Genomic DNA, 49,457 nt, shown 5'->3' on the forward strand with positions numbered 1-49,457 from the left:
GTGGGCCCGCCCCCGCCAGCCGCCCAGGTGCGAGCGGCCCACCTCGAGTGTCCCGCCGCAGGCCGCCGCGCGCTCGCGCATGCCGATCAGCCCGTACCCGCTGCCGGTGCTCTCACCGTCACCGGCCGGGCCGCTGTCGTGGACCTCCACCAGCAGGCCGTCACCGGCGTCCCGCAGCACGACCATCGCCCGTCCCGCCCGGGCGTGCACCAGGGCGTTCGTCAGCGATTCCTGCACGATCCGGACCGCCGCCAGTTCCACCGCCGGCTCCAGCACCAGCGGCGCGGCGGGGAGGCGCAGTTCCACCGGCATCCCCAGAGCCCGCATCCGGGCCGCGGTCTCCGGGATCTGGGCCAGGGTCGCCGCCGCCGGGGCGTCGGCCGAGCGCAGCACCTTCACCGTCTCCCGCATGGCCGTCAGGGTGCGCTGCCCGTCCAGGCCGATCTCCCGCAACGTCTCCCGCAACTGGTCGGGACGCGCGTCCACCATTCGATCCGCCGCCTGCGCCCGCATCACCACCGCGCCGATATGGTGGGACACCACATCGTGCAGCTCCCGCGCGATCCGCCGGCGTTCGGCCGCGACCGCCAGCTGGGCCTGCGCGATGTCCCGCTGCCGCCAGCGCATCTCCCGGCGGCGGGAAACCAGCGCACCCAACCCGACCAGCGCTGCGACCGCCCATCCGAGCACCGAGAGCACCACGCCGGTCAGGATTTTCCGTCGGTGAGGTCGGCCACCGTCACCCGGGAGACCCGGTAGGTGCTGTGCGAGGAGTCAGCGCCCTTCTCCAGGCTCTGGCTGGACGAGGTGATCGGCGTGCCGGTCTGCGCGTCGATCGTCAGTACCTCGCTGGCGCCACCGCTGAACAGGTCCGGCCCGGCGCTCAGGGTCAGCGTGGGCACCCCGTGCGTCGTGCTCTCCTCGACGCTCACGCCGGGAACCGACGACAGCAGGCGCAGCACCCCGGCCCGGACCTGCGGTTCCCCGGCACCGGCGGACAGGGCGTCCATCCCGTTGATCCACAGCCGGTTGCCGACCAGGTTCTCCAGTTCCTTGCCGGTGGGCGGGTGCTCGGGCACCTCGTAACCCTTGAACCGGTACATCTCGGCGTCGGCCTTCATCTGCCGGTCCCAGATCTTCTGCCGCTCGGCCTCACTCAGGCCCAGGCCGAAGGCATTGGGCGCGGCGTTGACCATTTTCGTGCGGGCGGTGTCCAGGTCACCGTCGGCCGCGTAGAGGGCGGCCTCGACCTCCCGGGCGTAGATCCCGTCCGAGTACTCCTCACCCGCCGAAATGGCCTGCGCCAGCGATGTCTCGTCACCCCCGGCGTAGTAGTCGCCGTCGTCGGTGTAGAGGTTGTAGCTGACCTCGGCGGCGCCGTCACCGATCTTCTGCGAGCGGATCACGAGGGACGCGTCTCCCGACGCGGGTGCGGTGGCGGCGGTGATCCGGGAGGCCAGGGCGACCAGCTCGGACTCGATCACGGGGGACACGGGCGCGCCGGTCGCCGGGTCGCCCGGGGTGGCGGGCGACGAGGTGGAGACGACCGCGAACACCACGGCCACCGAGGCCGCGAGCGCGCCCAGACCGGTGACGACGAACTGCCGGGCGCGCTGAGTGCGCTGGGTGCGCCGTGGGCCCCGCAGTCGCCCGACGGTTCCGGCTTCTGGGACCGACCGGGCCATCTCGTCCCGTAATTTCGCGCGGGCCTGCTCGTAGGCCTGCGGCCGCAGGGGCTCGACCTCCAGCGCGCGGCTCACCAGATCCATCTCGTCCACGATCACTCGCCGTCCTTCACGTTCACGCTGTTGAGTTCAGCCAGGAGCGCCGCGACCGGCGGAGAGCGGCGCAGGGTGGCCCGGGCCTGGTGCAGCAGGCGGCGGGCCGTACCGGCCGGGATCCCGAGCACCCGGGCCGCGTCGGCCGCGGTCAGGTCCTCCCCCGCGACCAGGGTGAGCACCTCCCGTTCGTCGGGTCTCAGCCCGGCCAGGGCCTCGCGCAGGGCGGCCCGGGTGTCGACACGGGTCTCCACCGCCGGCCAGGGGTCCCAGTACCCCGACGGCCCGGGCAGATCGGTCAGGTCCGGCACCAGATCCTCGGGCGGCAGGGACCGCCAGTGCTTGCGCACCCGGTTCAGCGCCACCGTGTAGAGCCAGGGCCGCGCGTCGGCGTAGGCCGGGTCGTAGGTGCGGCGGGAGGCGAAGGCCGCCACCCAGACATCGCCCAGCAGGTCCTCGGCCGCCGCGACCCCGACCCGGCGCGACAGGTACCGCCCGATCGCGACCTCGTGCCGGGCGACCAGGTCGACGAAGGCCTCGTCGTCACCGTTCAGGGACCGGGCGATCAGCTCAGCGTCCGACGCCACGGATCTCCTGCTCGCGGTCATGGTCTTCACATAGTGCAATAGCCGGGGCCGGGTCGAAGCGTTCAGCCAAGTCCCTGTGAGCCGGGCCACACCCGAATGGGTTACCGGCACAAATGCGGTGATCCCGTGGTGCACGATCCGTCGTGCGGACCGGGACCGGCCCACGCCCGGCATGCTGCAGTGGGTCCACCGCCCGGGCAGCCCGGTGGCCGCTCGCGACGCCGATGCGGTGTCCGGGCTCGTGCAGGTCGGGCTCTACTCCGGGGACCTGGTGATCCTGCGGGCGAGCGACGGTGACGTCGTGCTGCGTTGGAGGGCCGGTGGGTTCCCGGTGGTTCCGCGCTCTCCGTGACGCACCGGGGGCCCGGCCGTCTCGCCGTCGGTTCGCCGGACGGCCGTATTCTCCTGATCCCGGCGCCGTAGAAGGAGCACGCAATGACGCGCACGTCCGCAGGTAGGGGCCGCACGCTGGGCAGTGTCCTGGCCGCCGCCACGGCTCTGGTCGGCTGCACCGCCGGCCCGACCCAGGCCGCCACCCCACCCGCGACCACCCCGGTCACCGACGCAACCACCGCGTCCACCGAGGCGTCCACCACTTCGTCCGGTAAGGCTTTCCGGGCACTGGAGAAGGCGTTCGACGCCGACCTCGGGGTCTACGCCCTCGACACCGGCACCGGCCGCTCCGTGGCCTTCCGGGCCGACCGGCGTTTCGCTTATGCCTCCACCTTCAAGGCCCTCCAGGCCGGTGTCCTGCTGCGGCAGCGCACCGACGCGCAACTGGAGAAGGTCGTCCGTTATCAGGAGTCCGACCTGCTGGACTACGCGCCGATCACCCGCGAGCACCTCGAAACCGGCATGACTCTGCGGGAACTGGCCGACGCGTCGGTGCGGTACAGCGACAACACCGCGGCCAACCTGCTCTTCGAGGAACTGGGTGGGCCGGCGAAGGTGGACAAGGCCCTGGAGCGGATCGGTGACCGCACCACCCACGTGGACCGGATCGAGCCGGACCTGAACGAGGCCACCCCCGGCGACATCCGCGACACCAGCACGCCCCGGGCGCTGGCCAACGATCTGCAGAAGTTCGTCCTGGGCGATGCTCTGGACGAAGGCGACCAGGCCGCCCTGACCGATCTACTACGGCGGAACACCACCGGCGACAAGCTGATTCGCGCCGGTGTCCCGCAGGGCTGGAGGGTCGGCGACAAGACCGGGGCGGGCCGTTACGGCACCCGCAACGACATCGCCGTGGCGTGGCCCACCGACGGCGACCCGATCGTCCTCGCTGTGCTGTCCACCCGCGACGATCAGGACGCCACCTATGACGACGCCCTGATCGCCCGGGCCACCGAGGTCGTGATCGAGCAGCTCGGGTGAGGGCTCGTCACGGCTTCAGAATGCCCGCGATCACGCTCTCCAGATCGGTGCTCAGCGAGGCTGATCCGATGCGGTTCAGGTGGCTGTAGTCGTAGTACGCCAGCCGGCCGTCCACGAGCGGGCTGCACATGGTGCCGTCGCAGAAACGGCTCCACGGGTCGTACACCGCCACCCCCGGCATCCGGCTGACCGTCGCGAACTCCGCGTCCCGGGCCGCTCCCTGGTAGGAGAGCACCCCGCTCTCGCTGCGTCCGCAGATCCAGTTCGCCAGACCACCCCGGCACACACCCTGTTCGTGCATGGCCTCGGTGGCGAAGCTCGGCACATCCATCACGTAGAGCACCGGAATACCTTCCTGCGTGAGCTCTTCCAGGGCCGGCCGCAGCGGCTCCGGCCAGGTCTGATCGTTCCGGTACCGGTGCAGCGCCCAGGAGGAGACCACCACCAGCGACGGCGGGTCGTCACCGGACACCGCCCGGTCGAGCTGGTCGGAGGCCAGGGCGGCACAGTCGAACTCGTGGTTCGCGGCCGCCGTGCGGCTGAACACACAGCTCGCGCCGGTGGCGTACTGGGTGCTGAGACCCAGCCGGCGGTCGGCCCCGATCAGGCCGGTGGACAGGGCGTCGGCGTGGGAGTCACCGGCGAGCATCACCCATCCCTTCGCCGAGGGGACGACGTCGGTGCACCGGGTCAGTTCGGAGGCGTCGTAGGCGCGATCGTGGATCAGGCAGTTCTTCTCGCGTCCATAGGTCGGCAGGTCACGCTGCTGGGCGTAGCCCGCGGCGTCGGGGATGCCCTGGGCGCCCGCGGCCGGGGCGGTGACGGCGATCAGCACCACGACCGCCGCCGAGACCGCACCACCCAGGTACACCCGGGGCAGGGCGATGCGGCCGTGCCGCAGTGGCTGCTCGACGTAGCGGTAGCTCAGCACCGCCAGGAGCAACGAGACCAGTACCGCGGCCAGGGTCACGGCCGGCGGCGGGTCGGGCCACAGCACCGCGGCGAACACGATCATCGGCCAGTGCCAGAGATAGATGCTGTAGGAGAGGTCGCCGGTCACGCGCAGCAGCGTCGAGGCCAGCAGCCGGGTGACCGGGTTCGGCCCGACCGTGCCGGCCAGGATCAGCAGGACGGTCGCCAGCACCGGGAGCAGGGCCGCCGGGCCCGGCCAGGGAGTGGCCCGGTCGACGGTGAGATTGAGGACGAGGAGGGTCACCAGCCCGGCTGCGCCCAGTGCGGTGGGTGCCCACCGGGGTGAGCGTGCTGAGGCTGTTCGCCAGGAGGTGACCCAGACCGCGAGCACCGCCCCGGCACCGAACTCCCAGACCCGGGTCGGCGCGGTGTAGAAGGCGAGGTCGGCCGCCGGATGGCCCCCGATGCGCCCGTCCGCGAACGACCACCACACCGACAGCGCGAAACTCGCGGCACTGATCAGGGTCAGGGCCAGGATCCGCCGTTGGGGCCCGGCCAGCTTCCACACGACCACCAGCAGGAGCGGGAAGACCAGGTAGAACTGCTCCTCCACGCTCAGCGACCAGACGTGCAGCAGCGGGTTGGTCTCGGCCGCGGCGGCGAAGTAGCCGCCGCTGGTGCCGAGGATCTGCAGGTTCCCGACCAGCAGAACGGCGGCCAGAGCAGTGGACGCGGTGGCCGGCTGGGCGTCCAGCGGCGACTGGAACAACAACGACAGCAGGACGACGACCAGCAGCATCACGACCATCGCGGGCAGCAGCCGGCGCACGCGCCGGGCGTAGAACACGGGGAAGGAGAACCGGCCGCCGTCTCTCAGTCTCTGGATCTGGCCGGTGATGACGAATCCGGAGATCACGAAGAACACGTCGACGCCGGCGAACCCGGCGGGCAGGGGCAGGCCGGCGTGATAGAGCACCACGAAGATCACGGCGACTGCCCGTAACCCCTGGATATCGCTTCTTCTGGCGCCGGTCCCGGTGAACGCCCGGGCGTCTGGCCGGTTCTGGTGCTCGATCGTGGTCATCCGGCTGGAACTCACGTCTGGCGTCGCTCGCCTTCCTCCGGTACGGCCCCTTTTCTGAAGATCATCACCGAATGCCCAGGACTCGCCAGCGCAGGTGCCACCCGGCGCCGGTGAGGCGGTGGACAGGTGGCGGGTGCCGACCGGCGTCGTCCCTCGGCCATCATGGTGTGGGTGAGCGCACCCGAGCCGACGCTGAGCAGGCACACTTCCGTGACCGGAACGGCCGTGAGCCGGTGGGTCGCCGGATGGGTCGTGCTGACCGGGCTGACGCTGCTGGTCACCGCGGGGGCGACCAAGGGGCTGGACCGGTCCACGCTGGGCTGGTTCACCGTGCTGGACCGGCCCGGGACCGTGCACCTGGCCTGGCGCACCTTCGTGATGGGCGGTCAGTTCTGGCTGGTGGGTACCGCCGTGGTCGTGGTGGCGGCGGCGCGCTCCTGGCAGTGGCGCTCGTGGCGGCCGTTCCTGGTCGGCACGGTGGCCGTCGTCTGCCTCGACGTGCTGCTCCTGACCTCCAAACCGCTCATCGGGCGCACGTCCCCGCACAGCGGCCTGAACGAGGTGCTGGCCGGGGGCAGTTCCTACCCCTCCGGGCACACTGCGAACGCCACCCTGTGCCTGGCGCTGCTGGCGGTCCTGCTCACCAGCACGTACCGGCTCCGGGCCCTCGTGGTCGCCGCCCTGATGGCAGCCGGCGTCGGCATCTGCAATCTCGTGCTCGGCTACCACTGGCTCAGCGAGGTGGTGGCCGGCTGGATGCTGGGCGCGCTCGTCGTCACCGCGGCGGCCTCCCAGCTTCAGCGACCACCGGTCAGCGGCTCCCGCAGCGCCCGGGCGTAACGCCGGCGATAGACCCGCTGGGCCACCAGGACGACCGGGAACAGCAGGCGCCACCGGCCCCGGGGCGCCCGGGTGTGCAACCAGGAGCCACTGCCTTGCGAAAGCCATTCGTGGGCTCGCACCTGAGCCGACTCCGGGCCCGAGTTCGGCCTGCGGTGCGGGGAAGTCGTTCCGAGCCACGTTCGGCGGCTACTTCGCCCCCTGAAAGGTCACAAATCAGGCACCGTTCAACGTTGGGGCGCTTCGTGACGCATACTTAGATGTGAATCTTCGCCCTCCGCCTGCACGACGCGTCCTCCCCGGCAGCCCTTTCGCACGGCCTGCCCGGGTGCCGACCGCCTCCGAACACCTGGAGGACGGCGATCGCATCACCCACGACCGCTACGGTCTCGGGACGGTGGTGCGGATTCTCGACGACTACGAGGTAATCGTCGACTTCAAGCACGATCCGGACGGCACCACCCGGACCGTCTCCCATGTGAAACTCACCAAGCTGTAGCTTCCGCGGTGTGGGCGAGTCGCGATCGGCGACGCGCCCACACCGGAAGACTTCCGCCGGTGGGTCCGGTCAGTCCGGACCGGCGTCGTCCGCCTCCAGGGTCAGGCTCGCGGCCCGCTCGGCCGGTTCCAGTTCCTCCACCGTCACGTCGTCGACGAACCCGTCGGCCCAGACGTTCACGCTGCACACGGCGGACTCGTCGGCCTCGGGCAGGAGGAACGGCGCCATGAGCTGCGGGGCCGTGGGCCCCGCCGACCCGCGGTGATCAGGTTCTCCCGGCGAATGCGCCAGTTGTCCGAGAGCTCTCCGAGTGCCGAGGCCAGATCGACGTGGGCCAAGACCCGGCCGTCCTGGTCGGCCGCCGGCCGGGAGTTCTTCAGGTCGCCCGCCACCTGGCCCCGTCGCGTGGCCGTCATCTGCGGGACGTCGAGCTCGATCTTCACGTGGTCCGCCACCGCCACCCCAGCCACTGTCCACCGCTCCCCCGGCCCTGATCACTCGGAGCCGCCGGGCGCCACCTACAGATCGGCCCGGGGCTCGGGGCACCGCACCAGAGATGATGCACAGCAGGTGATTGCGGCAATACGTTCGGTATTCTTCCGGCGGGGGCCCGGACCAGGACGTGGCACCTGGCCCGGGATCCGAGGACGAGCCGAAAGGTCTTGCGGGAAAAGATGTCAGCTGCGCCGGGCAGCCTTCTTCCGCAGACCGCCGATCACCTCGCCGGTGCGCTGCTGCTCGCCCTGCTGGGCCCCGAGCACCACGATGATGGCGGTCAGCACCGGGGTGACCCACTGCAGTCCGCGCAGGCGCCGCTGGGCGGCGGCCGCCTCGTCCGGTGTTCCGGCTGCGGGTGTGGTGGCACCTTCGGCGTCCACCTTCCCGGCGGAGGCGAGCCGGGCGCCCAGATAACCGCTGTAGGCGGTCGTGGCCACGGCCGCGACCGTGATCAGCGACTTCACCGCGGTGTTGGACGTCACACCGCTCTGGTGGCGCACCCGGTCCCGGTTGGCCAGCACGAGAGCCGCCCCACCGATCAGGTGCGCACCGATGGCGGCGGCGTTGACCGGGCTCCAGCGGGCCCATCCGTCCGCCGCGATCTCGGCGCGCTCACGGGGATTCACGATGTCGGACGCGGCCCCGTTGAGAGCCACGGCACCCATCAGCGATCCTCCCAGCCAGGTGGCCGCACCGACATCGTGCAGGGACCTGATCAAGGTGTTGCGTGCACTCACGTCTGACTCCTGGGGTCGGGCCGGGTGGTGCGGGGGGTGACCGTCGGCCCGGTCGGTGGACCGGACGACGCGGCGGTGCTACTTGAAGACGTCTTTGACCTTTTCCCCGGCCTGCTTGAGATCGGCCTTGCCCTGCTCGGCCTTGCCCTCGTCCTTCAGGTCCTGGTCGCCGGTGACGTCACCGGTCTTCTCCTTGGCCTTGCCGGCCAGCTCGTCGGTCTTGTTCTCGAACTTGTCGTCGGTGCCCATGGGGTCTCCCTCGTCGGTGGGGTGATCGTCGGGCCGTGAGCCGCCACGTGTTGCTGTCAGCCCAAAACCTCGATCTGACAAGCGTTCCTGACCTGTCGTGACGACGTTCGCACGGATCGTGGCAACGCGCACACCGATCACGACCAGCCCGGCCCGAAACAAAGATTTGAGCTTCGGATTTCAGTGCCATAACCGTCGGGGTTTGACACGCAAATTCGGCGACTTTAATCTCGGCGACGACCCCGGAGCACCGGACGGATCACCCTGGTATTCACAGGAAATCCATACCGAAAACTGGCGTCAAGCAAGCATTATCCCGAACCTAAATACTTCGCTGAAATCGTGAACCGGGCCGACCTTCGGTTTTCCTGACTTCTGCGTCTGGTCAGCAGGAAGGCCCGCCACACCCATGAAGCTCTCCCGCAAACCCGGCAGCCGGCGCAAGCTGCGCCTCGTCCCGGTCGTCACGGTCACCGCCGCGCTTCTGGCCGGTGGCGCCACGGCCTACGCCGTGAACCCGTCGACGAAGTCCACCGTGACCGCGGCGGCGACCGGCACCACGTACTACGTGGCCCCGGGCGGCAGCGACAGTGCCGCCGGTACCGCCGCGGCCCCGTTCAAGACGATCGCCAAGGCCCAGTCGGTGCTCACGGCCGGCGACACCGCCTACTTCCGGGCAGGCACCTACAAGTACACCGCGGCGACCAAGGCCTGCTCCAGTCAGACCGCCCTGGTGGACGGGATCACGCTGAGCAAGAGCGGCAGCTCGGGCAAGACCATCAACTACCTGGCCTACCCGGGCGAGACGCCGGTCTTCAGCTTCTCCGGGATGAAGGACGACTGCCGGATCAAGGGCTTCAACGTCACCGGCAGCTACATCCACCTCAAGGGCCTGGAGATCTCGGGCGTCCCGCAGAACAACAACCTGAACCACGAGTCGTGGGGCGTCTACATCACCGGTAGCAACAACACGTTCGAGCAGCTGAACCTGCACAACCACATGGGCCCCGGGCTGTTCATCAAGGACGGCAGCTCGAACCTGGTGCTCAACAGCGACTCCCACGACAACTACGACCTGCACACCTCGAACGGGGCCGGCGAGAGCGCCGACGGCTTCGGCGCCCACGTGCCCGCGGGCAAGACGGGCAACGTCTTCCGCGGCGACCGGGCCTGGTCCAACTCGGACGACGGCTTCGACCTGATCAACGCCTTCTCCCCGGTCGTCATCGAGAACTCCTGGGCCTGGAGCAACGGCTTCATCCCGGGCACCACGACGGCTGCGGGCAACGGCAGCGGCATCAAGGCCGGCGGTTACGGCGGCGTCTACTCGGCGAGCGCCGCGAAGCACGTCGTGCGGTACTCGGTGGCCTTCAACAACCGCTCGGCCGGCTTCTACGCCAACCACCACCCGATCGCGCTCGACTTCTACCACAACACCAGTTTCTCCAATCACCCCGACTACAACATGCTCGGCATCACCTCCTCCGGTGCTGCGGTGGGCCTGGGCAACCTCCACGACAACATCGCCTACGGCGGCACCCTGCTGAGCAACACCACCGGCACCACGCAGAAGAACAACTCCTGGAACCTCTCGACCTCCCTGGCCGGCAAAGACTTCCAGAGCCTCGCCACCACCGGCTGGGCCACGGCGCGGCAGTCCGACGGCAGCCTGCCGGTGCTGGCCAGCCTGCACCTCGCCACCACCAGCCCGCTGTACGGTGCAGCCAGCGACGCGAGCACGGCCAGCACCAAGAACATCGGGGCCTTCTGATCCCGAGGTAGATCCGACGCAGCAGACTCTCTCCGCGCTCCCGCACCAGTAGCACGCCGGCTGGTGCGGGAGCGCGGCGTTCGGTCGCAGATGTGATATCCAAGCCCGTGGTGTGGAGGAGCCCGCACCCGTCCGGAACCGCAGCGACATCTGAGGGGCCATCACCGTTGTACGAGCTTCTTTACATCAGCCAGGCCGTGGTCGACCTGACCGAGACCGAGATGGAAGCCTTCCTGGGCCGCAGCCGGGAGAGGAACGCGCAGGCCGACATCACCGGGATCCTCCTGCACATCCACGACGGGCCCGTCGGTGACGAACCGTTCCGGGCCGCATTCTTCGTGCAGTCGCTGGAGGGACCGCAGGAGGCCGTGGAGCAGACCTACGAACGGATCCGGGCCGACATGCTGCACACCGATCTGACGGTCGTGCACCGCGGTCAGCGAGAGAGCCGGTCGTTCGCGGGCTGGCGCATGCACCTGACCCGGATGACCTCGGAGGCGGCGCTCGCCCTGATTGCCCGCGAATCCCAGCCGGACTCCGGGCCGCCGCTGCGCAGCGACAACCCGGCCGACACCTTCGCCCTGCTCCGGGACCCCCTCATCGCGCGGGCCCTGCTGGTGGTCGTCGCCGACCAGTCACGCTGAGCTGGTTCTGAACCGGCTCAGCCCATCCGCTCGACCCCGAACGCCAGCACGAAGCCGACGGTGGCGATCAGGCCGGTGTAGAGGTGAGTGCGCTCGAACGCCTCGGGGATCATGGTGTCGGCCACCATCGCCAGGATGGCACCGGCCGCCACGGCAGTGATGGTCGCGATCAGCACCGGTGAAGCACCTTGCAGCAGAAGGACTCCCAGCAGGCCGGCGAGCCCGCTGAGAACGGCGATACCGATCCAGACACCGAACACGTACCGGGCGCCGCGACCGTTCTGCTTCATCCCGGCCGCGCTGGACAGGCCCTCGGGCAAGTTCGAGATGAAGATCGCGAACAGCACCGCCACCCCGACCCCGTCACCGCTCAGCAGCGACAGCCCGAGCACCACGGACTCGGGAATGCCGTCCAGCAGCGCCCCGATGGCGATGGCCGCACCACTGCCGCCCTGCTCGTGCTCGGAGGGCTGCTGATCGCCGGACCGTTTGCGGTGCCGGGCGCCCCGCCGCGCCAGCGCGACGTTCGCCGCGACGTAGACGACAGCACCCCCGAGGAACCCCAGGACGGTGGCGGTCAGGCCGCCGGTGGCCTCGGCCTCGTCGACCAGGTCGAACGCCAGCGCCGAGATGAGAACCCCCGCACCGAAAGCCATCACGCTCGCGACCACCGGCTGCGGCACCCGCAGGAACCACGCCACCGCCGCCCCGAGCACGAGCGCTCCCCCGGCGAACAGCCCCCAGAACCCGGCCTGCAACCAGATCGGCACGATCACGCCCTTTCCCGAGCACCACCGCCGGCATCTGCGCAGCGGAGCCCCACTGTCGCCGAGCCCCGACCGTCGCGCTACCCGGAACGCCACCGCGACCCGGACCGCACCCGCTACCGCCTTCGAGGCAGTGCTGGACCGGGGACGCCTTCAGCCGCCTCCGGTGCGAGCGCGGTTGTTCGCGACGGCGCAGGGGCTGTACGAGCACGCGGGTTTCACCGAGTCGACCTGACCTGGCGTCATCCTTGTTCGTGATCGGGCAAAGTGTCCCCGGAGTTCTAGATCTGTCCCTTCAAGAGTTCTAGAACGCTGGGGAGACTTTGCATGATCACGAATGGATTATTGGTACCTCGCCCCCCGTACTCTCCCGGGCGATCACCGTGTGGGAGGCGGTGATCTGGAGTGCCGGCTGGCCGGGTTCGTCGATCCGGTCGGCCACCCGCTTCACCGCCTCTCGCGCGATATGGGGGGTGTCGAGGGAGACCGTGCTCAGGGTCGGGCGGGAGTAGCGGCCCTCGTCGATGTCGTCGATCCCGATCACCGCCACGTCGTCGGGAACGCTCAGCCCGGCGTCGAAAACCGCTCGTACCGCGCCCATCGCCAGCAGGTCGGCGTAGCAGAAGATGGCGTCGGGCGGCTGGGGCAGGGCCAGCAGGTCACGGGCCGCCGCGTAGCCGGCTGCCCGCCGGTAGTGCGCCGCCGCCCGCAGGTACGGCTCCCGGACGGCCAGGCCCGCCTCGGTCATGGCCCGGCGGAAACCGGCCGTGCGCTGCTGCGGGGTGGTGTACGTCTCCTGCGGCTGCACGCCGATCGCCGCGATCCGCTCCCGCCCCAGGCCGATCAGATGCTGCACCGCGTCGTAGGCCGCGCGCTCGTTGTCGATGGCCACGTGGTCATAGCGGCCGTCGAAGTCGTGCTCGCCGAGCAGCACCAGCGGCACGGCCGGCCCGTCCTGCATCGCGCGCAGTTCCGAGGGCGTGACCAGGGGGCTGAACAGCAGGCCGTCGAAGAGCAGGCTCCGGTCGGCGCCGGTGAGCAACTGGCGCTCGCGGTCGTGGTCGTGCCCGGTCTGGTCGACGATCACCCGGTAGCCCACCTCGTCGGCGGCGTTGATCACCTCGCGCGCCAGCTCGGCGAAGTAGGGCACGTCGATCTCGGGCACGACGAGTGCGAGCACGCCGCTGCGGCCGGTGCGCAGGGTGCGGGCGACCGGGTTGGGCCGGTAGTCGAGCTCTTCCATCGCGGCCTGCACCTTGCGGCGCATCTGCTCGCTGACGTGCTGGTATCCGCTGACGACATTGTTCACCGTACGCAGCGACACCTGGGCGTGCCGGGCCACGTCGCGCAACGTCGCCGCCACGGGTGTCCTCCTTGACTCGTCGGATGGTCCTGTCAGTTTAGGGCTTGCCTACGTGCGCAAAAACGTTCTAGTTTGCACACGTAGGCAAAGCGATGTGGACCGCCGCATCAGCTCGTGCACAAGGGAGTGCCCCCATGACGGGAATGTCAGCAGTACCAGCACGTCCGGACTCCTCCGCGACGGGCCGCCTCTCCCGCCGCCAGATGAACGGCCTGCTCGTGGCCGCCCTGGCCGGCGCCCTGGCCGCCTGCGGTCCCAGCATCAACGGTGACTCCGGCAGCGGCGGGGCGGCGAAGACCGACCTGCTCAAGGCCCCCACCGGCGATCCCTCCGGCGAGATCGTCATCTGGGACCGCTCGGGCGACCTGTTCAAGGTCTTCAAGGCCGCGATCCCCGCCTTCAACCAGAAGTACCCGAACATCAAGGTCCGGCACGAGGCCGTCGACATCGACGCGAAGCTCCAGAACACGCTGATCACCGGCACCGACGTGCCGGACGGGGTGTTCCTCGACGACGCCAAGGTGGGCGGGTTCTCCGAGTACCTGTGGGACCTCAAGGACGTGCTGAAGCCCTACCTCCCGGACATCGCCCCGCAAAAGGTGGCCGTCAGCTCACTGGGCGGCGGGATCTACGGCGTGCCCTACGATCTCGACCCGGGTCTGCTGTTCTACAACGAGAAGGCCCTGAAGGCAGCCGGTGTCGACGTCGAGGCGATCGAGACCTACGACGACCTGCTCGCGGCCGCCCGGAAGTACCAGGAGTACCGGCCGGGGTCCGGCCCTATCCACCTGGAGCAGAGCGCCTTCCTCGGCCAGCTCCAGCTCGAGATGTTCGCCGGCCAGCTGGGCACCGCCCTGGCCGGTGGCGACGGCCAGCTCCAGCTCGACTCCCCCGCCTACACGAAGATCCTGACCTGGCTCGACACCGTCAGCAAGGAGAAGCTGGGCACCCGCGCCGAGTACCTCACCCCCGGCGACGTGGGCGCCCTGGAGTCCGGCGACCAGGTCTTCTACCCGTGGGCCATCTGGTTCTCCTACGCCCCGCAGCAGCAGCTGCCCAAGACCTCCGGCGACTGGCGGGCCATGCCCCTGCCCGCCTGGGAGCCCGGCGGCGCCCGCAGCGGTGCGATGGGCGGCTCCTCGTTCGTGCTGCCCAAGGCCGGCGCCAACTCGGGCCTGGCCTGGCTGTTCTACGAGTTCCTGATGTTCGACGAGGCCGGGTACGAGGCGGTGTGGGGTCCCAACGACGTGTACCCGCAGGGCCTGAACACCTCCATCCCCAGCTACCGGCCGGCCGCGAACCCGGACAAGCCGCTGTTCAAGCCGCTGGAGGCCCTCGGCGGCCAGGACCTGTGGGCCACCGCGACCGCGGCCGGGCTCCAGATCCCCGCCGGCGCCGCCATTCCCGCCTGGTGGTCGGGCGCCGTCGACTACCTGGGCAACGACCTGCAGCGGATGCTCGACGGCGACCTCACCCCGGCCCAGGTCATCGACCAGGCGGGCCCGGACATCCAGAAGAACCTCATCGACCGTAGCTGAAGGACCTCGCCATGACCCTCGCCCCGGCGACCCGGGCCGCACCGGCCCCGGCACCTCCACCGCCGAAGGCCCGGCGCGCGGCCCACCTGCGCCGCCGGCTGGCCCCCTATGTGTTCGTCGCGCCGTTCATCGCGCTGTTCGCGGCGTTCAGCATCTACCCGATGCTCTTCACCCTCCGGCTGAGCTTCACCGACTGGCGCGGCTCCGGCACCGCGCAGTGGGTCGGCTGGGGCAACTACACGTACCTTCTGGGCAGCGAGGCGTTCTGGTCCTCGCTGGGCAACTCGGCGATGCTGTGGCTGCTCGTCGTGCCGGTCCAGATGGTGCTGGCCCTGCTGATCGCCGTCTGCCTGAACAACGCCAAACTGCGCCTGCGGGGCGTGTACCGGGTCTCGTACCTGGTCCCGTTCGTCACCCCGCTGGTGGCCGTCGCGCAGATCTGGGTGGTGCTGTTCGACCAGGACTACGGCGCCGTCAACCAGATCCTCTCCGTCGTCGGCCTGCCCGACGTCGGCTGGCTGACCACCACGACCTGGGCCAAGCCCACGCTCGCACTGCTGTTCATCTGGAAGACCACGGGTTTCATCGTCGTCATCCTGCTGTCCGGCCTGCAGAGCCTGGACGAGACGCTCTACGAGGCCGCGGAGATCGACGGCGCCGGCACCCTGCGCAAGCTCTGGTCGCTGACCGTCCCGCTGATCCGCCGCACCCTGGCCTTCGCCGGGGTGATGCAGACCCTGGCGGTGTTCCAGATGTTCGCCGAGCCGTTCGTGGTCACCCAGGGCGGGCCCTACAACTCGACCACCACCGCCGGTTTCCTGCTGTACAAGCACATCAACCAGGCCGATCTGGGCACCGGTGCAGCCAACTCCTTCCTGCTCGTCGTGGTCGTGATGCTGCTGTCGCTGCTGTTCGTGCGCCTGTTGCGGTCGGAGGACTGACATGAACCCATCCCGGCGCACTGTCGCCTCGATCGGGGCCCACACCTTTCTCGGGGCCGTGCTCGTGCTGTCGCTGGCCCCGGTGGTGTGGGCCGTGGTCTCGGCGTTCCGCCCGCCCACCGAGATCGTCTCCCACCCCCTGGGCCTCAACCTCTCCACCCTGACCCTGGAGAACTTCCGGCGGGTGCTCGACGACGTGCCCCTGGTGCAGGGATTCGTCAACACCGCGATCGTGCTGGTCAGCAAGGGCACCCTGACCCTGCTGCTGGCGCCCCTGGCCGCTTTCGCCTTCGCCAAGTACCGTTTCGCGGGCCGCGGCGTGCTCTTCGGGGCGGTGCTGGTGACCCTTATGCTGCCCACCATCGTGCTGATCATCCCGCTGCTGCTGCAGATGAAGGAGCTCGGCTGGGTCAACACCTACCAGGCGCTGATCCTGCCCGGGGCCGTCGACGCCTTCGCGATCTTCTGGATGCGCCAGGTGATCGCCGAGATCCCCGACGAACTGCTCGACGCCGCCCGTATCGACGGCTGCGGCGAGTTCGGGATCTTCGCCCGGGTGGTGATGCCGCTGATCCGGCCCGCCCTGGCCGGTCTCGGGGTGCTGACCGTCATGAACATCTACAACGACTTCGTCTGGCCGGTGGTCGTGGCCAACAGCGAACGCATGGCCACGCTCCAGGTCGTGCTCTCCACCCTCGCCCAGAACATCACCGGCAACCGGATCGGCGCCGACTACGCCACCGTCACCGGCGAACTGCTGGCCGCCGCCTCCCTCGCCATGCTCCCCCTGGTCATCATCTTCATTGCGCTACAACGATATTTCGTCAACGGCATCCTCGCCGGCAGCGTCAAGGGCTGACCTTCCCCACCACTCCTGAGAGGCTTGCCATGACCTCCCCGCCCGAGCTTCTCACCGACGCTCCCGCCACCATCGACGAAACCGCTGCCGACACCGTCGGTGAGGTACCTCGTCCTCAATTCCCCCGGCCCGACCGTGACCGCTCGCACCGCTGGCTGTCGCTCAACGGCCTCTGGGATCTTGAAATTGAGGACGACGTGGTCACCGTGACGGTCCCGTTCGCCTGGGAGACCAGCGCCTCGGGAGTCGCCCGCACGTGGCTGGAGCGGGCCACCTACCGCCGAACCGTGACAGCACCGGCCCGGTGGTCGGGCCACCGGGTGGTGCTGTGCTTCGGCGCGGTGCACCACGAGGCCCGGGTCCTGCTGGAGGGCCAGCAAGTGGCCCACCACGTCGGGGGTTACACGCCCTTCGAGATCGACGTCACCGATCTGCTGCCGCCCGGCGCCACGGCCCGGCTCGAGGTGCAGGTGCACGCCCCCGCCGACAAGCGCCAGATTGCCCACGGCAAGCAGCGTTCCGTCCCCCGCACCGACTACGACGGGGTCTGTTTCACTCCCTCCTCCGGCATCTGGCAGAGCGTCTGGCTGGAGGGGCGCGGCCGCACGTACGTCGAGCACGCCGGGCTGAACGGCGACCTGCTCAACGGTTTCGAGGTGACCGGGCGGCTGGGCGGTGACACCCCGGCCGGCACCCGCGTCACCGCCCGCATCGTCGAGGGATCGGCGGCCCACGAGAGCATCGAGCTGACGGCGGACGCGGACGGCCACTTCAGCGGCTGGCTCCCGGTCGGGCGGCCCCGGCCCTGGTCGCCCGACGACCCGCACCTGTACCGGATCGAGCTGGCCACCGCCGACGAGGTTCCCGACGTCGTCACCCTGACCGGCGGCCTGCGCCGGATCGAGGTGATCGGGGAACAGCTGTGGCTCAACGACTCCCGGCTGTACCTGCGCGGAATCCTTGACCAGGGCTACTGGCCCGGCACCGGGATGACCGCCCCCGACGACGAGGCCCTGCTCCACGATCTGCGGATCGCGCGTGACCACGGCTACAACCTCGTCCGCAAGCACATCAAGCTCGAGGACCCGCGCTGGCTGCACCACGCCGACACCGTCGGCATGCTGGTGTGGGCCGAGCCACCGGCGCCCAGCCGTTTCGGTGCGGACGGGGTACGCGCCTTCGAGGAGCAGCTGCCGGCCATGGTCGAGCGGGACGGCAACCACCCCAGCATCGTGGTGTGGGGCCTCTACAACGAGGAATGGGGCCTGGACTGGGACATCCCGGGCAGCCCGGAGCGTGCGAAGGCGGCCCGCGCCGCCTACGAGAAGCTCCGGTCGCTGGACGAGTCCCGGCCGATCGTGGAGAACTCCGGCTGGTCGCACGTGCTCACCGACCTGGTCGACTGGCACTACTACGACGAGGATCCCGGCTCCTGGGCCCGCAACCTCGCCGACCTGGCGGCCGGGCACCGCGAGGACTTCCCGGTGCGGCTGGGCGCCGACTTCGTGGTGGACAAATCGTTGTACGCCAACGACTCTCACCCCCGCACCGGACTGCCCCTGCTGAACAGCGAGTACGGTGCCGGGTTCACCAGCCTGGAACGGGCCTGGCACCTGCGCTGGCAGACCCAGGAGCTGCGCCGCCACGACCGCTTCGCCGGCTACGTGTACACCGAGCTCACCGACATCGAGCACGAGATGGCCGGGCTGCTCGACTACGACCGCCGCGCCAAAGACCTGGGCGGCCTGAACCCCCGCGACGTCAACGCCGACACGGTGCTGGTCGTCGACCTGGTCCCGGCCGCGGCCGGGGCCGACATCCCCGTCCCCACCGAAGAGCTCACCCTCGGTGTGCATGTCTCGCACCACGGACCGACTCCGCTGACCGGTCGCATCAGGGCCGGCTGGGCCCCGGCCGGCCACCCCGCGAACCGGCCCCTACCAGCCGCGTCCGCCGGGAGCGGCAGTCTCACCGCGCTTCCCTTCACCCTCACCGACACGGTCACCGTCCGCGTCCCTGCTTCCGGCCCCGCCCGGCTGTGGCTGTGGCTGGTGGACGACGAGAACCACATCCGTGCGCGCACATTCGTCGACGCGGCCCCGGTGGAGGAACCGAACCGGCGCGGGGCCCGCCCCTAAAACCCATCCTGCACCACCCAGTCCACGGAAGGACGAAACGATGCGCAACCAAGGACGATTGCGTCACCGCTACCGGTCACTCGCCATGCTGGCCCTGCTCCTGCTCGTAGCCGCTGTCACCGGGCCGGTCACGGCCGGCCCGGCGGCGGCCGCGAGCCCGGGGCAGGTGCTGTACTCCCCTGATCTGGGCGCGTTCCCGAACGGCACGGCCGGGTACCCGCGGGCCATCCGCCTGGACCACGACAACTCCAGCAACCAGACGATGCTGGCCACCTTCGCCAAGGGTGGCCACAACGCGCCGGGCACCCTGCCGATCTACCGGAGCACGAACGGTGGGGACAGCTGGAGCCAGATCTCCACGGTCAGCTCCAACACCGCGGGCTGGGACATCGAGGCGCCCACCCTGTTCGAGGTGCCCCGCACCATCAGCGGCCTGAATGCCGGTGACATTCTGGCCGCCGGAACCGCCTGGCCCGTGGGCGACTACACACAGCAGAGGGTCGAGGTGTTCCGCAGCACCAACGGCGGGGCGAGCTGGTCGTACCTGTCCAACTGCACCTCGACCACCGGGCAGCCCAACACCTGGGGCCACGGGATCTGGGAGCCCGCGTTCCTGGTCGCCGACAACAACAGCCTGGCCTGCTTCATCTCCGACGAGCGGCCGGCCAACACGGCCACGAACAACCAGATCATCGGGCACTACACCTCCACCAACGGCGGGGTCAGCTGGAACTCCACGCTGACCGCGGACGTCAGCTTCCCGGCGGACAACCTGGCCCGCCCCGGCATGCAGACGTTCGCCGAGCTCCCCAACGGCGATTTCATCATGTCGTACGAGATGTGCCGCGACGCCACGAACGCCGACCACGCCTGCGAGGTCTACGTGAAGACCAGCGCGGACGGCCTGAACTGGGGTGCCGCGGGCAGCGCGGGAACATTGGTGCAGACCGCGGACAGCCGCCAGCTCCTGCACACCCCGTACATCTCGTGGACGCCTGGTGGCGGGACCAACGGGACGCTGCTGCTGTCGGGCCAGCGGGTGGTGGCCGGACCGACCGGCAACAAGAGCGTGCTGGCCGAGTCCGGCACCGTGCTGTTCGTGAACCGGAACCTGGGGGCCGGGGCCTGGACCGAGGCGGCCACCCCGGTCACTGTGAACCCGACCGGGGGCTACGCCACCGGCGTCCCCTCGTGTCCCGGGTACTCCACTCCCGCGCTGCCGCGCGAGGACGGCTCCTCGTACGTCTACTTCGCGGCCACCTGGCGCGGCCAGAACAACCAGTGCGACGTGCGTTTCGCCACCGGCCGGATTCCGGGACCGACCGGGACGATCACGGGGGCCGGCGGTAAGTGCCTCGACGTGGACACCAACACCGCCGACAACGGACGCGCGGCCCAGCTGTACACCTGCGGGGTCGCCACCGGGCAGCGCTGGTCGATCGAGAGTGACGGCACAATCCGCGCGTTCGGCAAGTGCCTGGACGTCGACGCCCAGGGAACCGCCAACTTCACCAGGGTCCAGATCTGGGAGTGCAACGGCTCCGGCGCCCAGCAGTGGCAGAAGTCCACCGCGAACGCCCTGCGCAACCCTCAGTCCGGGCGCTGCCTCGACGTTCCCCGGGGCAACACCGCCGACGGCACGAAGCTGCAGATCTACGACTGCAACGGCCTGGCCCCGCAGGCCTGGACCACCCCCTGATCCTCAGCGGGACAAGGCCCTCCGGTGGACGCTGACCGCGTCTGCCGGAGGGCCGCCGATCGGGTGCGGGTGCACCAGACGAATGTCAGCACCGCCGCCACGGTGAAACCGGCCATCACCACGGCCATCGGGACCGCGCTGTACGATCCCCCGATCCCGACCAGCGGGGCGGCCAGCCCTCCGACGAGGAACTGGGCGCAGCCGAGCAGGGCCGCGGCCGCACCGGCGTTCGCACCGTGGTGCTCCAGGGCCAGCGCCGGGGCGTTGGGCAGGACCAGTCCCACCCCCGCCACCATCAGGAACAGGGCGACGATGGTCGGCCCCACCCCGGCTCCCGCGAGCGCGACCCCGAGCGTCAGAGCCGAACCGGTGAACGAGAGGACGACGCCCGCCCCCAGCAGGGTGTGGGCACCGAGTCGTCCCACCAGAGCCCCGCCGATCTGGGCCGCGGCCATGATCCCGGCGCCGTTGACGGCGAACACCACGCTGTACTGCTGCACCGACAGGCCGTGCATCTGTTGCAGCACGAAGGGCGAGCCGGCGATGTAGGCGAACATCGCCGCGAAGACCAGCGCGTTCGTCAGCGTGTACCCGATCAGGACGGGGTCTTTCAGCAGGCGGCGGTACACCGTCGCGATTTCGCGCGCCCCGGCGCGGCTGCGCCGGGCCGCCGGGTGACTCTCCGGCAGGCGCAGCGCGCCGGCCAGCCCCAGGGCGCTGAGACCGCCGAGCCCGACGAAGATCTCGCGCCAGCCGGACACCTCGAGGACTAGGCCACCGGCCAGCGGGGCGAGCACCGGGGCCAGCCCGGTGACCGACAGCATCAGCGAGAAGTAGGCCGCGGCCTGGCTTCCGCTGTACCGGTCGCGGACGTAGGCGTAGGCGATGACGACCGCGAAGGCACCGCCGATTCCCTGGACGGCCCGCAGCCCGACCAGCAGGGCGACCGTGGGGGCGGCCGCGCACAGCAGCCCGGCCAGGGTGTAGAGCGCGAGCCCGAACAGCAGCGGCCCGCGCCGGCCCCGGGCGTCGCTCAGCGGACCGGCCAGCAACTGGCCGGCGGCCAGCCCGACCAGGCAGGCGGTGACGGTCAGCTGGACGGCGGATGCCGACGCCCCCAGATCACCGGCCAGGTCGGGCAGTCCGGGTACGTAGACGTCGGTGGACAGCGGCCCGAGGGCGACGCAGGCGGCCAGGACCACCAGGACGAGCGCCCGTTGCCGGGTTCCTGGGTGGGCGTCACTCACGAGGCTGTCCCGTCGAGCAGCTCGGCCAGTGCGGTGGGACCGCGACCGGTCAGATCGGCGACCACCGGGGTAACCGTCGACAGGTATCCCCCGCGGGTGGCCGCGCCGAACGTGGCCAGCAGGTGCGCGACCGGCTCGGGCAGGCCGGCCTCGCGCAGGGCGGCGGTGTAGGCGTCGTCGTCCAGGTGCACCACCTCCACCTCCCGGCCGCTGCGCCGGGTCGCGAGGGCGGCCAGGTCGTCGGCCGTGAGGGCCTGCGGCCCGGTCACGTCGTAGGCCCGGTTCTCGTGCCCGCCCTGCGCCAGGACCGCGCCGGCGCCGGCCGCGCAGTCCTCGCGGGACACGTAGGCCGCCGCGCCCGCCCCGCCGTTGGTCACCAGGTGCCCGGTGGCGGCGGCCTGGGCGATCGAGCCGGCCTGCAGGTGGGCGTACAGGTTGTTGCGCAGGAACGTCCAGGTCATCGGGCTGTCGCGCAGGGCCTGTTCGGTGTCGGCGTGGTCGGGCACCACCAAGGCCGGGTTGCCCGGGACCGGTTCGGGCACCGAGGTGTAGACGACGTGCCCGACCCCCTGGGCGGCCGCGGCGGTGATGGCTGCCCGGTGCTGTGCCACCCGGTCGCCGATCGTGTCGATTGAGATCAGCAGCAGGCGCTCGACGCCCCGGAAGGCCGCGTCGAGTGAGGCCGGGTCGTTGAAGTCGGCGTGGCGGACGTCGGCGCCCCGGTCGGCCAGATCGCTCAGGGCGCCGGGCCGGCGGGTGGTCAGGACGACCTGGCCCGGGTCGGTGTGGTGGAGGAGGTACTCGGCGGCGGCCCGCCCGAAGGCGCCGGAGGCACCGGAGATCGCGAGGCTCATGACATCCAATCTGTAATCATCATGATTGCAGTTAACCGTAGTCGTGATGATTACGGAATGGCAAGATGGGACCATGGCCCGATCCACCAACACCCAGTTCGCCGTCGCGGTCCACGTGCTGACCTACCTGGCCGGGCGGACCGACGGCATGCCCGTCAGCTCCGCGGAGCTCTCCGGGTCCACCCGGGTCAACGCCGTCCACGTCCGGCGCGTCATGGGGCCGCTGCGCGAGGCCGGGTACGTGCGTTCACAACCGGGCGCGAGCGGTGGCTGGGAGCTCGTGGCGGCACCGGAATCCATTCCTCTGAGTCGTGTCTGGACCCTTCTTCAGGGCGACGACCCGGTCCTGGGCCTGCACGCCCCCGACCCCACGTGTGACGTGGGACGGGGCGTGCAGAAAACCCTCGCCCAGCTCGACCACGGCGTGGCCGACGCCCTGGCCTCCCACCTGAGCCGGTTCACGATCGCCGACGTACTGGCCGGGGACGTGGGCTAGCCGACGATCCCCTGACGGGCGTTGTAGACCAGTGGGTCGCCCGATCCGTACTTGCTGAAGGTCCGGATCGCCCCGTCCCGCAGCACATCTGACTCAACCGTGATACCTCGCGCGGCGAACTGCTCGCGCCAGTCGTCGCGCACCGGGCCCTCGTCGAACCCGGTGAGCTGCTCGCACTCGGGGCCCTCGCCGGCGATCACCAGATGCCCGGCCCCGGACCACAGCGTGGCCCCCAGGCACATCGTGCAGGGCCGCCAGTTGACCACCAGCTCGGTGGCGGGGCGACCGGCCGCGCCCAGGTCCCAGGTCCCCACGACCTGCTGGGCCAGGCTCAGGGCGACCACCTCGGCGTGCACCGAGGACAGCCCGGTGGCCAGGACGACGTTGACGCCCACCGCCAGCACCCGGCCGGTGTCCCGTTCGGCGACCAGCGCCGCGAACGGGCCGCCGTTTCCCTCCCGGTGATTACGGTCGGCCAGCCGGTGCACCAGCGCCATCCGCTCCTGCGACGTGGGCAGTTGTTCTGGCACATCGTGTATTTCAACCGGAACCCAGCTCGGTAAGCTCACCGAGAACGACGTGGCCAGATCCGTGATCTCCATCCGCCCACCCTCTCAGAGGTGAGCGAGCACCCACTCCAGCGACTGGTCGAGCACATCTTCCCAGCCCGGCTCGCCCGCGGTGAAGTGGGAACGGCCGGGGAACTCGCGGTACTCCACCGTGCCGGTGCGGTAGCGGCGGTGGGTCTCCCGCACCACCGACGAGGGGACGATGCGGTCGGCCCCTCCGGCGACCAGCAGCAGGGGCGCCCGGTCGGGTTTGCGGAAGTCGACACGGGTGGACGCGTGCGGGGTGACGTTGGCGAGCGCGGCCTGGAACACCGGCAGGCCCGGGGCCGGGACGTGGAAGGTCTCCCAGGCCTTCAGCGAGTTCTGCTCGCTGAGGGCCCCGGCGAAGCCGAAGTGGAACTGCGCGGGCGTGAGCGCTACCCCGCGGGAGCGGTTGAGCGGGTTGCGCAGGACCGGCAGGGCCGCGCGCACCTGGTTCAGCGGGATGCCGTAGACGCCCCGGGGCTGACCGGGGTGAATGGCGACGCCGGCTGCGCCGAGACCACGATCGAGCATCTGCTGGGTGAGTAGCCCGCCGAGGGAGTGCCCCATGAGAATCGGGGGCCGGTCGAGGGCCTCGATGAACCGGGCGTGGTGATCGGCGATCTCGGCGATGCCCAGGCCCGCGACCAGTGAGGGGTCGGCCCGCAGTTCGTCGATCGAGCGGTCCATCCGGGGCCAGGACGGGGTCAGCACGCGATAACCCCGCCCCTCGAGCCGGGTCACCCAGTCGCGCCAGCTCAGCGGGGTCATCCAGAGTCCGTGCAAGAGGACGACGGTGTCGGGTCCGGTCATGGTGCACTCCGGTCACTAAGGAGAAGGATTATTCTTTCTCGCAACTTAGGACAGCCGGCAGCTCACGTCAATAAGGGAGAAGGAGCGTTCTGTATGCTCGCGGAATGAGTGTGCCCCCGGCTGTCTCCGTCCCCCGCCCGTCGGAGCCACGTGACCGGCTGCTGGCCACCGCCTCACGGTTGTTCTACGCCGAGGGCATCCGGTCGATCGGCGTGGACCGGCTGTTCGCCGAGGCCTCGGTGACCCGGGCCACCTTCTACCGGCACTATCCCGGCAAACAGGACCTGGTGGTCGCCTACATCACGACCCGCGACGAGCAGTACCGGAGCCTGTTCGCCCAGGCCGCCGGCCAGATCACCGATCCGGCCCGGCTGCTGCACACGCTGGTGGTGGCCATCTCGGAAACGGTGTGCGGGGACGACTTCCACGGGTGCCCGTTCATCAATGCCGCAGCCGAGTTCCCCGACCCGGAAAGCCCCGTCCACCAAGCGGTCCAGGCCCACCGGGCCTGGTTCCACGCGACCCTCCTGGACCTGCTGACCGCCGCGGGCCACCCCGACCCCGGCCGCGCCGCGCGCACCTTCGTGATGCTGCGCGACGGGGCCATGGTGGGTGGGCGTCTGGACGATCAGCAAGACGTGATCGCGTCACTCACCGGCGCGGTGGACCAGTTGCTGGCGGCCGTGGGTCACTGACGGCCCAGGATCCGGCGGGCGGTCCCGGCGAACAGGGCCGTCTTCTTCGCGGCGGACAGCTCGTCCCGGTCGAGCCGGTAGTGCAGGCCCTCGGCGCAGGAATGCCGTCCGGGGCAGGGCGGCACCGGGCCGAGGCCGGGCAGGCGGCCGGCCACGCGGAGATGGTCGGTACCCCATAGGCACCGGTCGGCGCCGAATGCCTCCAGCACCCGCTCCAGGTGCGGCCAGAGGCCCGGGTAGTGGTCCGGACAACGTGAAAGCGTGCGGATGCCGGAGACTTTGACCGAGACGTTGGCAAGCACCAGCAGGTCGCCCGGCATCCAGGATCAAGAGTTCCGACGCAATTCGATACGACGACGCGGGCAGCCCTGGCCCACTAGGTGAACGGCTCCCTCTCCGCCTTTGAAGAAGGCTTCTGAACAGCCAAGTCGGTCCAGTCCTCGACCGTCAGCCGGGTGGCCCGGCCCATTCCGGACCAGGCCACCCGCCCAACTGCCTCTCTCAGCGGCCGCCAGGATCGGCGTCCCTCATGTCAGCTCTTGTTCTCGCCGTAGTAAGCCGCGCGCATCAGCTGCTGCATGTCCTCCAGCATCGGCATGCGGGGGTTGGCGGGTGCGCACTGGTCCTCGTAGGCGTTGAGGGCCTGCTGGGGCAGGGAGGCCAGGAACGCCTGCTCGTCGATGCCGATTTCGGCGAACGAGGACTCGATGCCGACTGTGGTGCGCAGCTGCTCGACCGCGGCGGCCAGCACCTCCACGGCCTCTTCCGGCGTGGACGCGCTCAGACCCAGCATGCGGGCGATGTCGGCGAACCGCTCCGGGGCCCGGTAGCTCTCGTACTTCGGCCAGCCCGACAGCTTCGTCGGGGCCGAGCCGTTGTACCGGATCACGTGCGGCAGCAGCACCGCGTTGGTGCGGCCGTGCGCGACGTGGAACGTGGCGCCGAGCGTGTGAGACATGGCGTGCACGATGCCGAGGAACGCACTGCCGAAGGCCATTCCGGCGATGGTCGCGGCGTTGTGCATGCGCTCGCGGGCCTCGCCCTCGCCGTTCAGCACGGACTGCTCGAGGTTCTCGAAGATCAGCCGGATCGCGTGCAGGGCCAGACCGTCGGTGAAGTCGTTGGCGTACACCGACACGTAAGCCTCGATGGCGTGCGTGAGGGCGTCGAAACCACTGTCGGCGGCGATCTTGCGCGGCATGCTCGCGGTCAGGGCCGGGTCGACGATCGCGACGGTCGGGGTGAGGGCGTAGTCGGCGAGCGGGTACTTCTTGCCGGTGCGCTGGTCGGTGATGACCGCGAACGGGGTCACCTCCGCACCGGTGCCCGAGGTGGTGGGAACGCAGACCAGTTGGGCCTTCTCACCGAGGGCGGGGAAGGCGAAGGCCCGCTTGCGGATGTCGAAGAACTTCTCCCGCATGTCGTCGAAGTCGACCTCGGGGTGTTCGTAGCGCAGCCACATCACCTTGGCCGCGTCCATCGCCGACCCGCCGCCGAGCGCGATGATCGTGTCCGGCCGGAAGGAGCGCATCAGTTCCGCGCCGCGGTCGACGGTCGCCATCTGCGGTTCCGGTTCCACGTCGTCGATGATCTGCAGCACGACGCGGTTGGGGCGCTGCTGAAGCACCCGGTCGATGCGCTCGACGAAGCCCAGGCGGGTCATGGTGGGGTCGGTGACGATCGTGACGCGGTGCACGTCGGGCATGTCGGAGAGGTAGCGGATGGCGTGCGGCTCGAAGTAGATCTTCGAGGGCACCTTGAACCACTGCATGTTGTTGGTGCGCCTTCCGATCCGCTTGATGTTGATCAGGTTGACGGCGGAGACGTTGTTCGACACCGAGTTGTGCCCGTAGCTGCCGCAGCCGAGGGTGAGCGAGGGGACGAAGGAGTTGTACATGTCGCCGATGCCGCCCTGCGAGGACGGCGAGTTCCAGATCAGCCGCACGGCCTTGACCCGCTTGCCGAACTCGACGACCAGGTCCTCGTCACTGGTGTGGATCACGGCGCTGTGGCCGAGGCCGTGGAACTCCACCATCTGGGTGGATGCCTGTAGTCCTTCCTCGCGGGAGCCGACCCGGAGCACGGCCAGTACCGGGCACAGCTTCTCCCGGGTCAGGGGCTCGTTCGGGCCCACCTCGCCGACCTCGGCGAGGATGATCGAGGTGTCGGCCGGCACCGTGAACCCGGCCTGCTCGGCGATCCAGACCGGCGGCTTGCCCACCACGTCGGGGTTGAGTTTTGCTCCGCTGCAAGACTTTCCGTAGGCGGTCGCGCCGAAGATGAACTTCTCCAGCTTGCGCTTCTCGTCTTTGGTCGCCCGGTAGGCATGCAGGGTGCCGAACTCGGCCAGGGCAGCGTCGTAGATCTCCTCGTCGAGGATGACGGCCTGCTCGGAGGCGCAGATCATGCCGTTGTCGAACGACTTGGACAGCACGATGTCGTTGACGGCCCGCTTCAGCTTGGCGCTCTTCTCGATCCAGGCCGGCACGTTGCCCGCGCCGACACCGAGCGCCGGCTTGCCCGCCGAGTAGGCCGCCCGGACCATGGCGTTGCCGCCGGTCGCGAGGATCGTGGAGATGCCCGGGTGATGCATGAGAGCGGTGGTCGCCTCGACGGAGGGCCGGTCGATCCACTGGATGCAGTGTTCGGGTGCGCCGGCCGCGACCGCGGCGTCACGCACGATGCGGGCCGCCTCGACGCTGCACCGCTGGGCCGAGGGGTGGAACGCGAACACGATCGGGTTGCGGGTCTTCAGCGCCAGCAGGGCCTTGAAGATCGCCGTCGACGTCGGGTTGGTGACCGGCGTGATCCCGGCGATCACCCCCACCGGGTCGGCGATCTCGGTGATGCCGGTGATCTCGTCCTCGCTGATCACTCCGACGGTGCGCAGTTTCGCCATGCTGTGCGTGACGTGCTCGCAGGCGAAGATGTTCTTGACGGCCTTGTCCTCGAAGACCCCCCGCCCGGTCTCCCCCACCGCGAGCTGGGCCAGGGCGGCGTGCCGGTCCAGCGCCGCGACGGACGCCTTCTTGACGATGTGGTCGATGGTCTCCTGATCGAAGGAACCATACTCGTCAAGGGCTTTCAGCCCGGCCTCGACCAGGGTGTCAACCATGAACGATACGTCGTGCTGGTTCTCGGTCGGGACTGCGGCAGACAGCTGCTCCGCGGTCATTGTTCACCTCAGATGATGTTGTGACTCGCCGTCGGTTGGTACCCGACCAGCTTGTCGCCGAGGCGCCCCGGCCACAGGAGTCCGTGGTCCCGACCCGGCCGACGCAGGTCCCGTCACTGTGACGAGATCTGGCGCGGACCGGCCCGGGACACCCGGTTGAACAACATCTGTCGTTTAATGCTTCACGGGACCGGCTCGTCCTTCACCTGGCAGGAGAGCTTTCCCATATCCCCCTCGTCCGGCAGGAAAGGGTTGACCGAGGCGTACCGATCGGCCGGGATCTCGTCGAAGTTGTTGGTGAAGTCGGTTTTCCATTGTCCGGTCAGATACTCGCGCAGCGCGTCGTTGACTGCCCGGCAGTCGTCCTGATGACCACCGAGGATGCCGATGCCGTAGTACTGGGTCTGCCCGTACCGTCCGGGCAGCTTCACCTGGAACTCTTCCGGCAGCTCGCCCAGGTAGCCGTACAGCACGATCTCGTCGTCGAAGACGGCGTCGACCGTTCCCTCTTTCAGCAACGCGATGCAATCACTCAGGATCGTCTGGCGGGACCTCACCCGTGGATCGGTCCCGTCCAGGGCCCAGGCGGCCGTGGCCTGGTCGGCGGTGCTGCCGTCGATCACGCACACCGGCCGGCCGCCGATCTGGTCGCCGCCGAACTTCTCCCCGGGTCGCACCAGGAAGGCCTGATCGGTCTTGAGATAGGGTCCGGCGAAGTCGATACCGCGCTCGTTGCGGGCCTTCGTGATCGAGTAGGCGGCGACAACAAGGGCCACGTCACGGTCCAGGAGTTCCTGGTCGCGCTGCCCGACGTTGTTGATGATGAACGGGACGGCCTTCTGGTCCTGGCCCAGGTGACCCACCACCCCGTGGGCCAGGTCGACGTCGAAGCCCCGCGGATCACTCTTGTGGTCGGAGAAGCTGAGCCCCGGACTGTCGGTCACCAGTCCGACGTCGACCCTCTCAGCATGGATCGATTTCTGTCCGTCCGGCTCCCGCTGGCAGGCCGTGACGGCCATCCCGCACAGTCCCAGCGCCGCCAGCAGCGCCGGCAGCCGCCTTCTCATCGTGTTCATCGCTTCAGCTCCGCCTTCTCCGTGGTGACATTCACGGCACAGTTCTGGTCGCCGTTCTCGTTCCGGACCACCACCGCGAATTCCAGTGCCCTGCCCGAGGCCCCGGTGGGAAAGGTGAACTCGAAGTTCGAGTCCTCGTTCTGCCGGCCCCGCTCGGGATCGTCCGGGTCGGTCGTCTCCAGGTAGGTGAACGGTTCGCAGAACCCGGCGTCCGGATTCTGGCTCTTCACCGCGAAGGCGATCTTCAGGTCGCGGCCGTCGCCCGGCAGATCGTCCACCCGGACCCCGACCTCTTCCCCTGGATCGATCCCCAGGTTGTTCTCCAGCATCACGCGGTCGGTGACGTCGCCGGACCGGAAGTACTCCACCACGGGCCAGACGACGAGACAGACCAGCACGACAGACGCCACTATCGACACGGCATTCACGCTCTGCCGGAAATTCACTCTCCAGCCGGTGATCTCGTCCAGGACCTCGAAGTAGCTCAGGACCTCCAGGATCGTGACGGCCACGCCCACGACCAGTGCGATGCTCTTGGCCAGGTCGCCGTACTGTTCGTTCACGACCCAGGCGTTGATGCCGACCAGGACGAGCATCCCCAGCAGCTCGGCCCAGTGGACCCGTTGTCTCATGGTCGTAGCTCCCTACCGGGCTGCCGTCGCTGCGGGCCGGAACCGTTTCCGGGCAGCGGGCAGTACCCAAGCTCGAATGAAGGAAAAGACCGGGCCGGAAACGGAACTCAGGGCGCGGAGGTACGCAGTGCCTGGGCCAGGCGCGGCGAGACGGCCTGCACCTCGGGCCGCGTGCGCCAGCGGTTGAGGGCCCGGCCCAGGTGACGCAGGTCGTGCCGCACGGTGGCGGAGTCGACGTACACGGCGTCCTCGAGTACCTGGTGGGCAAGTGTGCAGGCGGTGTCCGGGTCACCGGCGCCGGCGGCCGCCAGGGCCAGGCGGCCCTTCACCCGGGCCCGGGCCCGGCGGGCGTGCTGCGGCACCCGCGCCAGGTGCCGTTCGAGCACCGGGACCGCCTCGTGCGAGCGGCCCAGGTCGTGCAGGCACCATCCGAGCACGAGATCGCTGGGGTTGGCGACCGTCGTCGGCCCCAGCGGGGTGCTGACACCGACGGCCCGGTCGAAGAGGTCGTCGGCGCGGTCCAGGGCCCGGCGGCAGTCGTCGTACCGGCCCAGCAGAGCCAGTCCCTGGGCCTGACGTTGCCCGGCCAGGGCCCGCACGCGGATCGAGGACGGGCCTCCGGCCGGCGTCTCCTCCTCGGCCCGGGTGGCGAGGGTGACGGTGGACACGGCGTCGTCACGGTACAGGGCGGCGTTGGCGTGCCGGATGTGGGCGTAGGCCGCCAGTTCCCGGTCACCGGCAGCGCCGGCGCAGCTGACGGCCAGATCGGTCCAGCGGACCATGGCCCGGTCGTCGCCGGACTCCTGCGCCATCCACCCGGTGTACTCGGCGAAACGGGAGGTGAGCATCAGCAACGCGCCGCGGTCGTCGGAGCGGGCGGCCTTGGCCAGCGCCAGCAGCGTCTGCACCTGGATGTCGAGGATCGGCAGCAGCAGGCCCGGGGGCTGGTTCTGGCCGAGCTTGCGCAGCTCGGTCAGCATCGCGGTGAACCCGGTCGGGATCGAGTCGTCGGCGGCCACCGTGGCCAGCCGGTCGGGGCCGGCGGCGGCCAGCAGAGGCAGGGAGCCACCGATGGCCAGGACCTCGCGGCGGCCGAGGACGGGCCCGGGCCCGCCGTCGAGGTTCATCTCCGGCCCACTGACCGGCCGGGAGTCACCGGAAGCCTCGACCACCCCGGGAGCCGCGTCGCTCTCGGCCAGGCGACGCAGCTCTCCCCCGGCCCCGAGGGCGGCGTCGCAGAGCCGGACCAGGTCGGGCCCGGGCCGTTTGGAGCCGTTCTCGATCTTGCTGAGGTAGCCCTTGCTGTAGTGGACGCGGTCGGCGAGGCCACCCAGGGAGAGACCGGCCGCCAGTCGCCGGCGCCGGATCTGCGCTCCGATGAACGCCGGGCCGGATGCTGAGTGCATGTGCTCTCCCCGTGACCTGCGGTCAGACTGAAATAATACGTCGTCGTGGTCTTTCTCGGCAGGCAATCGTTCATCCCGACCCGCTCCCCCTGTACCGGTGCTGCCCACACCCGACCCTGAGGGGGTGGCGGCTTCTGGTGACGATGGTGACCCCGGAATCGGCACTGCACCAGGGGTTTCCCATTGCCCATCAGCGTGTTTCCCAGATCCCCGGCCGGAGGGCAATGGGAGACAGCTTGCCGCAGGCACTTGGGGCGGGCGAGGTTGGACCGGACAAGCCTTACGCGGGAACCCGGGCCGGTACCGGTCGACTGAGAGCGACCCACAACCCCAGCGCGACCACGACGTTCAGCACAATGCGACCCATCGAATCGGTCAGCGTCGCATTATATTCATGCTGGACCCAGATATAGTTGGTGGCAGCGACCAACGAACCCACAGCGAGAGCTGTGAATCCAGACAGCGTCGCGATCCGGACAGACTCGGGGACACGCGGCGGGGCCAGCACGGCAACCACGACCATCAGGACCACGACACCCACACAGGTGGTGAACCAGTAGTCGTTGCTACCCATCTGCAGGATCTGGCCCAGAAGAATCAGCGTTCCCCCGGCCACGATCGTGGTGGCACGACGCGAGTACCTGACTTCTGACGACGGCCGTTGCCAGGCCCAGGAGACCACGGCGGCCAGCAGCACCAGGCCCGCGAGAACAGCTGTCCAGAGACCGATCCCGATCGTGACGCGGTCCGTGATGTATTGATCGTACTGACACCATGACCAGATCGGGTCGATGACGGCAACGCATCCGGCGAGGCCGACCAGGCCCATGGCTGCGGCCTCGAACCGTCCGCGCAACAGACAGACGAGAGCGATCGACAGACCGACGATCGCGAAGATCCCCCGGGGCAGGAGAACTGCAAGTTCCCACTCGTCCCAGCCCCTCTCCACCACGCGCCGACCGTTGACCCAGGGCAGCCAGAGCGAGAGCAGGAGGAGCGCCAGACCGGTCAGAACCAGCCACAGTGAAACACTTTCGCCCGGCGCGGCCTGCTCCACCGAGCCACGCACTGGGGTCTTGCCGCCCACACCCGGGCGGGTGCGCGTCCCCTGCTGGATCTGCAGCCCAGGCACCCTCTGACGCAACCGATCGACCAGCAGACCGATGTCGGAGTCGGCTTCCTTATGGCTGAGGCGGATGTACTGCCGATCGGCGATGGCCCGGATGTCGTCGGGCAATTCGTCGGGCGACAGGGGGCGGACCCCGTCGACCAGCACCGGCACGATCAGGAGCCCGTTCTCCAGAGCCAGCCGGATCTCGCGGCGCACCCAGTCATTCGGTTCGTCGATGCGGCGCAGTCCTCCTTCGCGCCGTTCGAGCCAGCGCGGCCCGATCACGGCGAGCAGGACGGACGCGTTGGTGACGCCGAGCCGGATCCGCTCCGGGAACGACTCCCCCATCTGCATCGTGCGGCTCGCCCGGAATACCTGTTCGGGCCCGAAGACCATCGACAGTTCCCGGTCGAGCGCCACCGACCATCCCGGATCCTCACTGCGGTAGGTGATGAAGATCCGAGCCACCGATCAACCCCCCGGTCGATGAGATCACTGCCCCGTGCAGTGACACGCCGTGAGCAGTGTAGGCGATTTACGTCAACAAAAACCTTTGGTGGCATCAATGGGGGAATAGGTCACCGAGTCCTGCCGGTCACCTTCAGGGGGCGTCCCGGCGCGATGACCGCGAACGCACGCCGTCCCGGTGATCCTCGGCCTGACCCTGACGCGTTGTGTACACCTGGTACATCCGGTACCGGATGTACCAGGTGTACACAACGCGGCCCATTCGGCTCCGGCCCCAGGGCCGCTGCCCCTGCGCCTGCGCCTGCTCCTGCGCCTGCCGCTGCCCCTGCCGCTGCCCCTGCCCTTGCCCCTGCCCTTGCCCTTGCCCCTGCCCTTGCCCCTAAGCGGTGAACCCCACGACCGCCGAACTAGGGTTCACGGATGCGATCCCCCGCCGCCTACTCCTCCACCGCAGCTCCGGTCCTGCTGATCGGTGGCTGGTGCCTGGCCCAGGCCCGGCAGCCGGCGGCCTTCGATCCGCTGCGGAACTCGATCAGCGACCTCGCCGCGGTCGGCGCCACCGATCGCTGGATCATGACGCTCGCGCTGCTCGGGGTCGGCCTGGCCCACCTGGTCACCGCCTTCAGCCTCACCGAGGCCGCCCGCCCCGGACGCTTGCTGATCGGCGCCGGTGGGGTGGCGACCGGGCTGGTGGCCCTGTTCCCGCTGCCGGGTGACGGCGGCTCTTCGCCGGCGCACACCGCCTCCGCCACAGCCGCTTTCGTGGCCCTGGCGGTGTGGCCGCTCCTGGGCGCCGCCCGCTCCACCACGCCGCTGCTGCGTCCACCCATCTCGATCGTCGCGGGAGCGATCCTGCTCGCCCTGGCCGGATGGTTCGCGCTCACGCTGTTTTTGGGCGGACCCCTCGGCCTGGCCGAACGCGTGGCGGCCGGGGCCCAGGCGGTCTGGCCCCTGCTGGTGGTTCTCGGTGTACGCCGGGCCGGCCCCTCGGACTGATGTCAGGCCTTCAGGAGACGGACACCGTCCAGAGCAAGGTCGTGCCCCGGGCCCCGGCGGCCTGCAGATCCACCTGACCACCGTGGCGTTCGGCGCGCCGGCGCAGGTTCGCCAGACCGTTACCCGCGTGCTCACCGCGCAGGCCGACACCGTCGTCCTCCATCTGGAGTGTGAGCCGGCCCGACGACACCGTGACCTCGATCTCGACCCGATGGGCGTGGGCGTGACGGGCGACATTGCTCAGGCCCTCCCGCACCACGGCCACCAGGTCGTCGACGACGTCGCCGCGCAGAGCATCGAGCAGGCCCGAGAACCGCAGCCCGGGATCGAACCCGAGGGCCACCCCCATCTCGGCCACGACGTCCAGGAGCCTCGCGCGGGGGCTCTGGGCGCTGCCCGGGGTGCGCTGGAGCTGGAAGATGGTGGTCCGGATCTGCGAGATGCTCTTGTCCAGCTCGTCGATCACCCCGGCGATCCGGCTCCCGGCCGGTTCCGGCAGGTCGCGCGTGACCAGCGACTGCAGGGACAGCCCGGCCCCGAAGAGCCGCTGGATCACGTGGTCGTGCAGGTCCGCGGCGATCCGGGCCCGCTCGTCGAGCATGGCTGCCCGTTGCTGTTCGGCCCGGGCCTGGGCGAGCTCGATGGCCACCGCGGCCTGGTTCGCGAAACCGCTCGCCGACGTCAGGTCTTCTGCCGAGAACTCTTTCTGGCCGACCCGTTTGAACGCCGCCAGCACACCGTGAACTCCCGCCGACCCCAGCAGCGGCACCGCCATCGCCGGGCCGATCCCCATGCCCGACGGAGCGAGCACGGTGAAACCCGCCTCGCCGGGGTCGCGCAGGCGCAGCGGTTCCTGGGTCACGAAGACCCGCCCGCAGATGGTGTTCTCCAGGGCGAGCGGACGGCCCGGGAAACCCTGGGTGCCCTCGCCCACGGCGACCTCGACGGCCAGGGACTCCCGGTCGGCGCCGGGGAGAGCGAGGACGACGAGGTCGGCACCGGAGACCTCCCGGCTGCTCTGGGCCACCAGGTGCAGGGATCCCGCGTTGTCGGTGTCGGGGCTGAGGAGATGGCGGGTGATCGCCGCGGAGGCCTGCAGCCATTCCCCGCGCACGTGCGCGGACGCGTAAAGGCGCGCGTTCTCGATCGCCACGGCCGCCGTCGCGGCCAGCGCCTGCGCGAGCTGTTCGTCCTCCGCGCTGAAGGCTCCCCGGGTGCTCTCGGTCAGGTACAGGTTGCCGAACACCTCGCCCCGGATCTCGATGGGGACGCCGAGAAAGCTGTGCATCGGTGGGTGCCCGTCCGGGAACCCGGAGGAGCGGGGGTCGTCGGCGATGTGCCCCAGCCGGATCGGTTCGGGGTTCTCGATCAGGGCGCCCAGCAGTCCCTTGCCATCGGGCAGGTGCCCGATCCCGGGAATGATCTCGGGGGGCATCCCGACGTGCACGAACTCCTGAAGGACGTCACCGTCACCGATCACGCCCAGAGCCGCATATCGAGCGCCGATCAGGTCGCGGGCAGCCTCGGTGACGTGGCGCAGCACCGACGGGAGGTCCAGTTCGGTGATGATCAGCTGGTTCGCCCGCAACAGGCCCCGCAGACGCCCCTGGGTCCCCATCACCTCGTTGGCCCGGTCCACGAGCTGACCGAGCAGCTCGTCCAGCTCGAGGCGGGGAAGGTCGGGAAAGGTGAGGGGCGACGCGGCCGTGACCGGTCCGGCCTCAGGATCGCCGTGGTCTGAGCTCATGCGCGATCCCCAGGAAGTTTCTGCGAGCGGGCGAGGTGGCCCCAGCATGATAGGGGCCGTCGCAGATGTCGTCCGGGGTTCTCAGCGCCCGGCCGCTGCGCCCTTCGCCTCCCGGTCCGGGGTCACTCCTGCGGGGAACGGCGCCGGAGCGTGAACGGGTTGCGCCACATGTCCGGGTCGACGACCGCGAACCGGCGGCCCGTGATCTCTTCCACCTCGATCCGGACGAACCGGCTCTTCGGCGTCCCGCTCAGGGGCGACAACGGCAGGCCCGCGACGTCGACCAGGTCGTCCAGTTCCCGGACCTCGTGGGCCGTCCCCTTGAGAATGACGCTCCACGCCTCGTCCGGCCCGGCGTCGTAGCCGTCGACCTCGAAGGCCACCCGGCCCCGGGTCACCGCCCGCAGCTTGGTGCCCTCCGCGGTCCGGAACACCACGCTCTCGTGCTCGACGGCGAAGTTCACGGGAAAGATCTCGGGGTTGCCGTCGACCACGACGGCCAGGTGCCCGACCTCGACCCCGCGCAGCCGTTCCCAGCAGCTGCCGGCGTCCAAAGGTTTCGTCGGCCCGGGTCGTGCCGACTCCAGGGCGTCCGCCAGATTGTCCATACCCCGACCCTGCGCCGGCAGGAGAGCTCCCACCAGGGTCTTTGGTCCGTCGTCGCGCCGTCGGGCCCGGCCCCCGGCAACCGGGGTCCCGGCTCCCGGGCCCTCGCGGACCTATCGTGATCCGGTGAACAGTCTCTCCAGAAGGTTGCAGCAGCTGGAAGACCGCGACCTGTCCCCCTTCACCGGCTGGACCCGGCGCTCGTGGGCCCTGCTGGCCGACGAGATGCTGCTGTCGGTGCGACCGTTCCTCACCCCGGCCCGGGCCGGGATCGACCTGCCCGGACCCCCGGGCCGCAACGGGCATCGTGTCGACCTGCTCGAGGGGTTCGCCCGCACCTTCCTGGCCGCGGGCTTCCGGATCGCCGGCGAGCGCGGGTCCGACCCGCACGGCTTCCTCGGCCAGTACGCGCAGGGTCTGGCGGCGGGGGTGGACCCGGCCTCGCCGGAGCGGTGGGTGCGCCTGGACGAGCACGGCCAGGCCAAGGTGGAGGCGGCGTCGATCGCGCTGGTGCTGCACCTGACCCGGCCCTGGCTGTGGGACGGGCTTCCCGAGCGCACCCGGGAGCAGACCGTGACGTGGCTGTCGGGCGCGGTCGGGGCGCAGTACCCGGCCAACAACTGGGCCTGGTTCCGCATCGTCGTCAACCAGTTCCTGAAGGAGGTGGGCGGCCCCTGGTCGCCGGACGACCTCGACGCCGACCTCGCGTTCACCGACTCGCTGGTGCGGGAGCACGGCTGGTCGTCGGACGGCACCACGCGGGCGTTCGACCACTACGCCGGCTGGGCCCTTCAGCTGTATCCGCTGCTGTGGAGCGAACTGGCGGCCGGTGATCCGGCCGCCGACGCCCGGCGCGGAGCGTACGTGCAGCGGGCCGACCAGTTTCTTGAGGACGCGGTTGGTCTCGTCGGTGCGGACGGGTCACCACTGCTGCAGGGACGAAGCCTCACCTACCGGTTCGCGGCGGCCGCCCCGTTCTGGGCGGGGGCCCGCGCCCGGGTGCCGTCCAGCGCGCCCGGGCTGCTGCGGCGGGCGGCCTCCGGCATGGCCCGGCACTTCGTCGAGGCGGGTGCACCCGACGAGCGTGGTCTGCTGTCGCTGGGGTGGCACTCCCCCTGGCCCCGGATCGCCCAGACCTACTCCGGACCGGCGTCCCCCTACTGGGCGTCCAAGGCCTTTCTCGGCCTGAGCCTGCCCGCCGGCCACCCGGCCTGGACCGCCCCCGAAGAGCCGTTGCCCGTCGAGAAGGACGACACCGCGTTCGTCGTCGCGGCCGCCGGCTGGCTGGTCGCGGGCCGCCGGCACGACGGGACCGTACGGGTCGTCAACCACGGCACCGACCACGCCCGGCCCGGCGACCTGCTCACCGACGCCCCCTGGTACGCCCGCCTCGCCTACTCCACGGCGACCGCCCCGGTGATCTCCCGCCCGGACGAGCGGGTGCTGCCCGACCAGTCGGTGGTGCTCGTCGACCGCGACGGCCACCCCACCTCGCGCACCGGTTTCGACCGCGGGCGCATCCAGACGCTGCCCGGTGGAACGCTGTACGGGTCGTCGTCCTGGAGAGCGTCGTGGATCGACCCCGATCCCCCGGCGCACGACCACGGCGCCGGACGGCCCGGCACCGCCCGGCCCGGCCCCCGTCTGAGCGTCGCCTCTCTCGTGCACGGCGACTGGGAGGTGCGCACCGTGCGTCTGCTCGATGATCCCGATGATCCCCGGCATCCCGGGCAGGAAGCCACTTTGCGCCTCTCGGGCTGGGCCGTCGCGCAGGACCGCCCCTCCCGGCTCGTCGTGCTGGAGGGCCTTGACACCACCGGCGACACGACGGCCCTGGACGCCACCCCGTTCGACGCCCTCACCCACGTCCCCTGGGCTCAGGTCTCCCGGCCCCGCAAGGGTTCTCGCTACACCGTGGCGCTCGCCCTCAACCCCGCGCAGAGCCCGCCCGTGCTGGTTCCGGGCACCACCCCGGCCGATGACGCCACCGTGCTGTGGGCGGACGGCTGGACGGACGACCTGACCGTGCCCGGCTACAGGTAGAGCCGGACGGGCCCAGCTCGAGCGCCGCCGGGACCAGGTCGAGGTCATCGGCGTGGCTGAGCCACGCCTCGACACAGCGCTCCAGATCGACGCCGTCCTCCAGATCCGTGCCGAAGCCCACGCACCACCAGCTCTGATCCGGTCTCAAGCGACCCGGCCCGAAAGTGTCGGCTCCTCCTCGGCACGGCGGACCCGGACCTGAGTAATCCGGACCCGAGCGATCCAGGCCCGAGTCATCCGGACCCGAGCGATCCAGGCCAGAGTCATCCGGACCCAAGTCATCCGGACCCGAGTCATCCGGACCCAAGTCATCCGGACCCGAATCATCCGGACCCGAGTCATCCGGGTCTCAGGCCGGAACCGGATGGCTCCATCCCGCGCCACTCGGCCGCAGACGTCCTAATATGAGAGAAATTGAGCGTTTAATCACCATTGAGGAGATCCCGTGAAGATCGGCATCGGCATCCCGAACCAGGTGCGCAACGTCCGCGCGGAACTCATTCCCGGCTGGGCGAGGACGGCGGAGGAGGCCGGCTTCTCCACGCTGGGAACCGTCGGCCGGCTCGCTTACCCGGGTGTGATGGACACGGTCGCCCTCGCGGCCGCGGCGGCCACCACGTCCACCATTGGATTGTTCAGCAACGTGCTGCTCGGGCCGGTCTGGCCCCCGACCCTGCTGGCGAAGGAACTGGCCGGGATCGACGCGATCTCGTCGGGCCGGCTCACGCTGGGCGTAGGGCTCGGTGGCCGCCCGGACGACTTCGTCGCGGACGGCTACGGCCCGCGCGGCACCGGCAAGCGGCTGGACGCGGACATCGAGGTGTATCGCAGCGTGTGGAACGGTGACCCGGTCGGCGGGGGCACGAACCCGGGCGTGACCTCGGCCCACCGCCAGATCCCGCTGATCATCGGCGGCAACGTCGAGGCCACCTTCGCCCGGGTGGCCCGGGTCGGTGAGGGCTTCGTCGGCGGGTCGGTACCGGCCGCGATGATCGCCCCCTCGTTCGACGGGGTGCGGGCGGCCTGGAAGGACGCCGGGCGCGAGGGGTCGCCGCGCCTGGTCGCCATCGCCTACTTCGCCCTGGGCGACGGCGAGGCCGGGCGCGCGAACGTACATGACTACTACAGCGCGCACGGCTCCGACCTGGCCGGCTTCATCGCCGGCACGGTGTCCACCAGCGCGGAGGCGGTGCGCACCGTGGTGGACGAGTTCGCCGCGATCGGTGCCGACGAACTGATCCTCAACCCGGCCACCGACGACCCGGACGACATCTCCCGGCTGGCGGACCTCGTCCTGTAAGCCTGGACCGCAACCGACCGACCCCGGCGCGCCCGCGTGCTGCTGCGGGCGCGCCGATCCGGTCTATCGTGACCGGATGGACACTTTCGAGGCCGCCGGGGGCCGCTTCGACGTGGACGCCGCCGGTGCGGTGATCACGCAGGTGCTGGCGACGACCGGATCGCTGCCGCGCCCGGTGCTCCACGATGCGGGTGCCGGGTGGCCGCGGCTGGGCCTGACCCTGGCCGCGGAGGGCGACCACGTCCGGCTGGAAGGCCGGATCACTTCCCAGGAGCCGGGTTTCGACGGTCCCCTGCATCAGTTCATGATCGGCGCCGATTACGTGGCGCCGGTTTTCGAGACACTGGGACGCTTGTTCGGCGGCCTGGGGGAGGCTCCCGGGGAGACGCTCACGAACGAGGCACTCACCGCCTCCGTCCACACCGGCCGGGCGCTGCTCGACGGGCGGGTCACCGACCGGGTCGTCGCCTCCCGGCCCCGCAGCGATCTCACCGCACCGGTTCTGGCGGGCCTGCTGCGCCTGATGGTCACCGTGGCCGCCCGCCGCACCGGTGGGGGAAACTTTCTGCACGGGCGCACTTTCCGCCTCGATCCGGAGCCGCCCCGGGAGAGCCCCCAGCCCTTCGGGGGCCGGGCGAACTGGCCCGGAGCCACGGGCCCGGACCGCCGGGATCCACTGGACGACGACGTCCGCCTCGCCGATCTGGGTGGCCTGGACGACGTGGTGGCCCAGTTGCGCGACGTCGCCGACTCCTTCCGCCACCCCGAGGTGATGGCCCGCTGGGGAGCGCGCCGCCCCCAGGGCATCCTGATGTGGGGCCCTCCCGGCACCGGGAAGACCACGCTCGCGCGGGCCCTGGCCCACGAGATCGGCGGCACCCTGAAAGAGGTCCGCAGCAACGACATCCTCGACCGCTGGATGGGTGCCTCCGAGCGCAACATCGCCCGGATCTTCGACCGGGCCCGCCGCTACACCGAGCCCACGGTGCTGCTGTTCGACGAGTTCGACAGCATCGTCAGCTACGCGGGCAGCCCGCAGGGATCCGCCGACCAGGCCATCAACTCCGTCGCCGGGATCTTCAAGCAGGAGATGAACGACCTGATCGACGTCAACCCCCACGTGATCGTGGTGGCGACCACGAACTTCCCCGAACGGGTGGACGATTCACTCATCCGGTCCGGGCGTTTCGACGTGAAGCTCGCCGTGCCGCTGCCCGGCCCCGGCGCCCGGGCCGACATCCTGACCAAGCAGATCCGCACGCTGGAGGGCCGGCACACCACCGACGCCTTCCGGCTGTTCGCCGACGACGTCGCGGTGCCGGAACTGGCCGCGCGCTCGGCCGGGCTCTCCGGCGCCGACCTGGCCGAGGTGCTGCGCCGGGCCCAGCTGGAGAAGGCGATGGCCGAGGCCCGTGGCGGGCAGGCCGGCCCGATCACCCAGGCCGACCTGCTGCGCGGCATCGTGCAGCTGACCGGCGCTGCGGCCTGACCCAGCCTTGAACAGCCCTGTACAGACGACTCAGGCGACCCCGAAGCCGTCGGCCATGCGGTGGTACCGGGCCGACTCGCTGTCCGCGCGGCGGCGGGCGAGGGTACGGGCCAGCGTGCGGTGTGCCCAGCCGTTGGCCGGGGACTGATCGATCAGCCGGCGCAGCACCCGCTCGGCACCGCCCAGCTGCGCGGAGTTGAAGTAGGCCCGGGCCAGCAGTTCGAGGACGGACTCGGGGACATCGTCGCGCTGCTCCAGCGGGGCAGCGATCTGTGCGGCATCGATCGGGCGCCCCTGCTCCATGAGGGTCAGGGCCCGGCGGTAGACGTCGAGGGAGTTGCCTTCGATGATCTCGTTCTGCTCGCTCACGGGCCCTGTAACCACAGCGGGCCACCGGAGATTCCGCCCTCAGACCAGCGGGGTGAAGAAGAAGGTCTCGCGCTCGCGGAACCGGTTCTCCCCGTCCAGGACGAAGAAGTCGGCGAACTCGATGTCGACGTCCTGGCCGTCCCGCAGTAATCCGGCGAAGCGGCCCCGCACCGCCACGCTGCCTCCCGGACCCGCCAGCGCGTCCGAGATCGTGTGCCGGCCGCTGACGATCACCCGGTCGTCCCGGTAGAAGCGCTCCAGTTCGGCCCGCCCCCGGAACGGCGGGTAGCCCGGGCGGCGATAGACGGCGTCGGGTGCGAAGAGCTCAAGGAGCGAGCCGACGTCGTCGGCGTCCACCTGCTCGTAGTACCGGGCCACCTGCGCCAGGGCCATCTGGGCCATCTGGGCCAGTACCTGCGCGCTCACGCCCGGCCCCCGCTGCCGAAGGCCGATGTGGTGGCGCCGGCCACCTCACCGCCGTCGATCACCAGGTCCTGGCCGGTGATGAACGCGGCCTCCTCCGAGGCCAGGTAGTGGAACGCCGCGGCGATCTCGGGCGGCATCGCGTGGCGCCGCGCCGGGATCCGGGCGTTGGTGTCGGCCAGCATCTCGTCGGTGTACTCGGCCAGCTGCATCGGCGTCAGCACCGCCCCCGGGCTGACACAGTTCACCTGGACCACCGGACTCAGCTCCAGGGCGAACGTCTGGGTGAGCGAGATGATCCCGGCCTTGGTCGCGTTGTAGTCGGCGTAGTTCGGGTAGCCCCGCCGACCGTTCACCGACGCAGTGGCCAGCAGCCGCCCGTGGCCCGCCGCCGTCATCGGAGCCGCCGCGGCCACCCAGAGTGCCAGCACCCCGAGGAGATTCACGTCGATCACCCGGCGGGCCGTCTCCTCGGTCAGCTCCAGGACTCCGTGCCGCACCGAGATCCCGGCGTTCGCGATCGCCACGTCGAGGCCGCCCCGCTCATCCACCACCTCCCGGACCGCGGCGGTGACGGCGCCCCAGTCCGCGACGTCCACCTTCTTCCACACGGCCTGCGCCGGGGCCGGGCCGGCCGGCGGCTGGACGTCGAAATTGAACACCTGGTCACCCTGTTCGGCGAAACGTTGCACGGTCGCCGCACCGATGCCGCTGGAGCCCCCACTGATGATCACTGTGCGCATCACGTTCTCCTCAGAAGAGCACTCGGCTGCTGTTCACGTCCCGATAGGCCGCGGACCGGCGCAGGTCGCGGCTGACGATCATCCGCTTGAGCCAGCGGTCCGTGCCGTCGTAGCGGCTGTGGAAAGCCTGCCGGCCGTGTACCGCCAGATAGTTGTCGACGATCACGAGGTCGCCCTGACCGACCGTCACGCTCTCGCGGACCCGCTCCAGCTCGTCCATCAGCGCGTCCAGCGCCCGCCCGGCGTTCCGGTCCTGGTCCACGCACTGCATGAACGGGCGGTCGACCCGCAGGTAGGGGTTCATCCGGTCGCCGAACAACACCGGTACCGGCCGGGGGTTCTCCTTCATCGCGATCGCCTGCGCCAGGGACGGATGGTCCGGGTCGATCAACCGCAACTGGCGGATGTGCTCGTCGTCGGGACGGATCAGGAACCGCGGCTGGGAAAGCATCTGCCGGTCCATCGGCTCCAGCTTGACGTCCCGCACACTGGCCACGAAAGTCGGTACCGCGTCCGGGTTCCGGATCCCGAACAGGATCAGGTAGTCGCAGCGCGCGGGATGGAACCCGTCCTCGGTGTGGAACTCCAGCATCGCGTCGCTGGAGTAGCCGTTCTGGAGCAGTTCGTCGCCCCGCACCGGCAGCAGGTTCTGCACCATCGCACCGGTCTGCAGGGTCGACCAGGTGAACGGGTCGCCCAGGGCCATCGCGCACATGGCCATGTACGTCTCGTGCGCTCTCGTGCTGGTCACCCCCAGTGCCTCGCGCCAGTGCCCGGGCGTGGCCCCCACCTGCGCGTCGTCCACCGGGAAGCCGTGGATGACGCAGACCGGCCCGGACTCGCTACGGCGGAAGCGGCGCAGGAACTCGTGCACGCCGGAGGGCAGCAGAGTGTCTGCCTGCCAGTTCTCCTCGTAGAATTCCGGGTCTTTCGGCGCGGCCCCGGACCGGGCCAGCGACTCGATCCCGGCGCGGATACCGTCGGCTTCCGGGCCGCTCAGCGTGTATTCGTTCAGCTTCGGATCCATGGCTCATCAGCCCCATCTCTCGAAATGATCAGTACCGAAGGACCGCGTTCAGCTCGCGCGTGACCACCGTGAGGGGCCCGGGCGCGGTCATGTCCTCGTGCTCGCAGGCGACCCCGTGCTCCGTCACCGAACCGGTGACGTACGGCGCCCAGTCCGACGCGACGGGAGAATCCACGTCGCGTCCCTGCGTCGCCGTGAACAGGACGATGTCGCCGGTGAAACGGCCCGGGACGCCGGCCCCGACGATCCGGGCCTGCCGGGCCCCGGCCGCCGCCAGGGTGGCGGCGAGGTCCGGGCCCACCAGCAGCTCGCCGGTTCCCTCGCGGCCGATGAAGCCGGCCACCTGGCCGGGGGTCAGGTCGTCCGGGTCCTTCAGGTCGTCCGGGTGGCCGGGCGGGTACGCATCCATCAGCGCCAGGAGGGCGACCTGCGCGCCGTCGGCCTGGAGCCGGCACGCCACCAGGTGGGCCAGATTGCCTCCGAGCGACCAGCCGAGCAGGTGGTAGGGCCCTTCCGGCTGGATCGCGCGGATGCCGGACACGTATCGACCAACCATCTCCTCCAGCGTTACCTCTCCCGCCGCCGGGTCGTCCAGGGCCGGGTTCTGCAGACCGACGACCGGCCGTTCCTGCCCGATCTGCTGCACCAGACCCGAGTAGCACCAGGCCAGTCCCGTCACCGGATGGAAGCAGAACAGCGGCGGACGCGACCCGGAGCCTCCCAGCCGGACCACGGCGGGCAGGTGCTGCTCGTCCGCCGGGTTCCCGGACAGGATCCGGGCCACCCCTTCCACGGTGGGGTTCTGGAAGAGCGCCGGCAGGGAGATCACCCGCCCGGTCTGTTCCCGCACCCGGCCGGCCAGCCGGCTGGCCAGCAGCGAGTGACCGCCCAGATCGAAGAAGTTGTCCGACGGCGCGACGTCCGGCACCGCGAGCACCTCCCCGAAGAGTGCGCACAAGGTCGCCTCGAGCGGTGACCCCGGCCCCCGCGTGCCCCGGCCGGCCCGGGACACCCGGACCTCCGGGAGCCGTGAGCGCTCGAGTTTCCCGTTCGCCGTCATCGGCAGCCGCTCGAGCCGCTGGAAGAGGGACGGCACCATGTACGAGGGGAGCCGGGCCGTCAGGAAGGCCCGCAGCCGCTCGCTCCACGCACCGTCGTCGTTCCAGAACGGATCGGCCGGGTCGTGGCCGACGACATGACCGGCCAGCACCGCCGGGCCGGCCCCGGTCTGCACGGTGACCGCGGCCTGCCCGACCGCCTCGTGCTGTTCCAGCACCGCTTCGATCTCCGCCGGCTCGATCCGGTACCCGCGCACCTTGACCTGGTCGTCGCCGCGGCCGGCGAACTCCAGCGTGCCGTCCGGGCGCCACCGGGCCAGGTCGCCGCTGCGGTACATCCGCGATCCCGGCTCACCGTAAGGGCTGGCCACGAAGCGGCCGGCGCTGAGCCCGGCCCGTTCCAGGTAACCGCGCGAGACCCCGGCCCCGGTGATGTACAGCTCCCCCGCGACGCCCGGCAGCACCGGCCGCAGACGGTCGTCCAGGACCATCACCTGGGCGTTGCCGATCGGACCACCCAGAACGGCGGTCCGGTGCCCCCGCAACGGGCTGAACAGGGTCTCCACGGTGCACTCGGTGGGGCCGTAGAAGTTGTACCCCTCCAGCCCGGGCGCCGCGTTGATCCGTGCCCACAGTGCGTCCGGGATCGCTTCCCCGCCGAGTGTCACCGAACTGAGCGAAGACCTCTCCTCCTCCAGCAGCCCGCAGCGGATCAGCTCCTGGAGGTAGGTGGGCGTGGTGTCGAGCGTGTCGATCCGGTGCCGGACCACGTACCGGGCCGCGCGCGCCGGGTCGCGCCGGACCTCGTCCTCCAGCAGATGCAGTTCGTGACCGGCGATCATCCAGAGCAGTCCCATCCAGGAACCGTCGAACGACAGCGACGCGGTGATGGCCGCCCGGACCCGCCCGCCGACGCGCTCCTCCTGTTCGGAGAACAGCGTCTCCTCGTGGGAGTGCAACAGGTTCAGCAGGTTCCGGTGCTCGACCACCACTGCCTTGGGCCGTCCCGTCGAGCCCGAGGTGTAGAGCACGTAGGCGGCCGACCGGGGATCGGGCGCGGTCCAGGCCTGGGTACCTGATGAGCGTTCAGGTTCAGGCGGACCACTCAGCATCACGACCTCGCCCCGCCCGTCAGCGGGCAGCAGGCCGGTCAGGTCCGGATGTGTGACCACGAACGTCGGCCGCGAGTCGTCCAGGAGCAGTTCGATGCGGTCGGTGGGGTAACCGATGTCGACCGGCACGAACGCCGCCCCCGCCCGCATCACGGCCAGCATCGTGCTGATCGACTCGATCGAACGCGGCAGCAGGATCGCCACCCGGTCCTCCGGACGCAGCCCCCGGGCCGTCAGCTCACCGGCCAGATCGCTCGCCGCCTCGTCGAGTTCCGCGAAGGTGGCGGTCTTCTCGCCCAGACGCACGGCAACGGTCGCCGGGGTGAGGGCCGCCTGGTGGCGGAAAACGTCGTCGACGCTGCGGGCCCCGGCGGGCCGGCCCGGCGGGGGGCCGGGCAGCGGGTTGACCCAGCGGCGGGCCACGGTCCGGGCCTCGTCCGCGTCGAGCACCTCGGCGTCGGTGAACGGCCGGTCCGGCGCATCGACCATCAGCTCGAGCATCCGCAGATAGAGGGCAGCCAGTCGCTCGACCGTCGACCGGTCGAAAAGATCCGTGGAGTAATCGATCCCGCCCGTGATCCCGGCCGTCCGGCCGCTCTCGTCGTGTGCCTGCCCGAGCCCCAGGAACAGGTCGACCTCGGCCAGGTTCATCTCGACCGGGTACTCGCCGGTGGCCGCCCCGCCGAACCGTGGGGTGGCCCCGTCCCGGTTCTGCAGCACCAGCATGGTCTGGAACAGGGGGTGGCGGGCGGTGGAACGTTCCGGGTTCAGCGCCTCCACCAGTCGCTCGAACGGCAGGTCCTGGTGGGCGTAGGCCTCCAGGAGGTTCTCCCGGACCCGGCCCAGCAGCTCGCGGAAGGACGGGTCCCCGGCGGTGTCGGTCCGGATCACCAGCGTGTTCACGAAGAACCCGACCAGGTCGTCCAGCTGCGCGTCGGTGCGCCCGGCGACCGCGGTGCCCACCGGGAGATCGGTGCCCGCGCCCAGCCGGGTCAGCGTCGCCGCCAGAGCGGTCTGCAGCACCATGAACAGCGTGGACTGCTCCGAGCGGGCCAGACCGGCCAGCCGCCGGGCCAGATCGGCCGGCACCTCGATCCCGACCGTGCCGCCGCGATGACCGGCCACCACCGGTCGCGGCCGGTCGACCGGTAGGTCCAGTTCGTCCGGCATCCCCTTCAGCCGATCCCGCCAGTAGGCGAGCTGCTCGGGCCCGACCGCCGAGAGCACCTCCCGCTGCCACAGCGCGTAGTCGGCGTACTGCACGGGCAGGTCGTCCCAGACCGGTGATGCGTCATCCTGCACTGCCGCGTAAGCGGTTTCGAGGTCTCGCAGCATCGGGCCGAGCGACCAGCCGTCACCGGCGATGTGGTGCACGACCAGCAGCAGAACACCGCCGTCACCGTTCTCGTCGGGCAGGTACCAGACCCGCAACGGCAGGTCCCCGGCCAGATCGAACGGTTCCCGGCTGAGCCGCCGGACCAGGGCGGGACGATCGCGGTCGGCCACCTCGGCCACCCGTACGGGAGGCTGGATCCGGTCGGCGTCCAGGACGTGCTGGTGGGCGACACCGCCCACGGATGGGAAGACGGTGCGCAGGCTCTCGTGACGGCGCAGGAGATGGTGCACGGCGGCGCCCAGCCGGTCCGGGTCCAGTCCCGGGCTCTCGACCCGGAGGGCGACGGGCATGGCGTAGAGGGCTTCCGGGCCCTCCCACTGCTGAAGGAACCACAACCGTTGCTGCGCGGACGACAGCGGCACGTCGCCGGCGCGTTCGGCGCGGCCCAGTACCGGCCGGCCCGGGTCCGCCGTGAGAACTGTGGAGAGGCTCGAAACCGTCGGGTGGCGAAACAGTTCCCGGATACCCACCTCCACGCCCAGCACCTCGCGGATCCGGGAGATCAGCCGGGTCGCCAGCAAGGAGTAGCCGCCCAGGGCGAAGAAGTTGTCGTGCACCCCGACCCGGTCGACGTCGAGTGCCTGGGCGAAGAGATGACAGAGCACCTCTTCCTGTGCGCTGCGGGGTCGTTCGGGAGCGGCCGGCACCTCCTGGGCGGCCACCCCGGCGGGCCTGGTCCGGCCGGCCGGCAGATCACCGATGGCGAGCTCGACGTCGGCCGGACGCCCGCCCGGGGCGTCGGTCATCGCCTTCAGCAGCAGCACGAACCGGTCCGCCAGCCCCTGGGCCGTCGAGGGGTTGAACAGGTCGGTCGCGTACTCCAGCGTCAGGTCGAGTTCGTCACCGGCCTGCTCCAGGAAGAAGGTCAGATCGAACTTCGCGATGTGATGGGGAATCTCGTGCGGCTGGATCTGCAGGCCGGGCAACCGCATCCGGGCCGCCGTGTTGTTCTGGAGCACCAGCATGGTCTGGAACAACGGATGACGGGACGAGGAGCGCTCCGGGTTCAGCGCCTCCACCACCTGCTCGAACGGAACGTCCTGATGGTCATAGGCTTCCAGCGCGGTCTCCCGCACCCGGCCCAGGAGCTCCCGGAACGAGGGATCGCCACCGGTATCGGTGCGCAACACCAGCGTGTTCACGAAAAAGCCGACCAGATCGTCCAGTCGCGCATCCGTACGACCTGCGATCGCCGTTCCCACCGGCACGTCCGATCCGGCTCCCAGCCGGGTCAGCAGGGCCACCAGGCCGGTCTGCAACGCCATGAACAGCGTCGCGTGCTCCGAACGCGCCAGATCAAGCAGGTTTTCGTGCATCCGGGCGTCGAGCGTGACCCGGATCGTCGCGCCCCGGTGGCTCGCCTCGGCGGGCCGGGGACGGTCCGCCGGCAGATCGAGCTCGTCGGGCAGGCCGCTCAGCCGCTCCCGCCAGTAGGCGAGCTGGGACTGCCCCACCTCGTCCAGCAGGCGGCGCTGCCACAGGGTGTAGTCGGCGTACTGCACCGGCAGGTCGTTCCCGGCCGGAGTCCTGCCGTTCTGCGCTGCGGTGTAGGCCGTCTCGAGATCGCGCAGCAACGGGCCCAGTGACCAGCCGTCGCCGGCGATGTGGTGCATGACCAGCAGCAGCACCCCGCCGTCACCGCCCGGGCCGGGCAGGTACCAGACCCGCAGCGGCAGGTCTGCCGCCAGGTCGAACGCCTCCCGGGCCAGGGCGGCCAGCACGTCGTCGAGTTCGGCGGCCGGGGTGCGGCGCACCCGCACCGGTACATCGATCGCGTCCGGGGGCCGGATCTGCTGGAAGGTCTGCCCGTTCACCGCGGGAAAGAGCGTGCGCAGACTCTCGTGCCGGCGGACGACGTGGGTCACCGCCGTACCCAGAGCGGCCAGGTCGAGGACGCCGTCGATCCGCACGGCGACCGGGACGTTGTAGGTGGCGTCCGCGCCGTCCCACTGCTGGAGGAACCACAGCCGCTGCTGCGCGAACGACAACGGCACCGGACCGGACCCGGCATCACGACGAGACAGTGCCGGACGGTGCACGTCGTGCGAGAGCACAGCGTCCAGACCGGCCACGGTCGGCCGGCGGAACAGGTCGGGGATGCCCACCTCGACATCCAGGGCCGCCCTCACCCGGGAGATCAGCCGGGTGGCGAGCAGACTGTGCCCGCCGAGGGCGAAGAAGTCGTCGTCGATACCGATCCGGTCCAGGCCGAGCACCTGCGCGAACAACCCGCACAGCACGTCCTCGCGAGCCGTTCTCGGGCCCCGCGCCGACACCTGCGCCACCGGTGCAGGCAGGGCCCGG

General features: G+C 70.2%; 44 protein-coding genes. 17 read left to right on the top strand and 27 right to left on the bottom strand.

Translation table 11 applies throughout. The annotated features are described in order from the left end of the window. The 3 genes from LR393_RS32820 to LR393_RS32830 form a co-directional block, all read right to left on the bottom strand. The coding region (locus LR393_RS32820; protein WP_231489107.1) for a sensor histidine kinase at positions 1–702 on the bottom strand (702 nt) is incomplete at its 3' end. 5 nt (positions 703–707) lie between these two features. After that, a complete protein-coding gene (locus tag LR393_RS32825; RefSeq protein ID WP_231489108.1) occupies positions 708–1,784 on the bottom strand; it encodes a hypothetical protein in 1,077 nt (358 codons plus the stop codon). Further along, positions 1,781–2,365, bottom strand: a complete 585-nt coding sequence (locus tag LR393_RS32830; protein WP_231489109.1) for an RNA polymerase sigma factor — start codon at positions 2,363–2,365, stop codon at positions 1,781–1,783. The genes LR393_RS32825 and LR393_RS32830 overlap by 4 nt, the downstream gene beginning before the upstream one ends. A 172-nt stretch (positions 2,366–2,537) precedes the next feature. Between LR393_RS32830 and LR393_RS32835 the strand changes: the two genes are divergently transcribed. After that, a complete protein-coding gene (locus LR393_RS32835) occupies positions 2,538–2,717 on the top strand; it encodes a hypothetical protein (protein ID WP_231489110.1) in 180 nt (59 codons plus the stop codon). Positions 2,718–2,800: 83 nt separating this feature from the next. Further along, complete coding sequence (gene bla, locus LR393_RS32840; protein ID WP_231489111.1) at positions 2,801–3,742, top strand: class A beta-lactamase; 942 nt, start codon at positions 2,801–2,803, stop codon at positions 3,740–3,742. 7 nt (positions 3,743–3,749) lie between these two features. Here bla and LR393_RS32845 read toward each other — a convergent pair whose 3' ends face one another. After that, positions 3,750–5,753 carry an acyltransferase family protein gene (locus LR393_RS32845; protein ID WP_231489112.1) on the bottom strand — a complete coding sequence of 668 codons (2,004 nt, stop codon included), beginning with the start codon at positions 5,751–5,753 and terminating at the stop codon, positions 3,750–3,752. A 156-nt stretch (positions 5,754–5,909) separates the two neighbouring features. On the opposite strand from LR393_RS32845, the gene LR393_RS32850 reads away from it, so the two are divergent. Further along, positions 5,910–6,578, top strand: a complete 669-nt coding sequence (locus tag LR393_RS32850; RefSeq protein WP_231489113.1) for a phosphatase PAP2 family protein — start codon at positions 5,910–5,912, stop codon at positions 6,576–6,578. Here LR393_RS32850 and LR393_RS32855 read toward each other — a convergent pair. Continuing rightward, complete coding sequence (locus LR393_RS32855; RefSeq protein WP_231489114.1) at positions 6,536–6,700, bottom strand: hypothetical protein; 165 nt, start codon at positions 6,698–6,700, stop codon at positions 6,536–6,538. The genes LR393_RS32850 and LR393_RS32855 overlap by 43 nt on opposite strands. 206 nt (positions 6,701–6,906) lie before the next feature. Here LR393_RS32855 and LR393_RS32860 point away from each other — a divergent pair, with 206 nt between their 5' ends. Then, positions 6,907–7,077 carry a hypothetical protein gene (locus tag LR393_RS32860; RefSeq protein WP_231489115.1) on the top strand — a complete coding sequence of 57 codons (171 nt, stop codon included), beginning with the start codon at positions 6,907–6,909 and terminating at the stop codon, positions 7,075–7,077. A gap of 69 nt (positions 7,078–7,146) precedes the next feature. On the opposite strand, the gene LR393_RS32865 is transcribed toward LR393_RS32860, so the two are convergent. The 3 genes from LR393_RS32865 to LR393_RS32875 all read right to left on the bottom strand — a co-directional run bounded on the left by LR393_RS32865 (position 7,147) and on the right by LR393_RS32875 (position 8,561). Continuing rightward, entirely contained in the window at positions 7,147–7,305 is a 159-nt protein-coding gene (locus tag LR393_RS32865; RefSeq protein WP_231489116.1) for a hypothetical protein, read from the bottom strand. A 449-nt stretch (positions 7,306–7,754) separates the two neighbouring features. Further along, positions 7,755–8,312, bottom strand: a complete 558-nt coding sequence (locus LR393_RS32870) for a hypothetical protein (protein WP_231489117.1) — start codon at positions 8,310–8,312, stop codon at positions 7,755–7,757. 78 nt (positions 8,313–8,390) lie between these two features. After that, the gene (locus LR393_RS32875) at positions 8,391–8,561 is read right to left on the bottom strand and encodes a CsbD family protein (RefSeq protein WP_231489118.1); all 171 of its coding nucleotides are present in this window, start codon (positions 8,559–8,561) and stop codon (positions 8,391–8,393) included. 409 nt (positions 8,562–8,970) lie between these two features. Here LR393_RS32875 and LR393_RS32880 point away from each other — a divergent pair, with 409 nt between their 5' ends. Then, positions 8,971–10,332 (top strand): right-handed parallel beta-helix repeat-containing protein, encoded by a 1,362-nt coding sequence (locus LR393_RS32880; protein ID WP_231489119.1) that lies wholly within the window; start codon positions 8,971–8,973, stop codon positions 10,330–10,332. A 167-nt stretch (positions 10,333–10,499) separates the two neighbouring features. Then, complete coding sequence (locus LR393_RS32885) at positions 10,500–10,976, top strand: BLUF domain-containing protein (protein ID WP_231489120.1); 477 nt, start codon at positions 10,500–10,502, stop codon at positions 10,974–10,976. A 17-nt stretch (positions 10,977–10,993) separates the two neighbouring features. Here LR393_RS32885 and LR393_RS32890 read toward each other — a convergent pair whose 3' ends face one another. Beyond that, complete coding sequence (locus LR393_RS32890) at positions 10,994–11,746, bottom strand: ZIP family metal transporter (protein ID WP_345718649.1); 753 nt, start codon at positions 11,744–11,746, stop codon at positions 10,994–10,996. Between the two features lie 328 nt (positions 11,747–12,074). Continuing rightward, a complete protein-coding gene (locus LR393_RS32895; protein WP_231489122.1) occupies positions 12,075–13,106 on the bottom strand; it encodes a LacI family DNA-binding transcriptional regulator in 1,032 nt (343 codons plus the stop codon). A gap of 134 nt (positions 13,107–13,240) precedes the next feature. On the opposite strand from LR393_RS32895, the gene LR393_RS32900 reads away from it, so the two are divergent. Genes LR393_RS32900 through LR393_RS32920 form a run of 5 tightly spaced genes read left to right on the top strand, consistent with a single transcriptional unit; the run spans position 13,241 to position 20,281 of the window. After that, on the top strand, positions 13,241–14,644 hold the full coding sequence (locus LR393_RS32900; protein WP_231489123.1) for an ABC transporter substrate-binding protein: 1,404 nt from the start codon (positions 13,241–13,243) through the stop codon (positions 14,642–14,644). A gap of 11 nt (positions 14,645–14,655) precedes the next feature. Next, positions 14,656–15,585 (top strand): carbohydrate ABC transporter permease, encoded by a 930-nt coding sequence (locus tag LR393_RS32905; protein ID WP_231489124.1) that lies wholly within the window; start codon positions 14,656–14,658, stop codon positions 15,583–15,585. A gap of 1 nt (position 15,586) precedes the next feature. After that, complete coding sequence (locus LR393_RS32910) at positions 15,587–16,444, top strand: carbohydrate ABC transporter permease (RefSeq protein ID WP_231489125.1); 858 nt, start codon at positions 15,587–15,589, stop codon at positions 16,442–16,444. Between the two features lie 29 nt (positions 16,445–16,473). Continuing rightward, complete coding sequence (locus LR393_RS32915) at positions 16,474–18,582, top strand: glycoside hydrolase family 2 protein (RefSeq protein WP_231489126.1); 2,109 nt, start codon at positions 16,474–16,476, stop codon at positions 18,580–18,582. Between the two features lie 40 nt (positions 18,583–18,622). Then, positions 18,623–20,281, top strand: a complete 1,659-nt coding sequence (locus LR393_RS32920) for a sialidase family protein (protein ID WP_231489127.1) — start codon at positions 18,623–18,625, stop codon at positions 20,279–20,281. On the opposite strand, the gene LR393_RS32925 is transcribed toward LR393_RS32920, so the two are convergent. Both LR393_RS32925 and LR393_RS32930 read right to left on the bottom strand, forming a co-directional pair. Next, positions 20,236–21,528: a multidrug effflux MFS transporter gene (locus LR393_RS32925; protein ID WP_231489128.1), complete on the bottom strand. Its 1,293-nt coding sequence runs from the start codon at positions 21,526–21,528 to the stop codon at positions 20,236–20,238. The two genes, LR393_RS32920 and LR393_RS32925, sit on opposite strands and share 46 nt — an antisense overlap. Continuing rightward, entirely contained in the window at positions 21,525–22,382 is an 858-nt protein-coding gene (locus LR393_RS32930; protein ID WP_231489129.1) for an NAD(P)H-binding protein, read from the bottom strand. Before LR393_RS32930 ends, LR393_RS32925 begins: the two co-directional genes overlap by 4 nt. A 73-nt stretch (positions 22,383–22,455) precedes the next feature. On the opposite strand from LR393_RS32930, the gene LR393_RS32935 reads away from it, so the two are divergent. Continuing rightward, entirely contained in the window at positions 22,456–22,878 is a 423-nt protein-coding gene (locus tag LR393_RS32935; RefSeq protein ID WP_231489130.1) for an RrF2 family transcriptional regulator, read from the top strand. Here the strand turns inward: LR393_RS32935 and LR393_RS32940 are convergent. Beyond that, the gene (locus tag LR393_RS32940) at positions 22,875–23,474 is read right to left on the bottom strand and encodes a nucleoside deaminase (RefSeq protein ID WP_407937373.1); all 600 of its coding nucleotides are present in this window, start codon (positions 23,472–23,474) and stop codon (positions 22,875–22,877) included. The two genes, LR393_RS32935 and LR393_RS32940, sit on opposite strands and share 4 nt — an antisense overlap. Before the next feature lie 18 nt (positions 23,475–23,492). Beyond that, positions 23,493–24,281, bottom strand: a complete 789-nt coding sequence (locus tag LR393_RS32945) for an alpha/beta hydrolase (RefSeq protein ID WP_231489132.1) — start codon at positions 24,279–24,281, stop codon at positions 23,493–23,495. A gap of 104 nt (positions 24,282–24,385) precedes the next feature. Here LR393_RS32945 and LR393_RS32950 point away from each other — a divergent pair, with 104 nt between their 5' ends. Further along, positions 24,386–24,976 (top strand): TetR/AcrR family transcriptional regulator, encoded by a 591-nt coding sequence (locus LR393_RS32950; protein ID WP_231489133.1) that lies wholly within the window; start codon positions 24,386–24,388, stop codon positions 24,974–24,976. Here LR393_RS32950 and LR393_RS32955 read toward each other — a convergent pair. From LR393_RS32955 to LR393_RS32980, 6 genes are all read right to left on the bottom strand, one after another. Then, a complete protein-coding gene (locus LR393_RS32955; protein ID WP_231489134.1) occupies positions 24,970–25,296 on the bottom strand; it encodes an amidohydrolase family protein in 327 nt (108 codons plus the stop codon). The two genes, LR393_RS32950 and LR393_RS32955, sit on opposite strands and share 7 nt — an antisense overlap. Before the next feature lie 212 nt (positions 25,297–25,508). Then, positions 25,509–28,151 (bottom strand): bifunctional acetaldehyde-CoA/alcohol dehydrogenase, encoded by a 2,643-nt coding sequence (adhE, locus tag LR393_RS32960; protein ID WP_231489135.1) that lies wholly within the window; start codon positions 28,149–28,151, stop codon positions 25,509–25,511. A gap of 182 nt (positions 28,152–28,333) precedes the next feature. Continuing rightward, entirely contained in the window at positions 28,334–29,227 is an 894-nt protein-coding gene (locus LR393_RS32965; protein ID WP_231489136.1) for a transporter substrate-binding domain-containing protein, read from the bottom strand. Beyond that, positions 29,224–29,859 carry a hypothetical protein gene (locus LR393_RS32970; protein ID WP_231489137.1) on the bottom strand — a complete coding sequence of 212 codons (636 nt, stop codon included), beginning with the start codon at positions 29,857–29,859 and terminating at the stop codon, positions 29,224–29,226. Before LR393_RS32970 ends, LR393_RS32965 begins: the two co-directional genes overlap by 4 nt. 107 nt (positions 29,860–29,966) lie before the next feature. Beyond that, positions 29,967–31,265: a helix-turn-helix domain-containing protein gene (locus tag LR393_RS32975; RefSeq protein WP_231489138.1), complete on the bottom strand. Its 1,299-nt coding sequence runs from the start codon at positions 31,263–31,265 to the stop codon at positions 29,967–29,969. 280 nt (positions 31,266–31,545) lie between these two features. Then, positions 31,546–32,844, bottom strand: a complete 1,299-nt coding sequence (locus LR393_RS32980) for a toll/interleukin-1 receptor domain-containing protein (RefSeq protein WP_231489139.1) — start codon at positions 32,842–32,844, stop codon at positions 31,546–31,548. A 420-nt stretch (positions 32,845–33,264) separates the two neighbouring features. Between LR393_RS32980 and LR393_RS32985 the strand changes: the two genes are divergently transcribed. Further along, positions 33,265–33,840, top strand: a complete 576-nt coding sequence (locus tag LR393_RS32985; protein ID WP_231489140.1) for a DUF998 domain-containing protein — start codon at positions 33,265–33,267, stop codon at positions 33,838–33,840. A gap of 10 nt (positions 33,841–33,850) precedes the next feature. Here LR393_RS32985 and LR393_RS32990 read toward each other — a convergent pair whose 3' ends face one another. Beyond that, the gene (locus LR393_RS32990) at positions 33,851–35,587 is read right to left on the bottom strand and encodes a sensor histidine kinase (protein WP_231489141.1); all 1,737 of its coding nucleotides are present in this window, start codon (positions 35,585–35,587) and stop codon (positions 33,851–33,853) included. 122 nt (positions 35,588–35,709) lie between these two features. After that, positions 35,710–36,195, bottom strand: a complete 486-nt coding sequence (locus tag LR393_RS32995) for a pyridoxamine 5'-phosphate oxidase family protein (protein ID WP_231489142.1) — start codon at positions 36,193–36,195, stop codon at positions 35,710–35,712. Positions 36,196–36,319: 124 nt separating this feature from the next. Between LR393_RS32995 and LR393_RS33000 the strand changes: the two genes are divergently transcribed. The 3 genes from LR393_RS33000 (at position 36,320) to LR393_RS33010 (ending at position 41,025) form a co-directional block, all read left to right on the top strand. Next, entirely contained in the window at positions 36,320–38,236 is a 1,917-nt protein-coding gene (locus tag LR393_RS33000) for a DUF2264 domain-containing protein (RefSeq protein ID WP_231489143.1), read from the top strand. 445 nt (positions 38,237–38,681) lie between these two features. Further along, positions 38,682–39,536: an LLM class flavin-dependent oxidoreductase gene (locus LR393_RS33005; protein ID WP_231489144.1), complete on the top strand. Its 855-nt coding sequence runs from the start codon at positions 38,682–38,684 to the stop codon at positions 39,534–39,536. A 76-nt stretch (positions 39,537–39,612) separates the two neighbouring features. After that, positions 39,613–41,025: an ATP-binding protein gene (locus tag LR393_RS33010; protein ID WP_231489145.1), complete on the top strand. Its 1,413-nt coding sequence runs from the start codon at positions 39,613–39,615 to the stop codon at positions 41,023–41,025. 30 nt (positions 41,026–41,055) lie between these two features. On the opposite strand, the gene LR393_RS33015 is transcribed toward LR393_RS33010, so the two are convergent. The 5 genes from LR393_RS33015 to LR393_RS33035 form a co-directional block, all read right to left on the bottom strand. Further along, positions 41,056–41,394, bottom strand: a complete 339-nt coding sequence (locus tag LR393_RS33015; RefSeq protein WP_231489146.1) for a tetratricopeptide repeat protein — start codon at positions 41,392–41,394, stop codon at positions 41,056–41,058. Positions 41,395–41,433: 39 nt separating this feature from the next. Beyond that, positions 41,434–41,820, bottom strand: coding sequence for a nuclear transport factor 2 family protein (locus LR393_RS33020; protein WP_231489147.1), 387 nt, complete (start codon positions 41,818–41,820; stop codon positions 41,434–41,436). Then, entirely contained in the window at positions 41,817–42,560 is a 744-nt protein-coding gene (locus tag LR393_RS33025) for an SDR family NAD(P)-dependent oxidoreductase (RefSeq protein ID WP_231489148.1), read from the bottom strand. Before LR393_RS33025 ends, LR393_RS33020 begins: the two co-directional genes overlap by 4 nt. A 10-nt stretch (positions 42,561–42,570) precedes the next feature. Continuing rightward, positions 42,571–43,587: a guanitoxin biosynthesis L-enduracididine beta-hydroxylase GntD gene (gene gntD / locus LR393_RS33030; RefSeq protein WP_231489149.1), complete on the bottom strand. Its 1,017-nt coding sequence runs from the start codon at positions 43,585–43,587 to the stop codon at positions 42,571–42,573. Between the two features lie 28 nt (positions 43,588–43,615). Further along, on the bottom strand, positions 43,616–49,457 hold a 5,842-nt coding region (locus LR393_RS33035; RefSeq protein WP_456238324.1), incomplete at its 5' end, for an amino acid adenylation domain-containing protein.

The sequence above is a fragment of the Kineosporia mesophila genome (genome assembly GCF_021129235.1).
GTDB classification, from domain to species: domain Bacteria; phylum Actinomycetota; class Actinomycetes; order Actinomycetales; family Kineosporiaceae; genus Kineosporia; species Kineosporia mesophila.

What these genes read in the sequence shown, in the direction of transcription:
- LR393_RS32910 (WP_231489125.1), top strand. Translation starts at nt 15,587, where the DNA reads ATGAACCCATCCCGGCGCACTGTCGCCTCGATCGGGGCCCACACCTTT.
- adhE (WP_231489135.1), bottom strand. Translation starts at nt 28,151, where the DNA reads ATGACCGCGGAGCAGCTGTCTGCCGCAGTCCCGACCGAGAACCAGCAC.
- bla (WP_231489111.1), top strand. Translation starts at nt 2,801, where the DNA reads ATGACGCGCACGTCCGCAGGTAGGGGCCGCACGCTGGGCAGTGTCCTG.
- LR393_RS32880 (WP_231489119.1), top strand. Translation starts at nt 8,971, where the DNA reads ATGAAGCTCTCCCGCAAACCCGGCAGCCGGCGCAAGCTGCGCCTCGTC.
- LR393_RS32935 (WP_231489130.1), top strand. Translation starts at nt 22,456, where the DNA reads ATGGCCCGATCCACCAACACCCAGTTCGCCGTCGCGGTCCACGTGCTG.
- LR393_RS32875 (WP_231489118.1), bottom strand. Translation starts at nt 8,561, where the DNA reads ATGGGCACCGACGACAAGTTCGAGAACAAGACCGACGAGCTGGCCGGC.
- LR393_RS32955 (WP_231489134.1), bottom strand. Translation starts at nt 25,296, where the DNA reads ATGCCGGGCGACCTGCTGGTGCTTGCCAACGTCTCGGTCAAAGTCTCC.
- gntD (WP_231489149.1), bottom strand. Translation starts at nt 43,587, where the DNA reads ATGGATCCGAAGCTGAACGAATACACGCTGAGCGGCCCGGAAGCCGAC.
- LR393_RS32930 (WP_231489129.1), bottom strand. Translation starts at nt 22,382, where the DNA reads ATGAGCCTCGCGATCTCCGGTGCCTCCGGCGCCTTCGGGCGGGCCGCC.
- LR393_RS33025 (WP_231489148.1), bottom strand. Translation starts at nt 42,560, where the DNA reads ATGCGCACAGTGATCATCAGTGGGGGCTCCAGCGGCATCGGTGCGGCG.
- LR393_RS32835 (WP_231489110.1), top strand. Translation starts at nt 2,538, where the DNA reads ATGCTGCAGTGGGTCCACCGCCCGGGCAGCCCGGTGGCCGCTCGCGAC.
- LR393_RS32970 (WP_231489137.1), bottom strand. Translation starts at nt 29,859, where the DNA reads ATGAGACAACGGGTCCACTGGGCCGAGCTGCTGGGGATGCTCGTCCTG.
- LR393_RS32905 (WP_231489124.1), top strand. Translation starts at nt 14,656, where the DNA reads ATGACCCTCGCCCCGGCGACCCGGGCCGCACCGGCCCCGGCACCTCCA.
- LR393_RS32995 (WP_231489142.1), bottom strand. Translation starts at nt 36,195, where the DNA reads ATGGACAATCTGGCGGACGCCCTGGAGTCGGCACGACCCGGGCCGACG.
- LR393_RS32915 (WP_231489126.1), top strand. Translation starts at nt 16,474, where the DNA reads ATGACCTCCCCGCCCGAGCTTCTCACCGACGCTCCCGCCACCATCGAC.
- LR393_RS32965 (WP_231489136.1), bottom strand. Translation starts at nt 29,227, where the DNA reads ATGAACACGATGAGAAGGCGGCTGCCGGCGCTGCTGGCGGCGCTGGGA.
- LR393_RS32950 (WP_231489133.1), top strand. Translation starts at nt 24,386, where the DNA reads ATGAGTGTGCCCCCGGCTGTCTCCGTCCCCCGCCCGTCGGAGCCACGT.
- LR393_RS33010 (WP_231489145.1), top strand. Translation starts at nt 39,613, where the DNA reads ATGGACACTTTCGAGGCCGCCGGGGGCCGCTTCGACGTGGACGCCGCC.
- LR393_RS32985 (WP_231489140.1), top strand. Translation starts at nt 33,265, where the DNA reads ATGCGATCCCCCGCCGCCTACTCCTCCACCGCAGCTCCGGTCCTGCTG.
- LR393_RS32865 (WP_231489116.1), bottom strand. Translation starts at nt 7,305, where the DNA reads ATGGCGCCGTTCCTCCTGCCCGAGGCCGACGAGTCCGCCGTGTGCAGC.
- LR393_RS32945 (WP_231489132.1), bottom strand. Translation starts at nt 24,281, where the DNA reads ATGACCGGACCCGACACCGTCGTCCTCTTGCACGGACTCTGGATGACC.
- LR393_RS32975 (WP_231489138.1), bottom strand. Translation starts at nt 31,265, where the DNA reads ATGCACTCAGCATCCGGCCCGGCGTTCATCGGAGCGCAGATCCGGCGC.
- LR393_RS32900 (WP_231489123.1), top strand. Translation starts at nt 13,241, where the DNA reads ATGACGGGAATGTCAGCAGTACCAGCACGTCCGGACTCCTCCGCGACG.
- LR393_RS32920 (WP_231489127.1), top strand. Translation starts at nt 18,623, where the DNA reads ATGCGCAACCAAGGACGATTGCGTCACCGCTACCGGTCACTCGCCATG.
- LR393_RS32990 (WP_231489141.1), bottom strand. Translation starts at nt 35,587, where the DNA reads ATGAGCTCAGACCACGGCGATCCTGAGGCCGGACCGGTCACGGCCGCG.